The organism is Pseudomonas sp. 14P5.3.2 (assembly GCF_057799175.1).
In genome coordinates this window covers 1-57671 of the sequence record NZ_JBYOKU010000001.1, presented here as the reverse complement: position 1 = coordinate 57671, position 57671 = coordinate 1, and the positions used below count along the sequence as shown (strand labels likewise).

The 57671-nt window shown below is 58.2% G+C and carries 49 protein-coding genes and 2 pseudogenes (1 of these 51 running past the window's edge); 33 read left to right on the top strand and 18 right to left on the bottom strand.

Annotated elements, in window-relative coordinates; translation table 11 throughout:
• From mexE to AC27VU_RS00230, 6 genes are all read left to right on the top strand, one after another.
• Nucleotides 1-154, top strand: the 3' end of a protein-coding gene (mexE, locus tag AC27VU_RS00255; RefSeq protein ID WP_262141774.1) for a multidrug efflux RND transporter periplasmic adaptor subunit MexE. Its footprint begins 1100 nt before the window's first position; the window shows 154 of its 1254 coding nt (coding positions 1101-1254); the start codon falls outside the window, past its left edge; its stop codon occupies nucleotides 152-154.
• Between the two features lie 15 nt (nucleotides 155-169).
• The gene (locus tag AC27VU_RS00250; protein ID WP_003225105.1) at nucleotides 170-3358 is read left to right on the top strand and encodes an efflux RND transporter permease subunit; all 3189 of its coding nucleotides are present in this window, start codon (nucleotides 170-172) and stop codon (nucleotides 3356-3358) included.
• Nucleotides 3358-4779: an efflux transporter outer membrane subunit gene (locus AC27VU_RS00245; RefSeq protein WP_401061703.1), complete on the top strand. Its 1422-nt coding sequence runs from the start codon at nucleotides 3358-3360 to the stop codon at nucleotides 4777-4779. Before AC27VU_RS00250 ends, AC27VU_RS00245 begins: the two co-directional genes overlap by 1 nt.
• A 182-nt stretch (nucleotides 4780-4961) precedes the next feature.
• The gene (locus tag AC27VU_RS00240; RefSeq protein WP_103483516.1) at nucleotides 4962-6017 is read left to right on the top strand and encodes a tetratricopeptide repeat protein; all 1056 of its coding nucleotides are present in this window, start codon (nucleotides 4962-4964) and stop codon (nucleotides 6015-6017) included.
• A gap of 140 nt (nucleotides 6018-6157) precedes the next feature.
• Nucleotides 6158-7660, top strand: a complete 1503-nt coding sequence (locus AC27VU_RS00235; RefSeq protein ID WP_488723114.1) for an ATPase domain-containing protein — start codon at nucleotides 6158-6160, stop codon at nucleotides 7658-7660.
• A complete protein-coding gene (locus AC27VU_RS00230; RefSeq protein WP_488723113.1) occupies nucleotides 7657-9327 on the top strand; it encodes an ATP-binding protein in 1671 nt (556 codons plus the stop codon). The genes AC27VU_RS00235 and AC27VU_RS00230 overlap by 4 nt, the downstream gene beginning before the upstream one ends.
• A 114-nt stretch (nucleotides 9328-9441) precedes the next feature.
• On the opposite strand, the gene AC27VU_RS00225 is transcribed toward AC27VU_RS00230, so the two are convergent.
• From AC27VU_RS00225 to AC27VU_RS00205, 5 genes are read right to left on the bottom strand one after another with little or no spacing between them, the layout of a single operon-like run.
• Complete coding sequence (locus AC27VU_RS00225; protein WP_003225116.1) at nucleotides 9442-9819, bottom strand: response regulator; 378 nt, start codon at nucleotides 9817-9819, stop codon at nucleotides 9442-9444.
• A gap of 44 nt (nucleotides 9820-9863) precedes the next feature.
• Nucleotides 9864-11078 (bottom strand): hybrid sensor histidine kinase/response regulator, encoded by a 1215-nt coding sequence (locus AC27VU_RS00220; protein WP_488723112.1) that lies wholly within the window; start codon nucleotides 11076-11078, stop codon nucleotides 9864-9866.
• Entirely contained in the window at nucleotides 11072-11665 is a 594-nt protein-coding gene (locus AC27VU_RS00215; RefSeq protein ID WP_488723111.1) for a chemotaxis protein CheB, read from the bottom strand. The genes AC27VU_RS00220 and AC27VU_RS00215 overlap by 7 nt, the downstream gene beginning before the upstream one ends.
• Nucleotides 11662-12495 (bottom strand): CheR family methyltransferase, encoded by an 834-nt coding sequence (locus AC27VU_RS00210; RefSeq protein WP_103521378.1) that lies wholly within the window; start codon nucleotides 12493-12495, stop codon nucleotides 11662-11664. Before AC27VU_RS00210 ends, AC27VU_RS00215 begins: the two co-directional genes overlap by 4 nt.
• Nucleotides 12495-15992 (bottom strand): response regulator, encoded by a 3498-nt coding sequence (locus AC27VU_RS00205; protein WP_262141769.1) that lies wholly within the window; start codon nucleotides 15990-15992, stop codon nucleotides 12495-12497. Before AC27VU_RS00205 ends, AC27VU_RS00210 begins: the two co-directional genes overlap by 1 nt.
• 261 nt (nucleotides 15993-16253) lie before the next feature.
• Here AC27VU_RS00205 and AC27VU_RS00200 point away from each other — a divergent pair, with 261 nt between their 5' ends.
• Complete coding sequence (locus AC27VU_RS00200; protein ID WP_488723110.1) at nucleotides 16254-16619, top strand: response regulator; 366 nt, start codon at nucleotides 16254-16256, stop codon at nucleotides 16617-16619.
• A gap of 18 nt (nucleotides 16620-16637) precedes the next feature.
• Here the strand turns inward: AC27VU_RS00200 and AC27VU_RS00195 are convergent, their stop codons facing one another.
• Nucleotides 16638-18893, bottom strand: a complete 2256-nt coding sequence (locus tag AC27VU_RS00195) for a hypothetical protein (protein ID WP_488723109.1) — start codon at nucleotides 18891-18893, stop codon at nucleotides 16638-16640.
• A 275-nt stretch (nucleotides 18894-19168) separates the two neighbouring features.
• On the opposite strand from AC27VU_RS00195, the gene AC27VU_RS00190 reads away from it, so the two are divergent.
• The 11 genes from AC27VU_RS00190 to AC27VU_RS00140 all read left to right on the top strand — a co-directional run bounded on the left by AC27VU_RS00190 (nucleotide 19169) and on the right by AC27VU_RS00140 (nucleotide 32028).
• Nucleotides 19169-20461, top strand: a complete 1293-nt coding sequence (locus AC27VU_RS00190) for a glycosyltransferase (protein ID WP_103483525.1) — start codon at nucleotides 19169-19171, stop codon at nucleotides 20459-20461.
• 146 nt (nucleotides 20462-20607) lie between these two features.
• A complete protein-coding gene (locus tag AC27VU_RS00185; RefSeq protein ID WP_003225135.1) occupies nucleotides 20608-21477 on the top strand; it encodes a phosphatidylinositol-specific phospholipase C domain-containing protein in 870 nt (289 codons plus the stop codon).
• Between the two features lie 66 nt (nucleotides 21478-21543).
• Complete coding sequence (locus AC27VU_RS00180) at nucleotides 21544-22449, top strand: AraC family transcriptional regulator (RefSeq protein WP_488723108.1); 906 nt, start codon at nucleotides 21544-21546, stop codon at nucleotides 22447-22449.
• A 380-nt stretch (nucleotides 22450-22829) separates the two neighbouring features.
• A complete protein-coding gene (locus AC27VU_RS00175) occupies nucleotides 22830-24101 on the top strand; it encodes an ABC transporter substrate-binding protein (RefSeq protein WP_488723272.1) in 1272 nt (423 codons plus the stop codon).
• Between the two features lie 155 nt (nucleotides 24102-24256).
• Nucleotides 24257-25183 carry a carbohydrate ABC transporter permease gene (locus tag AC27VU_RS00170; RefSeq protein WP_003225141.1) on the top strand — a complete coding sequence of 309 codons (927 nt, stop codon included), beginning with the start codon at nucleotides 24257-24259 and terminating at the stop codon, nucleotides 25181-25183.
• A gap of 8 nt (nucleotides 25184-25191) precedes the next feature.
• Nucleotides 25192-26022 carry a carbohydrate ABC transporter permease gene (locus tag AC27VU_RS00165; RefSeq protein WP_003225143.1) on the top strand — a complete coding sequence of 277 codons (831 nt, stop codon included), beginning with the start codon at nucleotides 25192-25194 and terminating at the stop codon, nucleotides 26020-26022.
• 164 nt (nucleotides 26023-26186) lie between these two features.
• Nucleotides 26187-27290, top strand: a complete 1104-nt coding sequence (locus tag AC27VU_RS00160; protein WP_226499263.1) for an ABC transporter ATP-binding protein — start codon at nucleotides 26187-26189, stop codon at nucleotides 27288-27290.
• 17 nt (nucleotides 27291-27307) lie between these two features.
• Nucleotides 27308-28780, top strand: coding sequence for a mannitol dehydrogenase family protein (locus AC27VU_RS00155; protein ID WP_488723107.1), 1473 nt, complete (start codon nucleotides 27308-27310; stop codon nucleotides 28778-28780).
• A gap of 135 nt (nucleotides 28781-28915) precedes the next feature.
• Nucleotides 28916-30412: a xylulokinase gene (xylB, locus tag AC27VU_RS00150; RefSeq protein WP_488723106.1), complete on the top strand. Its 1497-nt coding sequence runs from the start codon at nucleotides 28916-28918 to the stop codon at nucleotides 30410-30412.
• 13 nt (nucleotides 30413-30425) lie between these two features.
• Entirely contained in the window at nucleotides 30426-31364 is a 939-nt protein-coding gene (locus AC27VU_RS00145; RefSeq protein WP_201137587.1) for a carbohydrate kinase family protein, read from the top strand.
• Nucleotides 31365-31407: 43 nt separating this feature from the next.
• Nucleotides 31408-32028 (top strand): transglycosylase SLT domain-containing protein, encoded by a 621-nt coding sequence (locus AC27VU_RS00140; RefSeq protein ID WP_103483530.1) that lies wholly within the window; start codon nucleotides 31408-31410, stop codon nucleotides 32026-32028.
• A gap of 143 nt (nucleotides 32029-32171) precedes the next feature.
• Here the strand turns inward: AC27VU_RS00140 and AC27VU_RS00135 are convergent, their stop codons facing one another.
• A complete protein-coding gene (locus tag AC27VU_RS00135; RefSeq protein WP_488723105.1) occupies nucleotides 32172-33473 on the bottom strand; it encodes an OprD family porin in 1302 nt (433 codons plus the stop codon).
• 374 nt (nucleotides 33474-33847) lie between these two features.
• Between AC27VU_RS00135 and AC27VU_RS00130 the strand changes: the two genes are divergently transcribed.
• From AC27VU_RS00130 to AC27VU_RS00105, 6 genes are all read left to right on the top strand, one after another.
• Nucleotides 33848-35902, top strand: coding sequence for a type VI secretion system Vgr family protein (locus AC27VU_RS00130; RefSeq protein ID WP_488723104.1), 2055 nt, complete (start codon nucleotides 33848-33850; stop codon nucleotides 35900-35902).
• Complete coding sequence (locus AC27VU_RS00125) at nucleotides 35893-36756, top strand: DUF4123 domain-containing protein (RefSeq protein WP_003225158.1); 864 nt, start codon at nucleotides 35893-35895, stop codon at nucleotides 36754-36756. Before AC27VU_RS00130 ends, AC27VU_RS00125 begins: the two co-directional genes overlap by 10 nt.
• A 33-nt stretch (nucleotides 36757-36789) precedes the next feature.
• Nucleotides 36790-40053, top strand: coding sequence for an Ntn hydrolase family protein (locus AC27VU_RS00120; protein ID WP_003225160.1), 3264 nt, complete (start codon nucleotides 36790-36792; stop codon nucleotides 40051-40053).
• 16 nt (nucleotides 40054-40069) lie between these two features.
• Nucleotides 40070-41044, top strand: coding sequence for a tetratricopeptide repeat protein (locus tag AC27VU_RS00115; RefSeq protein ID WP_003225162.1), 975 nt, complete (start codon nucleotides 40070-40072; stop codon nucleotides 41042-41044).
• 51 nt (nucleotides 41045-41095) lie between these two features.
• On the top strand, nucleotides 41096-41641 hold the full coding sequence (locus AC27VU_RS00110; RefSeq protein ID WP_338802078.1) for an SEL1-like repeat protein: 546 nt from the start codon (nucleotides 41096-41098) through the stop codon (nucleotides 41639-41641).
• Nucleotides 41642-41707: 66 nt separating this feature from the next.
• A complete protein-coding gene (locus AC27VU_RS00105) occupies nucleotides 41708-42061 on the top strand; it encodes a hypothetical protein (protein ID WP_338802079.1) in 354 nt (117 codons plus the stop codon).
• Between the two features lie 102 nt (nucleotides 42062-42163).
• On the opposite strand, the gene AC27VU_RS00100 is transcribed toward AC27VU_RS00105, so the two are convergent.
• On the bottom strand, nucleotides 42164-42460 hold the full coding sequence (locus tag AC27VU_RS00100) for a hypothetical protein (RefSeq protein ID WP_201137581.1): 297 nt from the start codon (nucleotides 42458-42460) through the stop codon (nucleotides 42164-42166).
• A gap of 491 nt (nucleotides 42461-42951) precedes the next feature.
• Here AC27VU_RS00100 and AC27VU_RS00095 point away from each other — a divergent pair, with 491 nt between their 5' ends.
• Nucleotides 42952-43221: a DUF2790 domain-containing protein gene (locus tag AC27VU_RS00095; RefSeq protein ID WP_338802080.1), complete on the top strand. Its 270-nt coding sequence runs from the start codon at nucleotides 42952-42954 to the stop codon at nucleotides 43219-43221.
• A 90-nt stretch (nucleotides 43222-43311) separates the two neighbouring features.
• Nucleotides 43312-43710 carry a hypothetical protein gene (locus AC27VU_RS00090; protein ID WP_003225169.1) on the top strand — a complete coding sequence of 133 codons (399 nt, stop codon included), beginning with the start codon at nucleotides 43312-43314 and terminating at the stop codon, nucleotides 43708-43710.
• Here AC27VU_RS00090 and AC27VU_RS00085 read toward each other — a convergent pair.
• On the bottom strand, nucleotides 43707-43976 hold the full coding sequence (locus AC27VU_RS00085; RefSeq protein WP_007964586.1) for a DUF1652 domain-containing protein: 270 nt from the start codon (nucleotides 43974-43976) through the stop codon (nucleotides 43707-43709). The two genes, AC27VU_RS00090 and AC27VU_RS00085, sit on opposite strands and share 4 nt — an antisense overlap.
• A 371-nt stretch (nucleotides 43977-44347) precedes the next feature.
• On the opposite strand from AC27VU_RS00085, the gene eco reads away from it, so the two are divergent.
• Nucleotides 44348-44833, top strand: a complete 486-nt coding sequence (gene eco, locus AC27VU_RS00080) for a serine protease inhibitor ecotin (RefSeq protein ID WP_400496355.1) — start codon at nucleotides 44348-44350, stop codon at nucleotides 44831-44833.
• Nucleotides 44834-44854: 21 nt separating this feature from the next.
• Nucleotides 44855-45160 (top strand): NIPSNAP family protein, encoded by a 306-nt coding sequence (locus AC27VU_RS00075; RefSeq protein WP_003225174.1) that lies wholly within the window; start codon nucleotides 44855-44857, stop codon nucleotides 45158-45160.
• Between the two features lie 30 nt (nucleotides 45161-45190).
• On the opposite strand, the pseudogene ilvA reads toward AC27VU_RS00075, so the two are convergent.
• A pseudogene (ilvA, locus tag AC27VU_RS00070) lies at nucleotides 45191-46180 on the bottom strand (threonine ammonia-lyase, biosynthetic); the annotation flags it as partial.
• Nucleotides 46181-46432: 252 nt separating this feature from the next.
• Between ilvA and AC27VU_RS00065 the strand changes: the two are divergent.
• Nucleotides 46433-46768, top strand: coding sequence for a DUF2834 domain-containing protein (locus AC27VU_RS00065; RefSeq protein ID WP_003225178.1), 336 nt, complete (start codon nucleotides 46433-46435; stop codon nucleotides 46766-46768).
• A 120-nt stretch (nucleotides 46769-46888) separates the two neighbouring features.
• On the opposite strand, the gene AC27VU_RS00060 is transcribed toward AC27VU_RS00065, so the two are convergent.
• Together AC27VU_RS00060 and AC27VU_RS00055 are read right to left on the bottom strand one after the other, a co-directional pair.
• Nucleotides 46889-47812 (bottom strand): magnesium transporter CorA family protein, encoded by a 924-nt coding sequence (locus AC27VU_RS00060; protein ID WP_103520895.1) that lies wholly within the window; start codon nucleotides 47810-47812, stop codon nucleotides 46889-46891.
• Nucleotides 47813-47819: 7 nt separating this feature from the next.
• Complete coding sequence (locus AC27VU_RS00055) at nucleotides 47820-49394, bottom strand: RimK family ATP-grasp domain-containing protein (RefSeq protein WP_400505362.1); 1575 nt, start codon at nucleotides 49392-49394, stop codon at nucleotides 47820-47822.
• A 92-nt stretch (nucleotides 49395-49486) separates the two neighbouring features.
• Between AC27VU_RS00055 and AC27VU_RS00050 the strand changes: the two genes are divergently transcribed.
• The gene (locus AC27VU_RS00050; protein WP_488723103.1) at nucleotides 49487-50605 is read left to right on the top strand and encodes a peptidase C39 family protein; all 1119 of its coding nucleotides are present in this window, start codon (nucleotides 49487-49489) and stop codon (nucleotides 50603-50605) included.
• A gap of 130 nt (nucleotides 50606-50735) precedes the next feature.
• Here the strand turns inward: AC27VU_RS00050 and AC27VU_RS00045 are convergent, their stop codons facing one another.
• Nucleotides 50736-51881 (bottom strand): PQQ-dependent sugar dehydrogenase, encoded by a 1146-nt coding sequence (locus tag AC27VU_RS00045; RefSeq protein ID WP_488723102.1) that lies wholly within the window; start codon nucleotides 51879-51881, stop codon nucleotides 50736-50738.
• 52 nt (nucleotides 51882-51933) lie between these two features.
• The gene (locus AC27VU_RS00040) at nucleotides 51934-52275 is read right to left on the bottom strand and encodes a hypothetical protein (RefSeq protein WP_201137576.1); all 342 of its coding nucleotides are present in this window, start codon (nucleotides 52273-52275) and stop codon (nucleotides 51934-51936) included.
• Between the two features lie 190 nt (nucleotides 52276-52465).
• Between AC27VU_RS00040 and ku the strand changes: the two genes are divergently transcribed.
• Nucleotides 52466-53338: a non-homologous end joining protein Ku gene (gene ku, locus AC27VU_RS00035; protein ID WP_488723101.1), complete on the top strand. Its 873-nt coding sequence runs from the start codon at nucleotides 52466-52468 to the stop codon at nucleotides 53336-53338.
• Between the two features lie 73 nt (nucleotides 53339-53411).
• Here ku and lpxO read toward each other — a convergent pair whose 3' ends face one another.
• Complete coding sequence (gene lpxO / locus AC27VU_RS00030) at nucleotides 53412-54311, bottom strand: lipid A hydroxylase LpxO (RefSeq protein WP_045122779.1); 900 nt, start codon at nucleotides 54309-54311, stop codon at nucleotides 53412-53414.
• A gap of 588 nt (nucleotides 54312-54899) precedes the next feature.
• Here lpxO and AC27VU_RS00025 point away from each other — a divergent pair.
• A complete protein-coding gene (locus AC27VU_RS00025; RefSeq protein WP_488723100.1) occupies nucleotides 54900-55109 on the top strand; it encodes a hypothetical protein in 210 nt (69 codons plus the stop codon).
• A gap of 651 nt (nucleotides 55110-55760) precedes the next feature.
• Entirely contained in the window at nucleotides 55761-56501 is a 741-nt protein-coding gene (locus AC27VU_RS00020; protein ID WP_488723099.1) for a hypothetical protein, read from the top strand.
• 3 nt (nucleotides 56502-56504) lie between these two features.
• Here the strand turns inward: AC27VU_RS00020 and AC27VU_RS00015 are convergent, their stop codons facing one another.
• From AC27VU_RS00015 to AC27VU_RS00005, 3 genes and pseudogenes are all read right to left on the bottom strand, one after another.
• Nucleotides 56505-56795: a hypothetical protein gene (locus AC27VU_RS00015; protein ID WP_488723098.1), complete on the bottom strand. Its 291-nt coding sequence runs from the start codon at nucleotides 56793-56795 to the stop codon at nucleotides 56505-56507.
• A gap of 129 nt (nucleotides 56796-56924) precedes the next feature.
• Nucleotides 56925-57434: a lysis system spanin subunit gene (locus tag AC27VU_RS00010; RefSeq protein ID WP_488723271.1), complete on the bottom strand. Its 510-nt coding sequence runs from the start codon at nucleotides 57432-57434 to the stop codon at nucleotides 56925-56927.
• Nucleotides 57434-57671 (bottom strand): annotated as a pseudogene (locus AC27VU_RS00005) (glycoside hydrolase family 19 protein); the annotation flags it as partial. The pseudogene AC27VU_RS00005 and the gene AC27VU_RS00010, both read right to left, overlap by 1 nt.

The following is a 57671-nucleotide window of genomic DNA, read 5'->3' as shown; positions in this document are numbered from 1 at the left end:
CCCTGAAGTGATCCCGATGGCCAGCGAGCAGACCATTGCCGCTCTGGCTCAACAACGACAAGCGCTGGAAGCCAGCAACCTGCCCAAAGTCGCACCCGCCAAAGGTGCACAGGGTACGGCTGTGAAGCTCGCCGCTGCGACCCCACGCGGTTAAGGGACGACAACTCCGATGAATTTTTCCCAATTCTTCATTTCACGGCCGATCTTCGCAGCGGTGCTCTCGCTGTTGATCCTGATCGCCGGTGCGATCTCGCTGTTCCAGCTACCGATCAGCGAATACCCGGAGGTCGTGCCGCCCACCGTGGTGGTGCGTGCCAACTTCCCGGGCGCCAACCCCAAAGTCATCGGTGAAACCGTGGCCGCTCCGCTGGAGCAAGCCATCACCGGCGTCGAGAACATGCTGTACATGTCCTCGCAGTCCACCGCTGACGGCAAGATCACCCTGACTATCACCTTCGCCCTGGGCACCGACCTGGACAACGCGCAGGTGCAGGTGCAAAACCGGGTGACCCGTACCGAACCGAAACTTCCCGAGGAAGTGACGCGCATCGGTATCACCGTCGACAAGGCCTCGCCCGACCTGACCATGGTTGTGCACTTGACCTCGCCGGACAAACGCTACGACATGCTCTACCTGTCCAACTACGCGATCCTCAACATCAAGGATGAGCTGGCTCGCCTGGGCGGTGTCGGTGACGTGCAGCTGTTCGGTATGGGCGACTACTCGCTGCGGGTCTGGCTGGATCCGAACAAGACCGCTTCGCGCAATCTGACCGCCACTGATGTGGTCACCGCGATTCGTGAGCAGAACCGTCAGGTCGCTGCCGGTCAACTCGGTGCGCCCCCTGCCCCGAATGCCCAAAGCTTCCAGCTGTCGGTCAACACTCAGGGCCGTCTGGTCTCCGAAGAAGAGTTCGAGAACATCATCATTCGCGCAGGCGACAACGGTGAAATCACTCGTCTCAAGGACATCGCTCGCGTCGAGCTGGGTTCCAGCCAGTACGCCCTGCGTTCGTTGCTGAACAACCAGCCTGCTGTAGCGATCCCGATCTTCCAGCGCCCAGGCTCCAACGCCATCGAGATCTCGAACGAAGTTCGCGGCAAGATGGAAGAACTGAAGAAAAGCTTCCCGCAAGGCATGGACTACAGCATCGTCTATGACCCGACGATCTTCGTGCGCGGCTCGATCGAAGCAGTGGTTCACACCCTCTTCGAAGCACTGATCCTTGTGGTGCTGGTGGTGATCCTGTTCCTGCAGACCTGGCGCGCCTCGATCATTCCGTTGGTGGCAGTGCCGGTATCGTTGATCGGTACGTTTGCAGTGATGCACCTGTTCGGTTTCTCGCTCAACGCACTGTCGCTGTTCGGTCTGGTATTGGCGATCGGGATCGTGGTGGACGACGCCATCGTGGTGGTGGAGAACGTCGAACGCAACATCGAGCTCGGACTGACCCCGGTCGAAGCGACCAAGCGGGCGATGCGTGAAGTGACCGGCCCGATCATCGCCACGGCGCTGGTGTTGTGTGCGGTGTTCGTACCGGCCGCGTTCATCTCCGGCCTCACCGGGCAGTTCTACAAGCAGTTTGCGTTGACCATTGCGATCTCGACCGTGATCTCCGCGTTCAACTCGCTGACCCTGTCGCCGGCACTGGCTGCGGTGTTGCTCAAAGGGCATGACGCGCCGAAAGACCGCTTCTCCAAAGTGCTGGACAAGATCTTCGGTGGCTGGCTGTTCCGTCCGTTCAACCGCTTCTTCGACCGCGCCAGCCATGGTTATGTCGGCACCGTGCGCCGTGTGATCCGCAGCAGCGGTATCGCCCTGCTGCTGTACGCAGGCCTGATGGTGCTGACGTTCTTCGGTTTTGCCAACACCCCGACCGGTTTCGTCCCCGGCCAGGACAAGCAATACCTGGTGGCTTTCGCGCAACTGCCGGACGCCGCGAGCCTGGATCGCACCGAAGACGTGATCAAACGCATGTCCGACCTGGCACTGAAGCAACCGGGCGTGGAAAGCGCCGTAGCGTTCCCGGGCCTGTCGATCAACGGCTTCACCAACAGCCCGAACGCCGGCATCGTGTTCGTGACCCTGAAACCGTTCGACGAACGTAAAGACCCAAGCATGTCCGCCGGAGCAATCGCCGGAGCCTTGAACGGTCAGTACGCGAACATTCAGGAAGCGTACATGGCGATCTTCCCGCCACCGCCGGTACAAGGCCTGGGCACCATTGGTGGTTTCCGCCTGCAAATCGAAGACCGGGGCAACCTGGGCTACGACGAGCTGTACAAGGAAACCATGAACATCATCGCCAAGAGCCACAACGTGCCTGAACTGGCCGGGCTGTTCACCAGCTACACCGTGAACGTGCCGCAGGTCGACGCTGCCATCGACCGAGAAAAAGCCAAGACCCACGGCGTGGCCGTCAGCGACATCTTCGATACCCTGCAGATCTACCTGGGTTCGCTGTATGCCAACGACTTCAACCGCTTCGGGCGCACCTATCAGGTCAACGTTCAGGCTGAACAGCAGTTCCGTCTCGAATCCGACCAGATCGGTCAGTTGAAAGTGCGCAACAACAAAGGCGAAATGATCCCGCTGGCGACCTTCATCAAGGTCAGCGACACCTCGGGCCCGGATCGCGTGATGCACTACAACGGCTTCATCACCGCGGAAATCAACGGTGCGGCAGCCCCCGGCTACAGCTCCGGCCAAGCGGAAAAAGCCATCGAGAAACTGCTCAAGGATGAACTGCCGAACGGCATGACCTACGAGTGGACCGACCTAACTTACCAGCAGATTCTGTCCGGCAACACCGCGCTGTTCGTGTTCCCGCTCTGCGTCCTGCTGGCGTTCCTGGTACTCGCCGCTCAGTACGAAAGCTGGAGCCTGCCACTGGCGGTGATCCTGATCGTACCGATGACCCTGCTGTCGGCCATCACCGGTGTGATCATCTCTGGCAGCGACAACAACATCTTCACCCAGATTGGCTTGATCGTACTGGTGGGGCTTGCGTGCAAGAACGCGATTCTGATCGTCGAGTTCGCCAAGGACAAACAGCTGGAAGGTCTCGATCCGCTGGCGGCGGTTCTGGAAGCCTGCCGTCTGCGTCTGCGGCCGATCCTGATGACCTCCTTCGCGTTCATCATGGGTGTGGTGCCTCTGGTGTTCTCCAGCGGTGCCGGTGCCGAGATGCGTCATGCCATGGGTGTGGCGGTGTTCTCCGGGATGCTCGGGGTGACCTTCTTCGGTCTGTTGCTGACGCCAGTGTTCTACGTTTTGATCCGTAATTTCGTCGAGCGTGGCGAAGCCCGCAAAGCGGCCAAGGCACACGCTCTGCAAAAGCCACTGGAGGCGCAATAATGAGTCTGAAAGTCTTCCTGCCGAGTCTGCTGGTGCTGGCGTTGAGCGCCTGCGCCGTCGGCCCTGACTACAAGACCCCGGCGACGGAGGCGGCCAACATCACGACCGCCACCGACGGCGCTGCCGGTCAGAAGAACTTTGACCGTTCGAAGTTTGAAGGCATCTGGTGGCAGCAATTCGACGATCCGACCCTCAACCAGTTGGTGACTCAATCGCTGCAAGGCAACCGTCAACTGCGCGTGGCGTTCGCCCGCTGGAAAGCCGCCCGGGCGATCCGCGACGACGTCAGCAACGATGCGATGCCGACCATCACCAGCCGCGCGAGCAGCGATCTGGCCAAGGGACAAATCCCCGGCCAGACCACCAAACGGGTCAACAGCGAACGCTACGATCTGGGGCTGGACATGGCCTGGGAACTCGACCTGTTCGGGCGTATCCAGCGCAATCTGGAAGCCAGCGACGCCGACCAGCAGGCAGCGGAAGCGGATCTGTACCAACTGCAAGTCACCATGATTGCCGAACTGGTGGATGCCTACGGTCAACTGCGCGGTGCACAACTGCGCGAGAAAATCGCCGTGGCCAACCTGAACAACCAGGTCGAGTCACGCAAGATCACCATCAGCCTGCGTGACGCCGGCGTGGGCGATCAGCTCGACGTCGAACGTGCCGATGCGCGCCTGGCCTCGGTCGAAGCCAGCGTGCCGCAACTGCAGGCGGAACAGGTTCGGCAGAAAAACCGTATCGCTACCCTCTTGGGTGAGCGTCCGGACAAACTGACCGTGGATCTGAGCCCGAAAGAATTGCCGGCGATTGCCAAGGCCTTGCCGATCGGCGATCCGGGTGAGCTGCTGCAACGCCGTCCGGACATCCTCAGCGCCGAACGCAAACTGGCCTCGGCCACCGCGCGAATCGGCGTGGCGAAAGCTGATCTGTTCCCACGGGTCAGCCTCAGCGGGTTCCTTGGCTGGACGGCCGGGCGTGGTTCGCAGATCGGTTCCTCGGCCGCCAACGCCTGGGCACTGGGCCCGAGCATCACCTGGGCAGCGTTTGATCTGGGCAGCGTGCGCGCCCGCTTGCGCGGCGCCGATGCCGATGCCGAAGGCGCGCTCGCGACTTACGAGCAACAAGTGCTGCTGGCGCTGGAAGAATCGGAAAACGCCTTCAGCGATTACGGCAAGCGTCAGCAACGGCTGATCTCGCTGATCCGCCAGAGTGAATCGAGCCGCAAGGCAGCCGATCTGGCGGAGATCCGGTACCGCGAAGGCACGACCGACTTCCTCGTGCTGCTCGACGCTCAGCGGGAACGTCTGAATGCCGAAGACAGCCAGGCTCAGGCTGAAGTCGATCTGTATCGCGGCATCGTCGCGATCTACAAGGCCTTGGGTGGCGGCTGGCAGCCGGAAACCGTCGCCAGCAAGTAAGCATTTCTACAGAGCTCCTTTGGTTGGCCGCAACCAACCAATTTTTTGCCCCGCGTATCATTCGGTCGCGGGGCTTTTTTGTGCCTGTTCTCACAATTGATCGGTGTGGGAATTTGACTCAACGGCCATGCTGACCGAAGCTTGCCCCCTCTGCCAAAGAACGCCCGTTCACGGAATCCTGCATGCCTCAGTCCCGCCGCTACCTGTTCATCAGCCTTGGCCTTGTGCTGGTTATCGTCATCGCCTGGTTATCGCTGCGCAGCACCACCCCGGTGGTGCCGGAAGCGATCAAGCGTGGCTATAGCGAAGCCCTCACGGCGGCCCGTTCGGGGCAGCCGGGTGCAGCGCGGCAGTTGTATCAACAGTTGGGGCGCCCGGATCTGTCGCCCAAACGCAGTGCCTGGCTGCTGGCGGAGCTGCCCAACTATCCAAGCCCGCAAGCGCTGAAACTGGCCGACGCCCATCTGCAAAACGAAGCGCCCGAAGTACGGCTGGCGGCGATTCAAAGTGTGGTGGGACTGGTGCCCGGCGGGCAGCGCAGTCTGTTGCTCGGGCCAATGCTCGACGATGAAGACCAAAGTGTGCGGTTCGCTGCGATCAACGCCTTGCTGGGCCTGACGCCGGATGAACTGGGTCTGTATTTCGCGCCGTTGCAGCAAGCGATCGATGGCTGGGAGCAAGTGCTCAAGGAGCAACCGGAAAACGCCGCCACCTATGCGCAACTGGCGCGCCTGTATCTGCACAACGCCGAACTCAAACAAGCCCAGCAAGCGCTCGACAATACCCTGCGCCTGGAACCGGACAACCTGCCGGCGCTGGTCATGCAAATCGATGTCCTCGACCGTCAGGGTCAAAGCGACGCCGCCCGCCAGTTGCTGGCCAGACAGCTGCAGGCCCAACCGGATTCCGCCTACCTGCAACACGCGTTGGGGCTGTGGCTGCTGCACCACGACCAACGTGAGTTCGCCCTGCTCGGTTTGTCCAAAGCGGTGGAACTCGAGCCCGACAACAAGGATTACCGCTATGACCTCGCCACCACCCTGCACGCCGCCGAAGAGCTGGAAGCGGCGCAAAAACAGTTGCAGGAAGTGGTGCAGCGCCACCCCGCCGACCGCAAGGCGCGGGTGCTGCTGATCAATTACTGGAAGGAAAGCGGCCAGTTGCAGAACGTGCAGATTCTGCTCGCGCAACTGGAGCAGATGAACCCTGATGACCCGGCGTTACAGCAGGGCCTTTGAGCCTTTACTCGCTGATTCAATGACATTTTGATATCGAAACCTCGGAACCGTCATGACTGGCAGCGGTCAAGTAATCAGGTAGTGCACAACGGCTGATACAGCCTGCTGCCTCGATTCCCCTAGTCATGAGAGGGCATTCTTTGTCTACGTCCAACGAGTTGATCAGTGCAAAAGCCGCCACCGGCATCGTCGGCCTGGATGACATCCTGGCCGGCGGTTTGTCCCGAGGGCATGTGTTTTTGCTCGAAGGTGAACCCGGTACAGGCAAAACCACCGTCGCGTTGCATTTCCTGATGGCGGGCGCCCGTGCCGGCGAACGCTGTCTGTACATCACGCTGTCGGAAACCGAACGTGAACTGCGCCAGGGCGCGCTGTCTCACGGTTGGGAGCTCAACGAGAACATCGAGATCTTCGAGCTGACGCCACCCGAAAGCCTGCTCAACGCCGAGCATCAGCAAAGCCTGCTGTACTCCTCCGACCTGGAACTGGGCGAAGCCACCAAGCAGATTTTCGAAGTGGTCGAGCGCTTCAAGCCGACCCGCGTCGTGCTCGACAGCCTCTCCGAAATCCGCCTGCTGGCGCAGAGTTCGCTGCGTTACCGCCGACAAATTCTGGCGATCAAGCACTACTTTGTGCGCTACGACGCCACTGTCCTGCTGCTTGACGACCTGACCACCGAGTCCCTCGACAAGACCGTGCACAGCGTCGCCCACGGGGTGATCCGCCTCGAAGAACTGACGCCCAATTACGGTGCCGAGCGCCGACGCGTGCGCGTCGTCAAGTATCGCGGCCAGAAGTACCGTGGCGGTTACCACGACTTCACCATCATGGGCGACGGCGTGCATGTGTTCCCACGACTGGTGGCTGCTGAACACCGTGGCGACTACTCACGCTTGCAATTGACCAGCGGCATCAAAGAAATGGACGCCCTGCTCGGTGGCGGCATCGAGACCGGTTCCAGCACACTGATTCTCGGCCCGGCCGGTACCGGCAAATCGCTGATCTCGATGATCTTCGCCGCCTCTGCCGTGGCACGTGGCGAGAAAGCCGCGCTGTTCATCTTCGATGAAGAACTCGGTTTGCTGTTCGAACGCATGAAAAATATCGGTATCGACCTCAAGGCCCTGCAAGCCACCGGCAATCTGCTGATCGATCAGGTGGACGCCGCGGAGCTCTCTCCCGGCGAGTTCTCGCATCGGGTACGTCGCTGCGTTGACGAAGGCAACATCAAGACCGTGGTGATCGACAGCATCAACGGTTACCAAGCGGCGATGCCGGAAGAGAACGCACTGGTGCTGCACATGCACGAGCTGCTGCTGTACCTCAACCGCAAAGGCGCAGCGACCTTCATGACCGTGGCCCAGCACGGTCTGGTCGGCGACATGCAGGCGCCAGTGGACATCACTTACCTGGCCGACACGGTGATCCTGCTCCGCTACTTCGAAGCCATCGGCAAGGTCCGCCGGGCGATTTCGATCATCAAGAAACGTACCGGCAGCCACGAATCGACGATCCGTGAATATCGTATTTCCACGCACGGCATGACCATCGGTGAACCGCTGGAGGCCTTCCAGGGTGTGTTGCGCGGCGTGCCGACTTACCTCGGCGCGAGCAATCCGCTGTTGCGGGAAGAAACCTTGTGACGGTTACCGTAACGCTGGCGGAACGGGCGCTGATTCTGGCGCCCATGGGTCGTGACAGCCAGGTGGCGCTGATGATCCTCAATGAGGCAGGGTTTGGTGGGGTCATCACGCCAGATCTGGGTGCACTGTGTGCGCAACTGGAACCCGGCGCCGGACTGCTGCTGATTGCCACCGAAGCCCTGCGCGGCCCCGAACTGGAAACGCTGCTGAATTTTCTCGAACAGCAACCGGCCTGGTCGGATCTGCCGATCGTCTTGCTGACTCACCACGGAGGCCCGGAACCGGGCCCCTCCTCGCGCCTGAGCAAACTGCTGGGCAACGTCACATTTCTCGAGCGTCCGTTTCATCCGGCGACCCTGGTCAGTCTGGTCTCCACCGCTTTACGCGGGCGACGACGACAGTACGAAGCCCGCGATCGCCTGATTGATCTGAGTGAAAGCGAACGCCGACTGCAATCGACCCTGGAAACCCTTGAGCAACAGGTCGAGGAACGCACCGCGCAACTTCGCCACAACGAAGAAGCCTTGCGTCAGTCACAGAAAATGGAAGCGGTCGGTCAGTTGACCGGCGGCATCGCTCATGACTTCAACAACATGCTCACCGGGATCATCGGCAGTCTCGAGCTGCTGCGTCGACGGCTGGCTCGCGGGCGCACCGAAGACCTCGACAGCCTGATTGATCTTGGCGTGACTTCAGCCAACCGCGCTGCCGGTCTGACTCACCGCTTGCTGGCGTTCTCGCGCCGGCAATCGCTGGACTCCAAAGCCGTGCAGATGAACACGCTGGTGCTGTCGATGGGCGAGTTGTTGCAACGCAGCCTCAACGAAAGCATTCAGCTGGACATGCGCCTCAACGACCAGTTGTGGATCGCCGAAGCCGACCCCAATCAACTGGAAAGCGCCCTGCTCAATCTGGTGCTCAACGCCCGCGACGCGATGCCCGAAGGCGGCAAACTGGTGGTCGAGACCAGCAACCAGGTGCTTGAACGGGAATTCACCGAGGCCTACCCGAATCTCGAGCCTGGCGATTACGTGATGCTCAGCGTCACCGACAATGGCAGCGGCATGCCGCAGAGCGTGATCAACCGCGCGTTCGATCCGTTTTTCACCACCAAGCCCATCGGTCAGGGTACGGGGTTGGGTCTGTCGATGATTTACGGCTTCAGCAAACAGTCCCGTGGTCACGTCACGATTGAAAGCGAAATCGATCAGGGCACCACGGTCAAACTGTACCTGCCACGCTTTCGCGGCGAAGAGGTGGAGCATCCGGTGTCCGCTGTTCAGCAGGCCCCGGAGGCGTTGGATGGCGAAACCGTGTTGATCGTCGAAGACGACCCTGCCGTGCGCGTGCTGGTCAGCGCGGTGCTCAGTGAATTGGGTTATGCGTTTGTCGAAGCCGGCGATGCCGACGGCGCCGTGCCGATCCTCAACTCGACGCAGCGCATCGATCTGCTGATCAGTGACGTCGGCCTGCCGGGCATGAATGGTCGGCAACTGGCGGAAATCGGCCGGCAGTACCGGCCCGGGTTGAAGGTGTTGTTCATCACCGGTTATGCCGAGCACGCTGCCGTGCGCGGTGGCTTCCTCGACTCGGGGATGCAGATGATCACCAAACCGTTCACCTTCGATCTGCTGACCGCCAAGGTTCGCGAGATGATCAAGAACTGACCCCCAAAAACGACTGTAGGAGCTGCCGCAGGCTGCGATCTTTTGATCTTGTTTTCAGGATCAAGAGATCGCAGCCTGCGGCAGCTCCTACAGGGGCGTTTCGGTGTATTCAGATCAGGCCAGCAGTTCCTGAATCTTTTCCTGCAGCACATCCAGATCGAACGGTTTTTCCAGGATCGGCGCCTTGCGCGTGATCGGGCTGCCGGTCTCACGGATTTCCTGCGGGTAGCCGCTGATGAAGATCACTTTCAGATCCGGGCGCAGTTTTACCGCCGGCTCGGCGATCTGCACGCCGGAGATCCCGCCCGGCAGGCGGAAGTCGGTGATCAACATGTCCAGATGCGGCTTGCTCGCGAGAATCTCGAACGCCTGCTCGCCGTTTTCGGCCTGCAACACGCGATACCCCTGCCCCGACAGATAATCTGTCAGCACCATCAAGATAACCGGTTCGTCCTCGACGACGAGTACTACATCTTGTGCATCTACGCTCATGGGAAGCCTTTGTTCGGTCAATAGCTGCTGATACGACCGTGCGGTCACTCAGAGGTTGCGTCGGATATGCCGTTTTCCTGGATTGGCAGACAAACGCGAAACAGGGCGCCTTCGTTGATTTGACTCTCGACGACGATGGAACCGCCATGGGCGGCGACGATCTGCTCGGAAATGAACAGACCCAGCCCGAGACCAGCCACTACCGTCTTGGCGGAAACCCGTTCGAACTGTTGGAAAATACGCTTCTGGTTCTCTTCACTGATACCGATGCCATGGTCCTGAACCTCGATCCTCGCCTCGTCGCCCTCACGGTACACGCGCACCTGAATCGGACTGCGGCCACCGTAGCGCAAGGCATTGGTCAGCAGGTTGGACACCACCTGTTCGATACGGAACTCGTCCCAATGACCCACCACCGGCTCTGGCGCGGTGAAGCTGACTTCAGTCTCGGCGGCCTCCATCTGCTGCGCGAAATTCTGCAGCAGGTTGGCCACCAGTTGCGACAAATCGAAACGATTCGGCCGGATCGACAGCTTGCCGGTGCGGATGCGCGAAACGTCGAGCATGTCTTCGATCAGCCGGATCAGGCTTTTGATCTGGCGCTCGTCGCGATCGACCATCGCGTGCATTTTGTCGAGGGTAAACGCAGCGGCGTTGTCCCGTGCCAGATGCATCTTGCGCAATTGGGTCTCGAGTATCAGGCCATTGAGCGGCGTGCGCACTTCGTGGGCGACGATTGACATGAAGTCATCGCGCATCCGCACCGCCTGCTCCAGCTCCAGTTGCGTGCTCTGCAGTTGCTGCAGCAGCGCTTCCTGCTCGCGGCGCGCCTGCTCAAGGGCTTCGACCTGTTGCTTCATGGCCTTGCTCTGACGGTACAGGTCGACGAATACGTTGACCTTGCTCTTCACCGCGTGGATATCCAGCGGCTTATGCAGGAAGTCCACCGCACCACTTTCATAGCCCTTGAACGCGTAGTTCAATTCGCGGCCGGCGGCGCTGACGAAAATGATCGGAATGTTCTTGGTTTTCTCGGTGCCGCGCATCAACTCGGCGAGTTCGAAGCCGTTCATACCCGGCATCTGTACGTCGAGGATGGCCATGGCGAACTCGTGTTGCAGCAGCAGCGAAAGTGCTTCATCCGCCGACAGCGCCTTGTAGACGGTGCGGTCCTCGCGCTTGATCAGCGCTTCGAGGGCCAGCAGGTTTTCCGGCAGATCGTCGACGATCAGCAATTTGGCCTGGATATTACTCAGCATGCGATTCGTTCCAGCTCGACAAGCAGACGGCCGATGCCGTGAATGGGTAGGACATGGTCGGGCTGCTGAAGCTTGAGTGCAGCCTTAGGCATGGTGGCGACCTGTGCATCTTCTGGGTCTTGAACGATGGTCAGTCCGCCGCGCTGCTTGACTTGCGCCAGGCCGCGAGCGCCATCGTGATTGGCGCCGGTCAGCAACACGGCGGCCAGTGTTTCGCCGTAAGCGTCGGCGGCGGATTCGAACAGGTAGTCAATCGACGGTCGGGAATGGTGCACGCGGTCTTCAAGGCTCAGCGACAGACTGCGATCCTGCTCGACCGACAGGTGATAACCGGGTGTAGCGAAGTAAACCGTGCCGGGGACGATGTCCTGCTTGTCCGTCGCCTCCTGCACCGGCAGCATCAGCCGCCGCTCAAACACCTCGGCCAACAGGCTGCGGCGCTCTTCCGGCAGATGCAACACGACAATGATCGGCAACACGTAGCCCTTGCGCAGCGGCGCGAGCAGGGTCAGTAGTGCTTCGACACCACCGGCCGAAGCACCAACCACGATGGCCTCGACGCGAGGCAAATCAACGGCATCGTTCATAATTTGCGGTAGATCCGTTCTTGTTTGACCAGCGGTTCGAACTGATTCGAGTAGTTGGAAAAGTCCAGCGTCTCTTTGCTGCCCAGTACCAAAAAGCCACGGTGGCATAGCGATTCGTGAAACAGACCGAAGGCACGGTCCTGAAGTTTCTTGTTGAAGTAAATCAGTACGTTGCGACAGGAAATCAGCTGCGTTTCGGAGAACACGCTATCAGTCGCGAGACTGTGGTCGGCGAAGGTCACGTTCTCGCACAGGCTCTTGTCGAAGATCGCGTAGCCGTAAGCAGCGGTGTAGTAATCGGCAAAGGAACGCTGACCGCCGGCCTGCTGGTAATTGGCGGTGTAGGCGCGGACGTTCTCCATGGAGAAAATCCCCTGCTTGGCCTTGTCCAGCGAGCGCGGGTTGATGTCAGTGGCGTAGATGATCGTGCGGTCGAGCAGGCCTTCCTCGCGCAGCAGAATCGCCATCGAATACACCTCCTCACCCGTGCTGCACCCGGCGATCCAGATCTTCAGCGACGGATAGGTGCGCAGCAGCGGCACCACTTCCTTGCGGATCGCCAGAAAGTGCGATGGATCGCGAAACATCTCGCTGACCGGGATCGTCAACAACTGCAGCAACTGCATGAACGCGGTCGGATCGTGCAGCACTTTCTCCTGCAAGGCCGAAATGGTTGCGCATTCGAACTGGTTCAAGGCGTGCTGCACCCGGCGCTTGATCGAAGCGCCGGAGTAATCGCGAAAATCGTAGCTGTATTTGAGGTAGATAGCCTCGATCAACAACCGCAATTCGATTTCGCTGTTGCGCTCCAAAGAGTGACTGCTTTCCACTAAATGCGTTCCATCTTCGGTAACCACACGCGAATCAACGAGAACAGGCGATCCAGGTCAATGGGCTTGGCCAGGTAATCATTGGCGCCCGCCTGCAGGCAGCGCTCCTGATCGTCCTTCATGGCCTTGGCCGTCACCGCAATGATCGGCAGCTTGCGCCAGCGCGGGTCCTTGCGGATTTCAATGGTGGCTTCAAAACCATCCATTTCCGGCATCATCACGTCCATCAGCACCAGATCGATGTCCTCGACTTCATTCAACTTATCAATCGCCTCACGACCATTTCGGCCGATCACCACGACTGCGCCCTTATGCTCCAGCGCGCTGGTCAGGGCGAAGATGTTGCGCACATCATCGTCCACCAGCAGCACCTTGCGCCCCTCAAAAACCTTGTCGCGGCTGCGCGCAGTCTTGAGCATCTTCTGCCGCTCATGGGACAACTGCGATTCGACTTTGTGCAGAAAGAGTGTCACTTCATCAAGCAGACGTTCCGGCGAACGTGCGCCCTTGATGATGATCGAGCGCGAATACTTGCGCAGCTCGGCTTCTTCATCGCGGGTCAGGTTGCGTCCGGTGTAGACAATCACCGGCGGGAACGAGCAGATGTCCTCGGTAGACATGCGCTTGAGCAGATCGTTGCCGAGCATGTCCGGCAATTTCAGGTCGATCACCATGCAGTCGTAGATCGTAGTGCGCAGTTTCTCCAGCGCATCCTGCGCCAGACCGACGGCGGTGATCTCGATGTCATCGTCGCCGATCAGGCGGGCAATGCTTTCGCGCTGCAGATCGTCATCTTCGACCAGCAGCACGCGTTTGACCTTCTGGGTCAGCTTGGCTTCGAGACGGGCGAACACGTCCTTGAGCTCTTCGCGGGTGGTCGGCTTGACCGCATAACCGATCGCGCCCATGTGCATCGCGGCCTCAACGCGGTCTTCAACCGAGATCACGTGCACCGGGATGTGCCGGGTTTCGGCGTGTTCTTTCAGACGCTGCAGCACGGTCAGACCGGAGTGGTCCGGCAGGCGCATATCGAGCAGGATCGCGTCCGGCACGAACTCGCGGGCCAGGTCATAACCTTCATCCGCTCCGTGAGCCACCAGGCACTGATAGCCCAGTTCGTGGGCGAGGTCGTAAAGGATGTGGGCAAAATTCGGCTCGTCTTCCACCACCAGAATGCAGCGCGTAGCGAACGGCGCCTTGCCACGGTCATCGGCAAAACGCGGGATATGCACCGGCGCCATAGGCGATACGCTTGCCGGTGGCAGTGCAACCGGCACCGGAATCGACGCCGGCGCAGTGAAGGTCAACGGGGCCGCGGGGCTGTCACCCGGCTCGCTGTATTGCTGCGGCAACACCAGAGTGAACACACTGCCCTGCCCCGGCGCGCTGCTGACGCTGATCGAACCGCCGAGCAATGCCGCCAGATCCCGCGAGATCGACAGGCCCAGACCGGTGCCGCCGTACTTGCGGTTGGTCGTGCCGTCGGCCTGACGGAATGCTTCGAAGATGCTTTCCTGCTGATCCGCGGCAATACCGATCCCGGAATCGCGCACGATGAACGCAATGCGCTCGTCCGGCTGACTGGCGATGGTCAGACTGACCGCGCCGTGTTCGGTGAACTTCACGGCATTGGACAGCAGGTTTTTGATCACCTGTTCCAGACGCTGGCGGTCGGTGTACAGCATGATCGGCGCATCCGCCTGCAACTCGACGCTGAAAGACAGTTGCTTCTCCGCTGCCAGCGGTTCGAACACGCTGCGCAGGCCATCGGCCAGACGCGCGACGCTGGTGTTTTCCGGGATCACTTCCAGCTTGCCGGCCTCGACCTTGGAAATGTCGAGAATGTCGTTGATCAGGTTCAGCAGATCGTTGCCCGCCGAATAGATCGACTCAGCGAACTTGACCTGTTCGGCCGTCAGATTGTCCTGCGGGTTCTCCGCCAGCAACTTGGCGAGGATCAGCGAACTGTTCAGCGGCGTGCGCAGTTCGTGGGACATGTTGGCGAGGAATTCGGACTTGTACTTGCTCGAGCGCTGCAGCTCTTCGGCGCGCTCTTCGAGCTGCACCTGGGCATGATTGAGTTCGGTGTTCTTCTGATCCATCGCATCGCGTTGCTCGGCCAGGGTCTTTGCCTGCTCGGCCAATTGCTCGTTGGTCTGCTCCAGCTCGACCTGCTGGGTTTCCAGATGCGCCTGCGACTCCTTGAGAATCCGCGACTGCTCTTCGAGTTCTTCGTTGGCAGTTTTCAGCTCTTCCTGTTGCACCTGCAACTCTTCGTTGAGCTGCTGGGTTTCGGCCAGCACTTCTTGCAGGCGCTGACGATAACGCGCCGCTTCGATCGAAGTGCCGATGTTGCCGGCAATCAGTTCCAGCAATTCGATATCGCGCTCGGTGAGTGGCCGTAAAAAGCCCAACTCGATCACGCCGTTGACCTGGTCATCATTAGTCGTCGGCACCACCAGCACGCTGCGTGGCAGCCCCTGACCCAGGCCCGAGCTGACTTTGAAGTAGTCGGCCGGCACCGAGTCCAGACGAATCAGTTGCCCCTGCTGGGCAACCTGACCAACAATGCCTTCGCCGCTATAGATCTGCTGATCCAGTTCTTCCTGCTCGCGGGAGAAGCCGTAGGACGCCACACGCTTGAGGCCGCCGTGTTCTTCGCGCACGTACAACGCCGCCACGGCGGTGCCCAGATATTGCGCGCAGAACTGCAAAATGTTGCGCCCCAGCAGGTTCAGCGTGAGTTGCCCCAGCACCTGCTCTGCCAGTTCGGTCTGGCCGCTGCGCATCCACGCCTGGCGCTCCAGACGCTCGGCGCTGGCCTGTTGCGCGGCGAGGTTGGCGCTGTAGCTGTCAGACAGGCGAATCAGATCGCGGCGACCGACATAGGCCAGCAAGCCGCTGATCCCGGCGATAAACAGCAGGTACAGGGTGATGCTCCAAATCGTGGTGCGGCGCACGTCTTCGTTGCGCGTGGTGCGCAACTGCTGCTCCATATCGATCACATCTTCGAATTGCTTGCGGATCTCGTCGGTCAGGCGCTTGCCACGCCCGGCCTTGACCGCGCCCCGGTAATCACCGCTGGAGCGCTGCAGATCGATCATCGATTGCGCGTAGTTGGCCCACTCGGTCTGCAATGCCTGCAGACGCCGCAGACGATCGGTCTGCACCGGGTTGTCGGCGGTCAGTTCCAGCAGGGTATTGAGCGCGACGTTGATCCGCGGCTTGGCGGTTTCATACGGGTCGAGGAAGTGTTCGTCGCCGCTGAGCAGGAAACCGCGCATGCCGGTTTCCAGATCAACGGTGAGTTTCACCGCTTCGTTGGCGTTATTGATCACCCGGTCGGTGTGTTCCACCCATTGGATCACCGACAGCAGATAAGTAATCAGAGACACAAAGAACACGGCGCTGAGCGCGCCAACGCCCAGCGGCAAGCCGATGTTGCGCGTCAGGAGTTTGCGAAACCGTGTTTCATCAATCGAAGACGGAGTGGACATGGGGCGGCCTTGTCGAACTGTCGAAACCCGTGAGTTTGCCCGAAAACGGCCGCATGGATCCATGTTTCTGACTGCTTTGGCAGCAATTTCCTACATTTTTCTGCGCTTCCCGAGCAACCAACCGTTATCCTTGCGCCGCGGATTGCAGCTAATCTTTTTTCCATCGAATCGGGAACTTGTGGCCATGCGCCACTTACTCATGCAAGAGCCCGGCATTTTCGACCGGTCGCCGTCCCGATTTCCTTTCTTGAGAGCACCACTATGTCCACCCCAGCACCTACCATCCTTGTAGTAGAAGACGACAACATCGTGCGCATGCTCATCGTCGACGTGCTGGAGGAGCTGGCGTTCAAGGTGCTGGAGGCGGACGACGGCGAGTCTGCGCTGAAGATTCTCGGGGATCAGAGCACGGTTATCGACTTGATGATGACCGACTACGGCCTGCCGGGCATGACAGGTAGTGAACTGGCCGGCAAAGCCCGTGAACTGCGCCCCGCCCTGCCGGTCCTGTTCGCCAGCGGTTACGCCGAAAACATCGACGTCCCCGCTGGCATGCACGTCATCGGCAAACCGTTCTCGATCGATCAGTTGCGTGACAAGGTCAAGGGCATTCTCTCTCTGAAGTAACCGTGAAGCGGGCTAAAGTCACCCTATGCTGAATTTAGCCCCTCCATATTCGGCTTCGAGCCTTGGCTCGTTGCCGTAGGTCTCGCCATCCGTTGGAATCAATGGATCCGCACCGCTACCGGCCTTTTTTGCAACATCCCGGCCGAATCCGTGACCGACGCCGTCCTGACTCGCCTGGATCGCCAGTCGCAGCGCCTGCGGATTGGGGATGAATTTACCCGCACTGTCGTATGCCCCGAGGATCAACCTTGGCGAGATATCGACGGCATAGTTGATTTCCAGCGGAGGCAGCATCTTGAGCCCGGTGTTCGGCCGAAATGCCAGCTCGGTGTTGGCGTACAAATGAAACCCCTCCAGTTGCCGGGCATCGATGAAATACGTGTGGCCGCCCTTGTCGCCGCCGTAGACAAAGGCTCCAGCACCATCCTTCTTGTAAAATGCCGACGTTGAAATGCCTGCGCCGTCCGGTGCCAACGCATCGTGCGCGCCGCCGTAGCCGCCCTTGAAACCATTGACCTGATTGAGGTCAGTGATGGGCGTGCGCTGGCGGAACCCCTCCTTGAAGACAATCGACGGATCACGGGTGTCGCCGCGAAAGGTGAAGCCTTGATACACAAAGCCCTTCTGCGGCCCCGCGTGGTGCACGAGCTGGGTTTGATCGGCGATCATTTGCGCGACACTCGGCCCGCCCGCCAGCTCTTGCAGTTGACCGGCGACCACCGCGCCTTTGGCCCGATCCGGTATCTCCTTGCCAGTCGTACTCGCCAAATGATGCGACAGACTTGCGCCCGGTCGACGTAACAGTGAGGGTCTGTTCGCTTGGGTCAGGGTATTGAGAATGCGCTGGCTCAAGCGTTTTTTCGCGGCGGCCGACAACGCTTTGCCGATCAGCCGCTCACCGATCGGGCCCGCGAGCTCGGCCAGTACGCCTATCGCGGCAGTGATGCGCAAGCGGTCGGTTTCAGCCGGGTCGTCGGCAATTTCCGCACGGATCAGATCGGTCGCCGCCGCACCGAGGCCCACCAGCATCGATACCAGAACCTTCACCGAGGTCGAGGCCAGCACACCGCTGCCGCCCCAGGGCATCGAAGCCGCCAGCGCCAGACATTGCAGGACATGCCCTGCGGCCTCGAGCGCCAGGTCGGTTATGCGCTCCTCCGAGGTCGACACCAGGGTGTCGATATCCGCCAGTGCGCGCTCGACCTGCAGCTCATACAAGCTGCGCCCGATGTCGTTGCTCGTGCGGAACACCAGCTCCCGATAGTGCGGCCGAGTCGCGAACAGCGGCATTTCCATGCCGCGATATTTGAAGTCCCTGACATGGGCCTGCTGCTGTGCCCGAAGCGGAACGCGCTTGAGCAACAACGTCTGCAGTTGCGCATTGTTTTCGAGAAACTTCCCGCGCGCGTCATGTCCGGACGGAAAGACAATGGCCTGCCGGTCTTCACCCAGAAAGAACAGAATGCCGTTGGACAGGTTGTCGGGACCAATAAACACCGCGTTATCCACCAGCAGGTTCGGGTCACTGTGCAGCAGCAACGTGCGCGCTGGCAGAGTCCCTCTGAGAAACGCGAAAGCGATATGACGGTCGTCGAGCGCGCGCTTCTCGTCCTTGATGAATTCGACCACCAGTTTGATCAGTTCCGTTCTCTTTAAATAGTAGCCAAACGCACGGGCGCCGGCGGGCAAGAGATGGTCCTTCACGTACTGTTTGAAATCGTCCTGGTAGTTGGCCTCAGAAAAGGCCTCGATCAACGCCTTGGGATAAAACTCAGGCCAGAGGATCTCCTTGTAACCATGTTCCTTCAGCACCACCAAATGATGATCGGTGCAAATCTCGGCCAGGGTGAAGTTTTTCTGGCGCCATTTGGCCGGTGCTTTTTCGGGTTTCAGCGAATCGCTGCGATTGACCGGGTCATGTTCCAGATACTTGACTGCAATCGTCGCGTCATAGGTGATCTGTGCCAGTTCCTTGGGTGCAGTGACCCACGCATGCGCCGTGTCTTCGATGCGGGTGCGGATGAAATAAGCCGGGTGAAAACTGGCAGGATCGGTCAGGGCGGCACAATGACTGGCAATCTTGTCGCCGAGTTCCTTGATATTCACCGAATCAATGAAGTCGGCCGGATCTTCTCCGTCAGGTACCTGCGTCAGCGCCTCTACGCGAGGTTCGTTCAAGTTGCTCTGAGTCCCCCAGGGATCAAGCAGCGCCAATAACCCGCAGTTCTCGCTTGCGGCTTGACCAAGATCAAAAACATCTGCATCCATTTTCATCCGTTAACTTTCCATATGAGGCCAGCAACCTATGCTGACTTGAATGTATCGAGCCGCAGGCAACATACCGATATAAGAGAGAAATATTAAATGAAGTTTCGTTAGCAACTTTTGCCAACATCCCGACAACATTCAAACTTTCAGAAACAGGCTCTTGCGGTCAGGTAACTCCGCCAACGCCTCAAGTCGGAAAACTCCCGTCTGTAAAACCCGGCATCAGATGTGGTCTAATTGCGACCCGTTTTTGTCCGCCTGTCTGTAAGGAACACCTGTCAATGACTGCATCGCCTGCCACCAAAGTTCTGGTCATCGGCTACGTCTGGCCCGAACCCCGCTCTTCGGCGGCCAGCGGGCATGTGATGCAGATCCTCGAGACCTTCCTGCAACAAGGCTGGGACATCACCTTCAGCAGCCCGGCGGGGCCCGGCGAACACAAGGCTGACCTGACTGGGCTGGGGATTCGGGAAGTACCGATCGAACTCAATAACAGCAGTTTTGACGCTTTCGTCAGTGAACTGGCCCCGGATATCGTCCTGTTCGACCAGTTCATGATGGAAGAGCAGTTCGGCTGGCGCGTCGAGAAACATTGCCCGAACGCCCTGCGAGTGCTGGAGACTTCCGACCTGCAAAGTCTGCGACATGCCCGTCACCAGCGGCTCAAGGAGCGCTTGAAGGACGATCCGGATAATCAGGATTTCAGCGCACTGTTTGCCCCGGCGCTGGGTGAAGAGTTCGAGTTGATGGCCGACACCGACCTGGCCAAACGGGAAATCGCCGCGCTGTATCGTTGTGACCTCAACCTGATGATTTCCGAAGTGGAAATCCAGTTACTGATCGAACAGTTCCAGGTGCCCCGGGACCTGTTGCACTGGTGCCCGTTGATGCTCGAACCACCGAGCGGCGCGTTCGTGCCCTTCGAGGATCGTGCGCACTTTCTGAGTATCGGCAATTTCCGTCACGCGCCGAACTGGGACGCCGTGCTGTGGATGAAGAACGCAGTCTGGCCGCTGATCCGCCAGCAATTGCCCGGTGCGCAGTTGCATATCTACGGTGCCTACACCCCGCCCAAGGCCACTGCACTGCACAATGCGGCGCAGGGTTTTCATGTGATGAACTGGGCCGAAGATGCGCTGCAAGTGATGTCGCAAGCCCGGGTTTGCCTGGCCCCCTTGCGCTTCGGTGCAGGGATCAAGGGCAAAATCGTCGATGCCATGCTCTGTGGCACGCCGAACGTCACCACCCCCATCGGTGCTGAGGGCATGAGCGGTGCGTTGCCGTGGCCCGGTGAGGTGGCGCTGTCGGCCCAGGCGCTGGCCGATGCGGCGGTCAGACTGCATGAAGACAAGTTGCGCTGGACCGACGCGCAACAGGCCGGCGTCACGTTGTTGCACGAGCGCTATCGGCACGCCATCCACGGTCCGGCATTGATTGAACGTCTGCAAGAATGCCGCGACAACTTGCCGGCCCTGCGCCGCGCTAACTTCACCGGCAGCATGTTGCGTCACCACTTGCACAAAAGCACCCAATACATGGCGCAATGGATCGAAGCAAAAAACCACAACAGTTAATTTTTCAGCATTGAACAAAGTACCTCAACACTTTGAAAAGAGTGTTGACTTGTACTTTCTCCGAGCAAGCCAAAGAATGTTTTTCGAACTGAAGCAACTATCTTTCGGGTCGTAAACTCTCAACTTTGTCTGCAACGGAATGCACCATGAATAATTACCCGTATAAAAACTGGATGACGACTGCGTCCGCCATCGACGCCTTGACCCTCGGCGAAGTTCTCTGGCCTGGCGCACATAACGCCGGGCTGGATTACGACTTCTCGTATCCGGCCTATCTCCAACCCGCAAAAAACTGGTTCGTCTGCCAGGATGGCCCGTTCATTCAGCAACTGAGTGAAGGTGTGCGCGCCTTCGACTTGCGCCTGCATTCGGACGAACACTGGCTGGGCATCAAGAAGTTTCATACCTTTCACGGCCTGAAACTGTTCCGCGGGCGCTCCCTGAGTGAACTGATCAAGAGCCTGGAAGTGTTCCTCGATGAGCACCCGGGCGAATTCGTCGTCCTCGACATTCATGAACTCAAGGGGGTCGACAACAAGCCTTTTGATTATCAGGGTTTCCATCAAGTCATCATGAATCATCTGGCGCCGCGACTGATCCCCCGGAGCAACAGCCACTTGACGCTCGGGCAACTCAAACAAGCCGATTCACGGCAACGAGTGGTGTTGGCCAGTGAATGGCATCCCGACTTCAATTCGCCGCTGTACTGGCCGAATATTCGTCATGAATGGAGCGGCAGTGACATCACGTCTCCCGAGCAACTCAAGCAACACATCACGAAAACCCTGGCCAACCCGCCGCGATCCGGCACCTTGTGGTCATTGTCCGCCACCAGTTACGGCGAACTGGCCGGCGTCAAACGAATTACCAACGAGCTCGATCAATGGTTTGGCCCGGACTCGGGATGGGCGCCCAAGTGCAGCATCATCAATGCCGACTTCATCGGTGGCACGCCACTGATCGAGTATTGCCAGCAGATCAACCACGCCAAAGGTCTCAGGAAGGCCCGGGGCTGAGACGCTGGCACTGGCCGGAGCGTGCGTGCATGATGGACGTCAACATGACAACAGAATGCATCGGACATGACCCGGGCCACCCGAATCACTGATCCCTCCTACGAGTTGATGGACGACCATAACGGCCTGTCCATCATTTACCGCCAGCACGGTTTTCCCTGTCCGCTGGTGCGCTGGCATTTCCACAAGGAATACGAACTGCACCTGATCGTCGCCAGCTCCGGCAAAGTGTTCATTGGCGACTACATCGGCAACTTCTACCCGCAAACACTGTTCCTCACCGGGCCCAATCTGCCGCACAACTGGATCAGCCAGGTGGCCGAAGACGAGGTGGTGGAAAAGCGCGACATGCTGGTGAACTTCACCGACGAGTTGTTCGAAGGCGGGCATCTGGTGTTTGCCGAACTCAAAACCCTGACCCCCCTGATGGAACGCGCGCAGTACGGTATCGAGTTTCGAGACAAGGACACGATCCGCCAGGCCATGACCCTGATGCAGCAGATCGCCGATACACGCGGCATTACCCGTCTCGGGTACTTTTTCATCCTGATGGAGCTGCTGGCAGCCACTGACGACTATCAATTGCTGTCCGGTGCCACCAACACACAACTGGCCGACGAGCACAATATCGACCGCACCAACCGCGCGGTGGATTACATCTTCAGCCACTACGCCCGCGAGCTGACCCTGGAAGAAGTCGCCGAGCATCTGGGGATGAAACCGACCTATTTCAGTCGTGTGTTCAAACAGGCCACCGGGCGCAACTTCATCGAATTCGTCAATCGCCTGCGCATCAGCAAATCCTGCGAATTGTTGGCCGATGGCGACAAACCGGTGACCGACGTGTGCTTCGAGTCGGGGTTCAACAACATTTCCAATTTCAATCGACGCTTCCAGCAACTCAAGGGCATGACGCCGTCACACTATCGACGCCTCGCCGTGCAGCGCCTGACTGAACAAAACCTCGGCTGATACCACCGCCCCCTGTAGGAGTAAGCCTGCTCGCGAAAGCGCTGTATCAGTCAACTGATCGGCAAACTGACACAGCGCTTTCGCGAGCAAGCCCGCTCCCAAAAAAAGCATCCGACGCGATGAAACCTGTACTGATTCAATAGCCCCTCCCCGCTGAAAACCCCTTCCCTGCATTTACTGCAATAAACCCCAGTGCAAAAAAGTATTGATTCGAGTGCGACGGATGATTTGTCAGCCCGTCGATTGAGGGCTGTAATCAGTGCACATTCTTCCTGCACAGGAAGACACAAAAACAATAACTGTCCTTCTGCCTCCCAACGGACGCAGAAAAGGAGTGCACGATGCAACTCACTGCAAAAGCTCTGCTTACCCTCACCTGCATGACCCTCAGCAGCGTCAGCCTTGGCGCCCAGACCCTGACCATCGCCACCGTAAACAACAGCGACATGATCCGCATGCAAAAACTCTCGAAAACCTTCGAGAGCGAGCATCCGGAGATCAAGCTCAATTGGGTGGTACTGGAAGAAAACGTTCTGCGTCAGCGCCTGACCACCGACATCGCGACCCAGGGCGGTCAGTTCGATGTGTTGACCATTGGCATGTACGAAGCGGCACTCTGGGGCGCCAAGGGCTGGCTCGAACCGATGAAGGATCTGCCGGCCACTTATGCCCTCGACGACGTGTTCCCGTCGGTGCGTGAAGGCCTGTCGGTCAAGGGTTCGCTGTACGCCCTGCCGTTCTACGCCGAAAGCTCGATCACCTATTACCGCACCGACCTGTTCAAGGATGCCGGGCTGACCATGCCTGAGCGCCCGACCTGGGAACAGATCGCCGGCTTCGCCGAAAAACTCACCAACAAGGATAAAGAGCAGTACGGCATCTGCCTGCGCGGCAAGGCCGGCTGGGGCGAGAACATGGCGCTGATCACCACTGTCGCCAATGCTTATGGCGCGCGCTGGTTCGATGAAAAATGGCAACCGGAATTCACCGGCCCGGAGTGGAAAAACGCGCTGAACTTCTACGTCGACACCATGAAGAAATCCGGCCCGCCGGGCGCCTCCAGTAACGGGTTCAACGAGAACCTGGCGCTGTTCAACAGCGGCAAGTGCGCAATCTGGGTGGACGCTTCCGTCGCTGGCTCGTTCGTCACCGACAAGACCCAGAGCAAGGTCGCCGATCACGTCGGCTTCACTTTCGCGCCGCATCAGGTTACCGATAAGGGCTCGGCATGGCTGTATTCGTGGGCGCTGGCAATTCCGACCAGCTCCAAAGCCAAGGATGCCGCCAAGGCGTTCAGTGCCTGGGCCACCTCCAAGGAGTACGGTGAACTGGTGGCCAAGACCGATGGCATCGCCAACGTGCCACCGGGCACCCGCGCTTCGACTTACAGCGACGCTTACATGAGCGCCGCACCGTTCGCCAAGGTCACGCTGGAGTCGCTGAAAGCGGCGGATCCGAGCAAACCGACGTTGAAACCGGTGCCCTATATCGGCATTCAACTGGTCACTATTCCTGAGTTCCAGGGTGTGGGCACCCAGGTCGGCAAGCTGTTCTCGGCGGCGCTGATCGGCCAGACCACGGTGGACCAGGCCCTGGCCGCCGCGCAGCAAACTACCGAACGCGAGATGAAGCGCGCCGGTTATCCCAAGTAACCGCTGAACGACTTGCTCCTGCCTCCTGTGGGAGCGGGCTTGCTCGCGAAAGCGGTGGGTCAGTGTCATGTGTATTGACTGACACGGCGCCTTCGCGAGCAAGCCCGCTCCCACAAGGGATCTCCATAGGTCTGTATGACTCGGTTGTGATCACCATGAATACTTCAACTGCCAAAGCCCACCTCGACCTGTCGCAACCCCAGCGCAAAGTCCGCGTACGCAATCCTGGCTGGTTTCTGGTCAGCCCGTCGGTGGCCCTGTTGCTGCTGTGGATGATCGTGCCGCTGGGCATGACCATTTACTTCTCGATGATTCGCTACAACCTGCTCGATCCGGGGGTGAACGAATTCGTCGGGCTGGAGAACTTCACCTACTTCCTGACCGACTCCGGTTTCCTGCCCGGCGCCACCAATACCCTGTTGCTGGTGGGCAGCGTGCTGTTGATCAGCGTGGTGTTCGGGGTGTTGATCAGCGCGTTGCTTGAGGCCAGCGAATTTCTCGGACGCGGCATCGTGCGGGTGATGCTGATTTCACCGTTCTTCATCATGCCCACCGTCGGTGCGCTGATCTGGAAGAACCTGATTTTCCATCCGGTGTCGGGAATCCTCGCCTACGTCTGGCGGCTGTTTGGCGCCGAACCGGTGGACTGGCTGGCGCACTATCCGCTGCTGTCGATCATCATCATTGTCTCGTGGCAATGGCTGCCGTTCGCGATCCTGATCCTGATGACCGCCATGCAGTCCCTCGACCAGGAACAGAAAGAAGCTGCACGCCTGGATGGCGCCGGTCCGGTGGCGATCTTCTGGCACCTGACCCTGCCACACCTGGCGCGGCCGATTGCGGTGGTGGTGATGATCGAAACGATCTTCCTGCTGTCGGTGTTCGCCGAGATTTTCACCACCACCAACGGCGGCCCCGGCTACGCCTCGACCAACCTTGCCTACCTGATCTACAACCAGGCGCTGGTGCAGTTCGACGTCGGCATGGCCTCGGCGGGCGGCTTGATTGCCGTGGTCATCGCCAACATCGCGGCGATCATTCTGGTGCGGATGATCGGCAAAAACCTGACTGACAAAGCCTGAGGCCTGCCATGACTCTTCAACAATCCCGCCGGCTGCAAAGCCTGCTGCTCGGCACCCTGGCCTGGGCCATCGCGATCGTGATTTTCTTCCCGATCTTCTGGATGGTGATGACCAGTTTCAAGACCGAAATCGACGCCTTCGCCACGCCGCCGCAGTTCATCTTCACGCCAACGCTAGAGAACTATCTGCACATCAACGAGCGCAGCGACTACTTCAGTTTCGCCTGGAACTCGGTGGTGATTTCCTTCAGTGCCACCGCGCTGTGCCTGCTGATCGCGGTGCCTGCCGCCTACTCGATGGCGTTCTATGAAACCCAGCGCACCAAGGGCACGTTGCTGTGGATGCTCTCGACCAAGATGCTGCCGCCAGTAGGCGTGCTGATGCCGATCTACCTGCTGGCCAAGAGTTTTGGCCTGCTCGATACACGCATCGCACTGATCGTGATCTACACCCTGATCAACCTGCCGATCGTGGTCTGGATGATTTACACCTACTTCAAGGACATCCCCAAGGACATCCTCGAAGCCGCGCGTCTGGACGGCGCCACCCTGTGGCAGGAAATGGTCCGCGTGCTGCTGCCGATTGCCAAGGGTGGGCTCGCTTCGACCGTGCTGCTGTCGCTGATCCTGTGCTGGAACGAGGCCTTCTGGTCGCTGAACCTGACCTCGTCGAAAGCCGCGCCTTTGACCGCGCTGATCGCCTCGTATTCAAGCCCTGAAGGCTTGTTCTGGGCCAAGTTGTCGGCGGTCTCGACCCTGGCCTGTGCGCCGATCCTGATCTTCGGCTGGATCAGCCAGAAACAACTGGTACGCGGCTTGTCGTTCGGCGCCGTGAAATGAATCTCGCTCATTCGACACTCTCCCCTGTGGGAGCGGGCTTGCTCGCGAAAGCGGAGTGTCATCCAACAATGATGGTGCCTGACACGGCCCCTTCGCGAGCAAGCCCGCTCCCACCAAAAGCTTGCCCGGCGCAATTGAATTAACTTAAGCGGAGGCCCATCACCATGGCCAACCTGAAAATCAAGAATCTGCAAAAAGGCTTCGAAGGTTTCTCCATCATCAAGGGCATCGACCTTGAGGTGAACGACAAGGAATTCGTGGTCTTCGTCGGCCCGTCCGGCTGCGGCAAATCGACCCTGCTGCGGCTGATCGCCGGGCTGGAAGAAGTCAGCGGCGGCACCATCGAACTCGATGGCCGCGACATCACCGAAGTCAGTCCGGCCAAACGCGATCTGGCGATGGTGTTCCAGACCTACGCGCTGTACCCGCACATGACCGTGAAGAAAAACATGTCGTTCGCCCTCGACCTGGCCGGCGTTCCGAAAGCCGAAGTCGAGAAAAAGGTCGGTGAAGCGGCGCGCATTCTCGAACTTGGGCCGATGCTGGAGCGCAAGCCAAAACAACTGTCTGGCGGCCAGCGGCAACGGGTCGCCATCGGCCGGGCCATCGTGCGCAATCCGAAGATCTTCCTGTTCGACGAACCGCTGTCCAACCTCGACGCTGCGCTGCGCGTGCAGATGCGTCTGGAGCTGCTGCGTCTGCACAAAGACCTGCAAGCGACAATGATCTACGTGACCCACGATCAGGTCGAAGCGATGACCATGGCCGACAAGGTCGTGGTGCTCAATGGCGGCAAAATCGAGCAGGTCGGCTCGCCGCTGGACCTCTATCACAACCCGGCCAACCTGTTCGTCGCCGGTTTTCTGGGCACGCCGAAAATGGGTTTCCTCAAGGGCAAAATCGCCCGTGTCGACAGCCAGACCTGCGAAGTCTCGCTGGATGCCGGCACGCGCATCACCCTGCCGTTCAACGCCGCCAACCTGAGTATCGGCAGCGCCGTGACCCTGGGCATTCGCCCGGAACATCTGGAACTGGCGCAACCGGGTGACTGCACCCTGCAAGTCACCGCCGACGTCAGTGAACGTCTGGGCAGCGACACCTTCTGCCACGTCACCACCAGCGCCGGCGAAGCCCTGACCATGCGCGTGCGCGGTGACCTCGCGAGCCGCTACGGCGAACAACTGAACCTGCACCTGGACGCCAGCCATTGCCACCTGTTCGACGCCAATGGCGTGGCGCTGACCCGCCCGCTGCGTGCGGCGGCCTGAATTTCGAGACTTGCCCGATGAAACTGAATAAACAAAACCTGCATCGCCTCGCTCCCGAGGTGCAACTGCCGGCCTACAGCCTCAGCGACACCCGACAGGGCATCGCACACATTGGCGTCGGCGGCTTTCACCGCGCGCATCAGGCGTACTACACCGATGCACTGATGAACACCGGTCAGGCACTGGACTGGGCGATCTGCGGCGTCGGCCTGCGCGCTGAAGACCGCCGCGCCCGTGACGACCTGAAGGAACAGGACTACCTGTTCACCCTATTCGAACTCGGTGACAGCGACGACACCGAGGTGCGGGTGATCGGCGCGATCCGCGACATGCTCCTCGCCGAAGACGGCGCGCAGGCGCTGATCGACAAACTCGCCGATCCGCAGATCCGCATCGTCTCGCTGACCATCACCGAGGGCGGCTACTGCATCGACGACAGCAACGGCGAGTTCATGGCGCATCTGCCACAGATTCAGCACGATCTGACGAATCTGCAAACGCCGAAAACCGTGTTCGGTTTCCTCTGCGCCGCGCTGGAAAAACGTCGTGGCGCGGGCACGCCGGCGTTCACCCTCATGTCCTGCGATAACCTGCCGCACAACGGCGCGGTCACCCGCAAAGCCCTGCTCGCCTTCGCCACCCTGCGTGACCAGGGGCTGAGCGACTGGATCGAGCAGAACGTCAGTTTTCCCAACGCCATGGTTGATCGCATCACGCCGATGACCAGCACCGCGCATCGCCTGCAACTGGCCGACAAACACGCGGTGGACGATGCCTGGCCAGTGGTCTGCGAGCCGTTTGTGCAATGGGTGCTGGAAGACAAATTCGTCAACGGTCGCCCGGCCTGGGAACAGGTCGGCGTGCAGTTCACCGATGACGTTTCGCCCTACGAAGAAATGAAGATCAAACTGCTCAATGGCAGCCACTTGGCGTTGACGTATCTGGGTTTTCTGAAGGGCTACCGCTTCGTTCACGAAACCATGAACGACCCGCTGTTCGTGCGCTACATGCGTGCGTACATGGACCTCGACGTCACCCCACAACTGGCGCCGGTACCGGGCATCGATCTGACCGACTACAAAAATACGCTGGTCGCGCGCTTCTCTAATCAGGCGATTGCCGATCAGCTGGAACGGGTGTGTTCAGACGGCTCGTCGAAGTTTCCCAAGTTCACCATTCCGACGATCAACCGCTTGATTGCCGATGGTCAGGAAACCAGGCGTGCGGCGCTGGTGGTGGCGGCCTGGGCGCTGTATCTGAAGGGCGTCGACGAGAACGGCGATACCTATGCGATTCCTGATCCGCGGGCGGAATTTTGTCAGGGGCTGGTGGCCGATGATGCGCTGATTACCCAGCGGTTGCTGGCGGTCGAGGAAATTTTCGGCACGACGATTCCGCGTTCGGCGGAGTTTGTCGCGGCGTTCGAGTGGTGCTGCAACAGCTTGCGTGAGGTGGGGGTTTCGCGGACTTTGGAGCGGGTTTTGGCCTGAGTTCAGCGGTGAAACCACCGACGCCTTCGCGAGCAAGCCCGCTCCCACAGGGAAACGCGTTTCAAAATGTGGGAGCGGGCTTGCTCGCGAATGGCAGCCTCACCCTGGCAAACCTGACACCCTGAGGACCTCACTGTGACCACCCGACAACTCTTCCTCGGCATCGACTGCGGCACCCAGGGCACCAAGGCGATCATCCTTGATGCCGCCAGCGGTCAGGTGCTCGGCGAAGGCGCCGCTACCCACACGATGATCAGCGGCGCCAACGGCCGGCGCGAGCAGGACACTCAACAGTGGCTGGACGCCTTCGCCCTCGCCACCCGCCGCGCCTTGCTCGCCGCCAATATCGACGGTCAGGCGATTCTCGGCATCGGCGTCTCCGGTCAGCAACACGGCCTGGTGCTGCTCGACGATCAGGGCCAGGTGCTGCGTCCGGCCAAGCTGTGGTGCGACACCGAAACCACTGATGAAAACGACCGCTTGCTCAAACACCTCGGCGGCGAAAAAGGCTCACTGGAACGCCTCGGCGTGGTCATCGCGCCGGGCTACACCGTGTCGAAACTGCTCTGGACCAAAGAACAACACCCGGAGGTGTTCTCGCGTATCGCGCGCATTCTGCTGCCCCACGATTATCTGAATTACTGGCTCACCGGCCGCGCGTGCAGCGAATACGGCGACGCCTCCGGCACCGGCTATTTCAATGTGCGCAGCCGCCAGTGGGACTTGCAACTACTGCGTGACATTGACGCCACGGGTCGCCTGCAAGCGGCGCTGCCGGAGCTGATCGACGCGCATCAGGCGGTCGGCACGCTGCTGCCTTCGATTGCCGAACAGCTCGGCCTCAACCCGAATGCACAGGTCTCCAGCGGCGGTGGCGACAACATGATGGGCGCCATCGGCACCGGCAACATTCAGCCGGGTGCGATCACCATGAGCCTCGGATCCTCCGGCACGGTGTACGCCTATGCCGCAGCGCCGAAGGTCAGCGCGGATGCCTCGGTCGCCACGTTCTGTTCGTCCAGCGGTGGCTGGCTGCCGCTGAACTGCACCATGAACCTGACCAACGCCACCGGCGCAATCCGCGAACTATTCAACCTCGACCTGGAGCAATTCAATCAACTCGTGGCCCAGGCGCCGATCGGTGCCGAAGGCGTGAGCATGCTGCCGTTCCTCAACGGCGAACGCGTCCCCGCCCTGCCCCAGGCCACCGGCAGCCTGCACGGCTTGACCTTGAACAACCTGACCCAGGCCAACTTGTGTCGCGCCGTGGTCGAGGGCACCACCTTCGGTTTGCGTTATGGACTGGATCTGTTGCGCCACAATGGTTTACAAAGCCGCAGCATTTGCCTGATCGGCGGCGGTTCGAAAAGTGCGGTGTGGCGGCAGATCGTCGCCGACATCATGAACACCCCGGTGATCTGCACGGAACACAGCGAAGCCGCAGCCCTTGGCGCGGCGATTCAGGCGGCGTGGTGCAAATCATGGTCGAACGGCCACGAGGACACTTTGGCCGATCTGTGCCAGCGCTGCGTAAAACTCGATCTGCACAGTGAAACCCTGCCGGTTGCCGCCAATGTCGCGGCGTTCCAGCAGGCCTATGAACGCTATCAACAGCATGTCGCAACCCTATAAAGAGCAAACAATTATGTATTTGGTGTGTGGCGAAGCTCTGTTCGATTTCTTCAGCGAAGACGATGCCAGCGGTCTGGCCTCGAAGGTGAATTTCAAGGCGATTGCCGGTGGCTCGCCGTTCAACGTCGCGGTCGGCTTGCGCCGTTTGGGCGTGGATTCGGCGCTGTTTGCCGGGCTGTCTACCGACTATCTCGGCCGGCGTTTGCAGCAGGTGCTGCAGGATGAAGGCGTGCGTGCGGACTACTTGATCGACTTCGCCGCGCCAACCACGCTGGCGATGGTCGCGGTCGGCGCCAACGGTTCGCCGCATTACAGCTTTCGCGGCGAGGGCTGCGCCGATCGCCAGTTGAGCCTCGCCCATCTGCCGCAGTTGAGCACCGAAGTACGCGGCCTGCACATCGGCTCGTTCTCGCTGGTGGTGCAGCCGATCGCCGACACCTTGCTGACGCTGGTGCAGCGTGAAAGCGGCAAGCGGTTGATCACCCTCGACCCCAACGTGCGCCTCAACCCGGAGCCGAACATCGACCTGTGGCGCGAGCGCGTGGCGACCCTGGTGCAACTGGCCGACATGATCAAGGTCAGCGACGAAGACCTGAGCCTGCTGTACCCGGAACAGGATCCACAACGCGTCATCGAAGGCTGGCTGCAGCATCGCTGCCAGTTGGTGTTCCTGACCCGTGGCGGCGAAGGCGCAACGGTATTCAGTCGCGCTCACGGTTCATGGTCGGTACCAGCGGTTTCAGTGAAAATCGCCGATACCGTCGGCGCCGGCGATACCTTTCAAGCCGCGCTGATCACCTGGTTGACTGAACAGGGGCTGGACTCGGTCGAAGGGGTTCAAGCACTCAGCCGCGAGCAGATCGACACGATGCTCAGGTTTGCCGTACAGGCGGCCGCCCTGACCTGCAGCAAAACCGGTCCGGATTTGCCCTATCGTCAGCAGTTGAGGTGAGCGCGTAAACTGTCGCCCTTTTTGCGCGCATGGGGATGACGGTTTGATTTCGGGGCGGACGGCGGGACTTTTGATACTGGCAGGATTACTCAGCGGCTGCGGCACCTCGCCGCCACGTTCGCCGGAAGACATCTGCGCAATCTTCCGCGAAAAAAGCGACTGGTACGACGCCGCGCAAGTCACGCAAAAGCGCTGGGGCGTACCGATCCAGGTGCCCTTCGCGATCATGTATCAGGAGTCCGGCTATCGCTACGACGCCAAGACGCCGCGCAAATACCTGCTGTGGGTGATCCCGTGGGGCCGGGTCACCACCGCGTCGGGCTACGCCCAGGCCAAGGATGAAGTCTGGTCCGACTACCAGAAAAGCACCGGCCGACACGGCGCCGACCGCGAAGACTTCGACGACGCCATCGACTTCGTCGGCTGGTACATGGACAAGACCACTTCGATCAACGGCGTGTACAAGTACGACGCCTACAACCAATACCTGAACTACCACGAAGGCTGGGGCGGTTTCCGCAACAAGACCTACGCCAGCAAGGCCTGGCTGATGCCGACTGCACGCAAGGTGCAGACGCGTTCCGACGTGTATGCGCGGCAGTATGCCGGGTGCAAGGACGATCTGAATCGCGGCTTCTGGAGCCGGTTCTGGCATTGGTTGTAGTGGTGCCTGCAAAGACGCCTTCGCGAGCAAGCCCGCTCCCACATTGGATCAGCCGTGAACACAGATTTTGTGCTCCGCGCTGATCCCCTGTGGGAGCGGGCTTGCTCGCGAAAGCGGTCAACCAGCCACTGCAGCTCTAACCGTTACAACACCGAAAAGTTGTAACTCACAATCAGCCGGGTCTCATCCACATCCCGCGCAAACTTTTCATAGTTGGTGCGGTACGTCGCATTGCGCAGACGCAGGCTCACATCCTTGAACGTGCCCGTCTGGATCACGTACTTCAGCTCGCTGTCGCGTTCCCACTCTTTGCCTTCCTGATCGCTGCCCGGCACCTTGATGTGATCACCGTTGACATAGCGGGTCAGGAAGCTCAAACCGTTGATGCCGATGGCCTTGAAGTCATAGTCATAACGCAGCTGCCAGGAACGTTCCTGCGCCGCGGCGAAGTCGTTGACCTGCACGTAGTTGACCAGATACGGATTGCTGCCATCGAGGTACGGCATCGAATTGTCGCCGTTCATGCGCTGCCAGCCGGCGCTGAAGGTGTGGCCGCTGATGCCATAGGAAAGCATGCCGCTCAAGGCGCGGTTGTCGATCGAACCGGCACGCTCCGCACCGCTGTCGGCACTCTTGATCACACGCAGATCGGCCTTCAGCACGCCGTCGCCCAGCGGCTGATTGCCGAGCAACCCAATGAAGTGCTGACGGTAGATGTCTTCCAGTTCCGCGTAGTGATACTGCGCGGTCAGGCGATCGTTGATCTTGTAGTCGATGCCGTACATGTCGAAATGATCGGCAGTGGTGTTACAGGCGTAGCGCTTGTTCTTGCAGTGCACGCGGATGTCTTGTGAGTCGGTGGAATCGCGCGCGGTGTACTTGTCCAGACGCGCGGCCATGAAGGTCAGGTTCTTCACTTCCTTAGAGGTCAGCATCGCACCGTTGAACATGGTCGGCAGCAAGCGACCGTCGTTGTACTTGAGCAGCGGCAGGTCCGGCAGCAGCGCGCCATATTTCAACACCGTGTCCGAGACCTTGACCTTGGCGGTCAGGCCCATTTTTGCGTACTGGCCCTTGGAGCCGCGCGGGTTGTCGCCGCTGGACGGCAGCAAGCCGCTGTTGCTGCGATCAGGGCTGGAATCGAGCTGGAAGCCGAGCATGCCCAGCGCATCGATACCGAAGCCCACCGTGCCCTCGGTGTAACCCGATTGCAGATTGAGAATAAAGCCCTGAGCCGACTCTTCACGCTTGGAAGCGCCCTGCTCGTTGGAGGTGTGCCCATCACGGAAATCGCGGTTGAAATACACCGTGCGCGATTCGATTTTCGCCGTGGTGTCTTCGAGAAAACCGCTGGCCTGAGCCTGCGCGGCAAAACCGGCGCACAGCACAACGGCGCCGAAGCCAAACGAGTGGCGCGGGGTGATGAGGGGAAATGGGGGACGCATGAAAAACTCCAACAGTACAGCGTTTGCGCCGGGGCGCAGTTAGCCAGAAAAATAGCTCCCGTCCCGGGTCAAAAACAGCCGGGAAGAAGTGGACACGCAGGGGTGAGCCGCAATGATGGCAGATGGCTTTTACGCGCTGAAGGCGACTTTAGTCTGAAACTGACTGGCTATTCTTTGGCCTGCGATTGGCTAAAACCGCCTGCTGACCAATTGCTCACGACTGCGAAGCCCCCGGTTTCATTGGGCCAAAAAGCCGATCTAAGGGTTTTCCCTATACGTCGCAGACCCCATCCCTACGGCATTTGCGCCTTGAACGGGGCGGTTTAATCCTCCATCATCCGTCACCTGCTTATTCAATGGACGGAATTCAAGGCATGCTGGACGCCAACGCTACCCACATTACCCTTACGCTCGAAGGCGCCTCCGCCGACCTGCAAGTGCTCAGCTTCACCGGTCGCGAAGCCCTCAACGAGCCTTTCCGTTTCGACCTCGAACTGGTCAGCGCCCGCCCCGACCTCAAACTCGAAGAGCTGCTGCACAAGCCCGGCGTCCTGACCTTCGGCGCCACCGGCGAAGGCAAGATCCACGGCCTGGTGTACCGCATCGAGCAAGGCGATTCCGGCAAGACCCTGACTCGTTACAGCATCAGCCTGGTGCCGCAACTGGCCTATTTGCGGCACAACCATGACCAGCAAATTTTCCAGAACCTCACGGTGCCGAAGATCATCGCCCAGGTGCTGGAAGATCGCGGCATCCTCGCCGACGCCTACAGCTTCCAGCTCAACGCCGAGTACCCGCAACGCGATTACTGCGTGCAGTACGACGAGTCCGACCTGCACTTCATCCAGCGCCTGTGCGAAGAGGAAGGCATCCACTTCCACTTCCAGCACAGCAGCAGTGGGCACAAACTGGTGTTCGGCGACGATCAGACAGTGTTCCGCAAACTCAAGGCCGTGAGCTACCAGCAAGACTCCGGCATGAGCGCCGACAAACCGGTGATCAAGCGCTTCAGCCTGCGCCTGGAAACCCGCACCACGCGCGTCAGCCGCCGCGACTACGACTTCGAAAAACCGAAGATCCTGCCCGAAGGCGCGGTCAAATCCGAGTTCGCCCCGGACCTCGAAGACTACGATTACCCCGGCCGCTTCACCACCCGCGAGCGCGGCAAATTCCTTTCGACCCGCGCCCTGGAACGTCATCGCAGCGACTACAAACTCGCCGAAGGCAAAGGTGACGAACCGACCCTGACCAGCGGCCACTTCCTGACCCTGGCCGAACACCCGCGCGCTGAATGGAACGACTTGTGGCTGCTGCTGGAAGTCATCCACGAAGGCAAACAACCGCAAGTGCTCGGTGAAAACGTCACCAGCGACGTCACCGACAACAAAAGCGATTTCCACCAGGGCTACCGCAACAGCTTCCTCGCCACTCCGTGGGACGCGCACTACCGCCCTGCCCTCGAACACCCGAAACCAAAAGTCCTCGGCAGCCAGACCGCGGTCGTCACCGGCCCGGCCGGCGAAGAAATCCACTGCGACCAGTACGGCCGCATCAAAGTCCAGTTCCACTGGGACCGCGACGGCCAGTCCGACGACAAAACCACCTGCTGGCTGCGCGTCGCCAGCGGCTGGGCCGGCGCCGCCTACGGCGGCATCGCCATCCCGCGCATCGGCATGGAAGTCCTCGTCACCTTCCTCGAAGGCGACCCCGACCAGCCACTCGTCACCGGCTGCCTGTACCACAAGGAAAACGTCGTCCCCTACGACCTGCCGGCGAACAAAACCCGCAGCACCTTCAAAACCCTCAGCTCACCGGGTGGCAAGGGCTACAACGAGTTTCGTATTGAAGACAAAAAGGGTGTGGAGCAGATCTATATCCATGCGCAGCGGGATTGGGACGAGAACATCGAGCACGACCAGAAGATCCGTGTGGGCAATGAGCGGCATGACACGGTTGAGGCCAACACCTACAGCGAATTCAAAGTCGAAGAGCACCGCATCACCCATTTGAATCGCGTCAGTGAAATGCGCGCAGATGATCACCTGACCGTCGCAGTCACCCAGCACCTCAATGTAGGCACAGCGCAATTCGTCGAAGCCGGCAGCGAAATCCATTACTACGCCGGCCAGAAAGTCGTCGTCGAAGGCGCAATGGAACTGACCGCCAAAGCGGGCGGCAGCTTCGTCAAGGTCGACGCCGGTGGCGTGACCATCAGCGGCGCCGAGGTGAAGGTCAATACCGGCGGTGCACCGGGTGTAGGTACGCCGGCCGCGCCGTTGCTGCCGGGGCCGATGAAGGTGGCGGATGCGGATAAGGCGGGCAAAGTGCTCATCCCGCTGCCCAAACGCCTCAACGAGTCCGGTATCACGCCGTTGTGCGGCAAACAAAGCAACGGCGCTTGCAGCCGTAAGGATTGCACATGCATGTAAAAGCACTGAGCGCCCTCCTCGAAGCGCCACGCTACGCCTTCGAGGGTTTGCCGAAAGAGAGCTCCGACCTTAGCCTATGTTTCATCATTGATCGCGCCCGTCAGCCAGAGGCCATGAGCCGCCTCTACCGTGTCGGCGAACCTGTCGACACTCAAGGCCTGTTCCTCAACACCGACTTCGCCGAAATCGCCGCTGACGGCCCTCTATGGCTGGTCGCACCGTGGGGCAGTCGCCTCGCTGCAGAAGCGGCAAGTCTCTGCGAAGAGAACTTCGCCGGCATCGCCCTCACCACAGCAGATCCAGCCAAGGCACTGGCACACGCCCGCTGGCTCCTGCGTGCCAACGATGGCTCCGGCGGTCAAAGCCTGTTGAGTTATCACAAGCCAAGTCTGTGGGCCGCGCTGGCCTACACCGCCGTTGAAAGTTCACATCAGCTCTTCGGCCCTTGGCAGCACGTGTACAGCCCGGCGCCGGTCCACTTCGGGCGCAATCGCGGTCGCTGGCTCAGTTGGCGAGCCCTTTCGGAACTTGAATGGCTGGGCGACGTCTCAGCGTTCAACCTGCCACCAGCAGCGCCAAAGGTTCAGGAGCATCTGGGATGGGTTTACTGGGCAGACGAGCAATACGCTGCCTACGGTGAACCTACCGACGAACAACTGCCCAACCTCGTGGAAAACCTCAATGTGCTGGTTGCCCACAACATTTACGAAGGTCGTCATTTACTGAAACTGGGCCAAATCACCAACGGCCCGCTGCTCGAAACGCAGCCACAGGCAATGGCCATCCTGCAATCAAGGGAAGAGTCGTTCATCAAAGTGCAGCAGTTGCAGAAACTCGCTAACAGCGCTGCTTGATGAGCCCGTCCGTAAAGAATGAATGGAAGCGAAATGGAACAGAACATCAGCGCAGCAACTAACACCGAGTCAGCACCCACAACAGCAGTAGTCGCTGATGAAGCTTGTGCAAAACCGCCTCGGGATATCGGTGAACAGCCCGAAGCGCCGGAAGATACACCAGGCGATCACGACAAAGTGAAAACGCCCTGCTCCACCGTCTATGGCAGCGCAATTTACGACACTGAGAATGAATCATTCTGGCTGCTGCCGGAGCGGACTAACTCGGCACTAAAAGAAGCTTCCAGCGATCTGGAACAAAAAGTCAGCTCAACCAAATCACCCGAAGAGCGCAAAAAAGGGCTCTACGAATCAGGTCTCCTGGAGTACTTCCTTGAGCCCAAGCTGGCAAACTTTCTTGAGGGCGAAGAGAAGTCCCGGATGCTGGAGATCGAAGCTCAACATCCCAACATAAGCAATTTGGACGCGGCGCTGCTTGAAGCTCAACAGAGCAGGAAAGCCGCAGCACCAGAAGCAGCACCACCTGCGACGCCCCTCACGCGCCTCGAACAGGATCAGATTAAAAGAACCGAAATGATGACCGCCCGTGACGATGCTACTCGCGTGCACGGCATGTACAGTGAATGGCAAAAGCTCAAGCGCACCGCCATTGCCGCAGCCAAAGAAAAAGGCTACGCGTACGAAAGCGGCAGCCTTTATGCGCCGAAAGCCATCGCCGCACGTGAAGCCGTTCAAAAATATCTGAAAGCACGAGAGGCGTTGTTAGAAGACAAGGATCTCACCACGTTAACGTCGGCAGAACTCGCCCCGATGCTCGCTCAGGACAAAAAGCGAATAGATGAGATCGCGATGTGCGGCACCAATAATCAATTGATGCTGTGTACATATGTGCGGGACCAGGAAATCAAACGCAAGGAAAGGAAAGCGACCTATAGCGCTTATCTGGACGCCATCACCGATGTTGCCCAATACGGAATCGCATTGCCCGAGTTTGCATTGATCCCCGAGGGTGGAGCAGTCGAGGGTGGCGTCGACTTGTTCAAGCAGTATCTGGCGCTAGAGAAAGAGCAAAAAGAGGTCAATGAACGCCTCAGTGCCAAGTACAAAGGCTGGATTGAAGCCAGTGGACGACAAGCCAAGGCGCCCACCAACCTTGTGACCAATGAACGTGCCGCCTGGGACCGGCTGCAGGCGTCAAAAGAAAAGCTACGGCTCCAGGCTGAGAACAACGTGGAAACGGCGACTGTTCGCCGTCATCTGTTGTGGGAGCCAGAACAATTTCAGGCGAGACCCGAAGAGCGTTTGATCAAGAATGGCTTCCCGCTGGCTGAGATGAGCATGGCGGACAGCCTCAACAAGCCGCTCACCTATCTCAGCATGTATTCGCTGCCACGACTCAAACAGACCGTAAAGGATGACTGGAAGAAAGTAGGCGCCAAGGTCAAAGATCTGGCGAAGCGTCCGGGCAATAGCGATGGAAAAGCAGCGACCGACTCTGAGCTGAGCTTGTTCGGACAGTGGCTGAAAGACGAAGGTGCGTTGAGGATCAAGGATCAGGAAAGCGACTGGTTCTCCTCAGAAGGCTGGTTCGAGATCGAAAAATTCAACGCCTACCTTGAAAGCAAGAAGTACAAGGTCACGGCGCTGGAGAATGCTGGTACACGTAAAGAATGGGGGGATCGATTGCAGCAAGTGTTGTTCAAGGACAACGTACGCAAGACCTTCCGCATTTTCGATATCACTCCGCAGGCACAGCTGGTTCGTTGCCTGATGCCTTCCACCACGAAGATCATCCACTCGTCGACAAAAGTAGAGGGGCCAGATTGGACACTGGCCGAAGGGTTCCAGGCCTCGGCCAAGGCGACTTTTGCCGTTGACCTTGCAAGGGGTGAAGTCGAACTCTTTAAAGTCGACTTGCCAGACCGTGCCAACGCTAAAGATATCGTCATCACCTACCGAAACGCCGAAGACATACAGCAGAAGATGAACCTCGGACGGTTCTCGCTCTATCTAGGCGCGAAGGCTTGGGGCTACGCCGGAGCATCGTTGCTGCTTTCTTCGGAAATTGCATTGGATGTCAGCAACGCTGGCTTCCATTTAGCTCCTCCCGAACCGGTTGTGCGCAACCCCGATAAGCGCAGCTACGCAAGAACTGAGAAAAGTGGCCAAATTAAAAAAGCTCCAGAAACTCTACAGATACAGGATGGCGCAAAAGCCGCATTCAATCTATTCGCTGGTCTGCAAACCGGGATCATGGTCACCGGAGCGCTGAACTGGGCTCCACCTTCCGAAGTAGCCTTGCTAACCAAAGCCCCCGTTGCTGGTAAAGCCGCAGGAATGAAAGCCAGCGAATGGTTTAGCCTTGCGCGCTTGACCGTGGAACTCAATGCAGCAGCCGGCCTCGGTGCGAGGGCTGAAGCGAGTATTTCCCTGCACGAGGGCCGTCTGATTCTGGTACTCAAGGCCGCATTGATAGCCGGCCCGGGCGTTGGAGGCTCCTTCAAATTCGAGGTGGGCTACGACGCCGTCACTGAACTGCTTAACATGTTCCGTAGAGAACTTTATAAAAACAAACAGAATCCGTACTTTGTTATTGAAGATAAAACCTACGCGTACCTTTCGAAATTAAATACTCTGGCCATTGGTGGCTTTGATATCCGGATGATTTACCTCATGGGTGCTGATGCGGTAATGACGCTTTATGAAAGCTTGACTGCAACGGGCAAAGGCGGCGCGATAGCACAAACCATCATGTCTTATGAGAATCAACTCGAACTGGAGGAGTGGTGCATAAATGCTATTCCCGGGGCGTTAGGACCTCTTCTTTTAACTCTGATCAGCCCTCCAAGTGATTTTTCTGTGACCATCTCCAGACCCACAGGGAAAACAGCAGAAAAAGACGACACGATTAAATACAGCGACGAAGAATCAAAACTACTCCAACAGCAAGCCATTGAGAAAATTTTGTCTTGGATTCTTAAGCGTGCACAGAAAGACAATACCATTGATAAAGCACAAAGTCAGTTTGAAGACATATGCATGTCGATGAACAAGTTCGGGATAAAACCAGCAAACGCAGGTCAGTTGTATTGCGAGAGCAGGCTTGCCCTTGACAACTTTATGGCAGACCCTGTTCTCCGCCTAAAAAATCGCACCGGTGATGACATGCGCGCCGATTATTTGTCCCATGTAAAAATTCTAGGTGCGAAAAAAGATGGGCAATGCCAAAGATCCCAGTATTTTGGTAGAACTTACATGCCGTCTGGCACAGCCAAATTTATAGACCCAAAAGCATAACACTTGAGAAAAAAACATGCGCCTCATAGTATTATTTTCAGCCATGCTATTACTCGCCGGCGCCAACCAAGCAAGCGCCGAACTGAATCCTGAGCAGTTGCACGCAAAGCGACAAGGAATAATTCTTTACAATCAACTTAAAGCTGTTTCTGCGTCTCCTCTACTGAGAATAGCGGCAGAGGCTGGAGACCATGAGGCACAATATTATCTAGCTGAGTCATTACGGCAAAAAAATACCTACATGAATCCTGAAGCTAAAAAGTGGTATGAAATGGCAGCTGACCAAGGGGATCTTTATGCAATGATCCAGCTTGGGCGAGTAAAAAATGATCTATGTAAATTATCAGACGACTGCCCTGCCACAGAAAAAAAACCATCAGACTGGTTGAATCAAGCATCAAGCATCGCTCAGCCTAAGGCAGAAGATGGAAATGCAGAAGCCATGTACATAATGTATGAATTAACGCTCGATACAACTTGGCTAGAAAAAGCAGCCGCAAAAAACCACCAAATCTCACAGTACTTATTAGCTAAGAGCTACAATCAGGGAGACGGTTTTTTCCTTCCATGGAAACGCTCGGAAGCGGTTGAAAAATTATTCAAAGCTTCAGCTGAGAGTGGGTACCCGCCCTCCATGATGGAATACGGAGCCCTTCTTTATGAAAAAGGTGACATTGAAGGTTTCCGTCATTGGAATGAGCAAGCAGCTTTAGCAAGCTACGCCACAACAGTTTATGGTTACGGTTCTGATCTTGCTCATGAGCCAGACACGTATGGATTCCCATTCGATGTCGTTAAAGGTTATGCCCTCGTTTACACCTTGAAGGAGCTAGACGGCGGTGGAGGTTTACAAGAAAGAGTGGAGAGTAAGTTACCGAAAATTGAAGCAAAGATGACAGCTGAGCAAATTGCAGAAGGTAAAAAATTTGCAAAAGAATGGAAGGCGACTCACGCACCACTTTCGTTCTACCCGGACAAACTAAGTCGTTGAAAACCAAGCTTAGCATTATCTCTTTTCTGGCGAGTTGAACTGATAGAATCCATGAAGTATTTGGCCATTTCCCTGCTATTCATGCTTTCTTCTCACGCGGAAGCCCAACTGGACGCACAGCAGAAAATCGCTAAAAACGAAGGCATTATACTCTATAACCAATATAAGGCCACTTCAGCCATTTCCTTTTTGACAATCGCAGCAGAGGCTGGCGACGCAGAAGCCCAATATTATTTAGGTGAAGCCCTCCGAGCGAAAAATCATTACATGAATATAGCTGCCAGAAAATGGTACGAGGCGTCTTCAGGTCAAAACTATCTTTATGCCATGGTTCAGTTAGGGCGTATCGAACACGACCTATGCGATATATCCAACGAATGTCCCGCTTCACAGAAAGCACCTATAGATTGGTTAAACCAAGCAAAACAATTAGCCCAACAAAAAGCAAATGCTGGCGACGCAGAAGCGATGTACATAATGTATGAAATCACTTTAGATGATACTTGGCTAGAACGATCTGCAACTTCAGGAAATGCTCTTGCACAATACTGGCTTGCCACTTCACTTAAGCAAGGTGAGGGATTTTTGCTACCATGAAAGCGAAGTGAGGCAGTTGAAAAAAGGTACAAACTTTCAGCTGAAGGCGGCAACCCTAGATCAATGATGGAGTTGGCTGCTCTTCTTTTTGAGAAGGGAGATATTGAAGGCTTCCGACATTGGAATGAGCAAGCTGCAGTATCAGGTTACGCAGAGTCCATATATGGATACGGTTCATATTTAGCTCACGAGCCCGATACCTATGGCTTCCCGTATGATCCTGTAAAGGGATACTCGCTTATTTTTTCTCTAAGTAGCTTGGATGGCGGGGGCGGTATGCAGGAAAATGTTAAATACAAGCTTCCCCTCATTGCTTCCAAGTTGACTCCTTCGCAAATATTAGAAGCTAAAGAGCAATCAGAAAAATGGATATCCATGCACCCTCCCCTGTCCTTCTTCCCTGACAAACTAAGCCGTTAGCTTGTTTTATTCGAATTCAAGGGCACGAGAATCATACAAACGGGAGAGTAGATGGCGTGAGGTTCGCCCAACGCGACCATACTCCCGTTCGCATTCAAGGCATCAAACCGGCGCCTTCCAATCCAGCATCTGCTGCTGCGCCACCTGCAGCAAATCATTGCCATCCTGCGCCAGCAGGTACAGCGCATGGGTAATGTGTGGAATGTCCTGAACATCGCCATGCCGGAAGCACATGCAGTGCAGGGTTTCGAGCAGGTCGCTGCAGGCGCGGATGCGCTGGACGGCGGACTCGAGGATGTCTTGGGGATTGGCTTGGGTGTCGATGACTATTGGTGCGCTGTCGGTGACGCCGCTGTTGAGCGGGTGATAGCGGTTTGGGAGCGGGTTTAGTATTGGCATTTTGATTACTCGATATTTTAGAAAGTAACCGCCAGTACCGTGACCAAACAGTGGGAGGCGGCCGCATGCAGGATTGGTCAACTGAGACAACACCAAAACTCAGCTCGCCCGAAGGCGCCCTGCACACAGCCGCCATAACAGCGCACTGCAAAGACATAGAAGTCCGCAGCGCAAATGATGGCACATCTGCAATGGTGTCGTGCTCAGGTGACCAAACCCGAATCGCTGATTTTGCAGCGACGCCAAACCATACCCGCCCCGCTCCCGCCGCCGAAAGCAGACAAAGCATCCATCCTTGTAGGAATCGGCCCCGCATCCCAAAGAAATCATCCCTCTGCCAGACAGCCGGCGTTCAGCCAGGTTAACCATCACTTAACGCCGCAGTCCAAGACTCTACTGAACCGCACACCTCAGCCGCTGGCTGGCGCCGAGTGCGGCAGGTTCGGCCGTATGGTGCCGAACGCTCATTCCGTCGCACGGGAGTCCGATCCATGAACATTCGCACGCTACTGCTCACCTCCGCCCTCGCCTGCACCGCATTCGCCGGGGTGGCTCAGGCCAATGACACCACCGCCACAACCAAGCCTGTCCCCTATCAGTACGGCATGCCGTTGCATGTGAACAAAGTGATCTCCATGACCGAGCAACCCACTCGTCAGTGCAAAGTCGTTACTGCTGACATGAAGTACGTCGACAATGCCGGGAAGCCTGAGGAAATCACCTACCGGAAAATGTCCGACGCCTGCAGTGACCAGAACTGACAGAAGGCTCTGATTTGCGGGGTTGCGGTAGGCGCTGGAGGGTTCGCGGGTTATGCTCGGGGGCCCTCCTCACTGCCGCAAGGACTCGCCATGCAGTTGTCGTTTCGTACGTTGTCGATCATCACTTCTTCGTTGTGTTTTGTGCTGGCGCTGGTCTGGGGCTTTTTCCCGGAGGTGTTGCTGGCGATCTGGAGCATTGAGTATTCGTCCGCTGCCGGTTTTGTTGCGCGGCGCAGTGCGGTGCTGTTTGCGGCGTTGGGGGTGATGTTTTATCTGGTGCGCAGCGCTCCGCCATCACTGGGTCGAAATGCCCTGAGCAACGGTTTTATCGTCGGTTGTTTTGGTTTGGCAGTACTGGGTTTCGGCGAATGGCTCAACGGCCATGCCGGCCCCGGGATTCTGCTCGCGGTGCTGGTCGAGTTCGCGCTGGGCCTTGGCTTTGTGCAGGCCCGGCGCGTGACGGTCGAACTGGGTGAAACGGTGAGTTAAAGCGCTCTGGAGCGAGGACTGTAATGCTGTGGCGTGGTTTGTTGCGCCAGATCCGAGCGCAGGCCGGCAATCAGTTCGTTGATCTCGCGGCAGCCATTGAGATGGCTGGCATCGATCCCGCTGACGTGCAAATCAACCTGGTCAGTCTGGTGGTCACCGAATACCTTGACGGTCATCGACAGGTCTGGCGACAGCGTGCACTGGCAGCGTTTAGGCAGAAAACTGCTTTCAATGATATTGCGTAGTTCCAAGGCAGACAGAAACATGGTGAACCTCTCCTTATTGATGAAACTGCCAATCAACTCTTCACGTTGACCGCTTTTGCTGCCCCTGCACGGGTGTTTCCCCGCTGATTCCCTGGTGCGGCAAACGGTTGTACAGCGAAATGCTTCTTGGAGTGTAGGCGCCCGAACGCGGTGCGCTGCACCAAGTAGACGCATAAACCGTGCCTTTCATCGGGTCATTTTGACCCTCGATAAATCAAGCACTTGGCGCGGTGGCCAGTAGTTGGCCAGTTGCAAATTGCAAGAATGCCCCACTTGGACACTGCAATATGCACGTCGACGCCGGTTTGCATTCATCGACCATGACAGTGAGAATGCCGGTCACTCCACCCTACACCCGCCAGGAGGCTTTCATGGGTTCTTTAAGCGTTCACGCGACAATCGGTCTGCTCGTTGCCGGCCTGTCCACCTTCGCCCACGGGGCCAAACTGGAAGACGTTGCCCCTTACCCCAAGGCGGAAAACGGCTTTACCCGTCAGGTCATCTACCTACCTAAGCAAGAACAGGAAGAGAATTTCCAGGTTGAAGTCCTTGCCGGCAAAACCCTGGAAGTCGACTGCAATAGCCAACGTCTGGGCGGCGCCCTGGATGAGAAAAATCTCGAAGGCTGGGGTTACCCGTTCTACCGACTGGAAAAAGTCATCGGCCCGATGAGCACACTGATGGCCTGCCCGCCTGGCACTCAGAAAAAGCGCGCATTTGTGCCGGTCGTCGGTGATGGCTTCATGCTGCGTTACAACAGCAAGCTGCCGCTGGTGATCTACGCCCCGAAAGACGTCGAAGTGCGCTATCGCATCTGGTCGGCTTCGGACAAGGTTGGCACCGCCATCGCGGAATGACCTGAACAGGGAGCGCCAAACGTGATTACTTGCCATGTGCGATACGTGATCGATCCGTACCAATTGACCGAGTTCGAGGCCTACGCCAAAGCCTGGCTGGGCATCGTCGAGCGGTTGGGCGGTACTCATCACGGCTACTTCCTGCCGTCCGAGGGCGCGAGCAACATCGCTTATTGCCTGTTCAGCTTTCCATCGCTGGCCGATTATGAAAGCTACCGGCACATCGCGCTGACCGATCCGGAAAGCACGGCGCTGGTGGAATCGCTGGTGCAGAAAAAATTCATCGTCAGCTACGAGCGCAGTTTTCTGCGCCCGCTACTGCCCTGAGCGTTATCACGCCGGGACGCCGCAAACTGCGGCGCGCTCGGCGACGTGGCGCAGGCTGTCGAAATTGATGTTGGCGCCGGAGTCGATCGCGACGAAGGTCTGCTCGCGAACACCGTTGCGCGCCACGTATTGTTTGATCCCGGCCACCGCCAACGCGCCGGAAGGTTCGGTGATTGAGCGGGTATCGTCGTAGATATTCTTGATCGCGGCGCAGAGCTCGTCATTGCTGACGGTGACCACCTCGTCCACGCAGAACCGACACACTTCGAAACCATACGCGCCGATCTGCGCCACGGCCACGCCATCGGCGAACGTCCCGACACTGGGCAACATCACACGCGCATCCGCTTGCAACGCTGCCTTCAAGCAGGCGGAGTGCTCCGATTCAACACCGATGATGCGCACCTCCGGCCGCAGGTATTTGACGTATGCCGCGATACCGGCGATCAGGCCGCCACCGCCCACCGGAACGAAGATCGCCTCCAGCGGCCCCTGATGCTGACGCAGGATTTCCATGGCCACCGTACCTTGCCCGGCGATCACGTCCGGGTCATCGAACGGTGAAACGAAAGTGCGCCCGGTTTGCTCGGCCAGTTGCAGCGCATGGGCCAGGGCAAACGGAAAACTTTCGCCATGCAGGAGCGCCTCAGCGCCCCGACTTCGCACCCCAAGCACCTTCAGTTCGGGCGTGGTCAACGGCATGACGATGGTCGCCGCCATCCCCAGTTCCCGTGCCGCCAGGGCCACGCCCTGGGCATGATTACCCGCTGACGCGGTGATTACGCCGCGTGCTTTCTGCGCATCACTCAATTGCACCAGCTTGTTGTAGGCGCCACGGATCTTGAAGGAGAACGTCGGTTGCAAGTCTTCGCGCTTGAGCAGGATCCGGTTGCCCAGCGCCTCGGACAGCGCCGGCGCCGCTTGCAACGGCGTGCGCACAGCAATGTCGTAGACCGGCGCGGCAAGGATCTTTTTCACGTACTGCTCAAGCAGGACTTGTTGGACGGGGCTGTGCGGCATGGTCGTCTCCTGACGTTTTGATCAGAACCCCGGAGACAGAAAATGAAAACCCGCCTCTAGGGCGGGTTGGGTGCAGCAGTCGTGAGCTAGCCCGCCAAATGAGGAATGGCGGTAATAATGCTTGGCTGGCAGCGCAATACGGTGGAAGTCATGGGCCTGAAATTAGCCCGGCGGCGGCCGGCGAGTCAATGGCTTATTTGGGGATGCCAAGGTAGGCTGGCGATTCTGCTCATCACCCCAAGGAAGGAATACATGATGCCTGTCGCCCTGCCCCTCACGGCGTTGATTGCGTTTACTGGCTACACCGTGTCGGTGATGCTCCAGGCCGAACAGTCGTTGATCGACTTCGGTATCAGCCTGATGTCGCGCCCGGACACGGCGCAGGTGGTGATTGATCTGTATCTGCTGGCGACGCTGGCCGGGGTGTGGATGGTCAAGGATGCACGGTCGCGAGGGATGTCGGTCTGGTCGGTGGTGCCGTATCTGTTGCTGACGGCAGTATTTGTGTCGATTGGGCCGCTGTTGTATCTGGTGGTGCGTGGGGTTCGGGAGCGCAAGAAAGTGGCAGCGGCAGCCCCTGCGAGCTGATCCCGAGCTTCGAGTGCTGCTGAGATCGCTTTCGCGAGCAAGCCCGCTCCCACTTTTTGAAATGCATTCTCCTGTGGGAGCGGGCTTGCTCGCGAAGGTGTCAGCTCAGGCACCGATCAATCACTGGGCCAACCGCCGCAGCCCAAACAACATTCCCCCCGCCCCGAGCAACATCACCATCAGAAACACCGGGTAGGAAATCCACCACGGCGTCCCCGCCGTCATCATGCTGAACTCCGACATCCCGCCAATACTGGCAATCAGGTTCAACGGCAGAAACACCACGTTGATCAACGTCAGCTTGCGCAGCAGATTGTTCATGCTGTTGTTCATCAGATTGCCGCGCGCATCGATCAGCCCGGAAAACACCGTTGAGTAGATCTCTGCCTGTTTGTAGCACTGGTTGTTCTCGATGATCAGGTCGTCGATCAACCCGATCGCCTCGCTGCCGAAGTGCTGTTTTTCCGCGTGATTGCGCAGCCGCGTCAGCACTGCGCCGTTGCTGTGCAGGGCATTGATGTAATAGATCAGGCTTTCGCTGAGGTTGAACATCTGCACCAGATGCTGGTTCTGCATCGAGGCGTTGAACTTCTGTTGAAGCTCCCGGGCGACCAGTTTGATCACCTTCAGGTGGCCGAGATAATGGTGGATGTTGTTGAACAGCAAATCGAGCAACACATCCAGCGGCGCATTGAGCGGCTGGCGCGTGCCGATGCCGTGCAATGGTGTGTCGTCGGTAGCGATCACCAGCAACTGACCGGGTGAAAACAGCAGGCCGCAGGACGACACTTCAAACGCCAGGCTGCCACCGCCGGAATAGTTTTCCGGGCGCTTCCAGATCAGGAACAAATGGTCGGGGTGAAACTCGATTCGCGAGACTTCGTCCGGGTCCAGCGCCGAGGCCAGCGCGTGTTCGTCGACCTTGTAGTGAGTGTGGAGCAAGTCGCGCTCGGCAGCATCGGGATTGCTGAACAGCATCACCTCGGCATCCAGCCGTTCCACCCGCTGCAACGCGCCGTGACTCAATGCGAAACTGCTGATCATCGGCGCTTCACCAGGCCTGGCCGCGACGCTTGAGTTCCAGTCGTCGCACGAACTCCTCCAGCACCAGTGAATACAGATCGTCCTGCAAATAGGCGTCTTCGATGCCGGCATCGAGGTTCGGATTGTCGTTGACCTCGATCACCACCACTTTGTCGCCGGCCTGTTTCAGATCCACGCCGTAGAGGCCGTCGCCAATCAGGTTCGCGGTCTTGACCGCCAGTTCCACCACTGCCCGCGGTGCCTCGTGAACCGCCAGGGTGCGGCACTCGCCGTTGATGTCCTGGCCCTTGGCCTTGTGGTTGTAGATTTGCCAGTGGCCCTTGGACATGAAGTATTGGCAGGCGAAGATCGGTTTGCGGTTGAGCACGCCGATGCGCCAGTCGTACTCGGTGTAGAAAAACTCCTGAGCCAACAGCAATACCGAGTGTTCGAACAATTCAGCGGTAGCCTCAAGCAGCGCCTGCTGGCTTTCAACCTTGATCACCCCGCGAGAAAAACAGCCGTCGGGGATCTTCAGCACCAGCGGAAAACCGAGGCGTTCGCCGACCCGTTCGAAATCTTCCGGTCGTTCCTTGTAGAGAATTTCCGTGGCAGGCATACCCAGTTGATGGCTGTTGAGCAGGTCAGTCAGATAGACCTTGTTGGTGCAACGCAGAATCGACGTCGGGTCATCCATGACCACCAATCCTTCGCTCTCGGCTTTTTTCGCGAAGCGATAGGTGTGGTTATCGACGCTGGTAGTCTCGCGAATCAACAGGCCGTCGTACTCGGCGAGCCGCGCGTAGTCCTTGCGTTCGATCAGCTCGACATCGATGCCCATACGCTTGCCGACCCGCACGAAATTATCCAGTGCCTTGGCGTTTGACGGCGGCAAGGCTTCTTGTGGATCGTGCAGAATCGCCAAGTCATAACGCGCCACTTGCGGCGAGCGCGGCACTCGCCAGACTTTACGGCTAAAGCCGTCCAGCGCATTGGCGAACTGATCTTCCTGATCGTCGCGCAACTTGTGCAGGGCGCCGGACTTTATACCTTCGATGTGCCAGCCGTTAGTTCGGCGAAACTCAACTAGCAGAATCGGACACGGAAACACTTCAAACAATTGCCGGGCCAGATCCTGCAGCGGCTCGATATGCGTCTTGCCGAAGTAAAGTGTCAGGGTGAAACCTTCGGTATCGCTGTACAAATGATGGCTGAGGGCTTTTTCCAGGGTTTTATCGAGGTCGTCCAGCGCCAGGCCGTAAAGCGATTTTTTCGTCAGTTCGCTGATGGTGCGGACCGATGGAATCACCTTGTGGCCGCGGGCTTCTGCCAGCAGCGAGCAATAGTAACCGTGCCCCAGGTACTTGTAACTGCGGCACAGGTTAATCACCTGCACCCGTTTGCCAGGTTCGCTGTCACGGGTTTGCTCAAGGTATTCCTGAGCCGTGACGATGTCCTCGCTGGGAAAGTACGAGGCCCAGTCTTCCTTGCGTTCGACGATGATCAACACTTGACTGGAAGTTCTGATGACTGGATTTAAAAAAGTTGCCGTCGGCAAACTTTGCTCGGATACTTCGCGCCAATGACCCTGTACCGCTGACATAGAGATTGATCCGTTGGAGAACAAGACCATTTCTATTAAGCACGAAGTTTTTCGAAAGTCCCGTTTCGTTACGCAACTTTTACGGTGGTCATATGAGTGCTGTTTTTCGTTTGGCGGTAGTTGAAGATCTGCCAGCGTTGCTGGCCCTGGAAATGCAATGTTTCACCACCGACCGGCTCACCAGCCGCAGCTTTCAATGGATGATCACCCGCGCCCATGCGCAACTGCTGGTCGCCGAGCTTGACGGGCGATTGCTCGGCTATGCACTGGTGCTGTTTCATCGCGGCACATCACTGGCGCGCCTGTATTCCATCGCCATTGCCGGCGAAGCCCGTGGCACCGGTCTGGGCAAACAATTGCTGCAACGTATCGAGGCCTGTGCCGTTGAGCATGACTGCGCATACCTGCGCCTTGAAGTACGTATCGATAACCCCACCGCCATCGGGCTTTACGAGCGCAACGGCTATCGGCGTTTTGCGCTGATTCACGATTACTACGAGGACCATGCCGATGCACTGCGTCTGGAAAAGCGCATTGTTCAGCACCGTGACTCGCGCAGTATCAAGGTGCCCTACTACCCGCAAACTACCGAATTCACCTGTGGCCCGGCCTGTCTGCTGATGGCCATGGGCGCGCTGCATCCTGCGCGCCTGCTGGAGCGGCGTGAGGAATTGCAGATCTGGCGTGAAGCGACCACGGTGTTCATGACCTCCGGCCATGGTGGCTGCAGCCCCCAGGGTTTGGCACTGGCGGCCTGGCGGCGGGGTTTCCGGGTGCGTTTGCAGCTGAGTATGGCCGGGCCATTGTTTCTCGACGGCGTGCGCGATGAGCATAAAAAAGACGTCATGCGCCTGGTGCATGAGGAGTTCACCGCTCAAATGCAAGAGACCGACATCGAGCGGAAGATTGGCATCCATCTGGATTTACCGCGCCTGCTGGAGGCTGGCGGTCAGCCTCTGGTGCTGATCAGCAGTTATCGCCTGACCCGCTCCAAATCACCGCACTGGGTAGTGGTCACCGATTGCGATGAAGACTTTGTGTACCTGCACGATCCAGACGTCGATCACAGCCAGCATCGCCAGCCGATGGACTGCCAACATGTGCCGGTCAGCCATGGGGAGTTTGAAAAGATGAGCCGGTTTGGGCGGGGGAAATTGCGGGCGGCGGTGGTTTTGTATGACCGCCCTACGCCAACTATCGTTAGGCTCTAGAGGCTTTTTGGTGGCGAGGGCGCTTGCTCCCGCATGAATGCGTAGCGCTCACAAGATTTTGAGGCTGCTGCGCAACCCAGCGGGAGCAAGCTCCCTCGCCACAGGAGATCTGTGAAAATTTGAAGTGAGGTTACTTCAGGCCGATCTTGTAGAGCGAACCGTCCTGCTCATCCGTCAGCACATACAGATACCCATCCGGCCCCTGCCGCACATCACGAATTCTCTGTTTCAAATCGCCCAGCAAACGCTCCTCGTGCACGACCTTGTCGCCATCGAACTGCAGCCGGATCAGCTCCTGACTGACCAGCGCGCCGATGAACAGGTTCTGCTGCCACGGTTTGAAACGATCAGCGTCATAGAACGCCATCCCGGTGACGCCGGGAGACTTCTCCCACACATGGTGTGGATCCACGGCGCCTTCGACACTTTTGCCCTTGGCTTCCGGAATCGGTTGCAGCGAATAGTTGATGCCGTGGGTCGCCAACGGCCAGCCGTAGTTTTTCCCGCGTTCGATGATGTTCACCTCATCGCCACCCCGGGGACCGTGTTCGTTCTCCCAGATTGTGCCGTTCCACGGATTGAGCGCAGCGCCCTGCGGATTACGATGGCCATAAGACCAGATTTCCGGCCGCACGCCGGGCTGGCCCACGAAAGGGTTGTCATCCGGCACCTTGCCATCGGGGAAGATCCGCACGACCTTGCCTTGCAGCTTGTCGAGATCCTGCGCGGTGGGCCGCTCGTTGTTTTCGCCAAGCGTGACAAACAGGTAGCCGTCGCGGTCGAAAACCAGCCGTGAACCGAAGTGGTTGCCAGTCGAAAGCTTCGGTTCCTGACGGAAGATCACTTTGAAATCATTCAGACTGCGCAAGTCGTCCGACAGACGACCGCGCCCCACCGCCGTCCCGGCCTTGTCCCCGGCACCACCGCCCTCGGCATAGGACAGGTAGACCAGCCGATCCTGTTTGAAGTCCGGCGACAGCACCACATCGAGCAATCCACCCTGGCCCTTGGCCCAGACTTTCGGTACGCCACTGATCGGTTCAGAGCGCTTGCCATCGGCACTGATCACCCGCAGGTTGCCTGGACGCTCGGTCACCAGCATGCCCTGCCGATCCGGCAGAAACGCCAGCGCCCAAGGGTGCTCGAGTCCTTGGGTAATCGTGGTGACTTCAAGGGTACCCTGCTCGCTTTTGAGCTCTTTGGGGACAGCGGCGAAAGCGGGAGCGCTGATCAACGCGCCGACACACAGCGTGGCTAGAAAGGTTTTACGCAACATGCACGATTCCTTTTGTTCGTTCGAAAGGCTGACAGGCGCTCAGTCCTGCCGTTCAACGGTTGCTGTCTCCATCGCGTGAAGGTGGGTTGGGAATGAATTTTGGTGGTGTACTCGGCACCGAACGTTGTTGCTGACCATTGCCGATGCCGCCATTACCGACGGTTGGCGAACTGGGTACCGGCACCGTGTTCGGCCCGCGAATAATCGGCGCACTGGGCTGTGTGCCCTGCATGCTGTTGGGATTGGCGCGGCGGATCGGGCTGTTGTAAGGGTTGTTGTCGGTACCGGTGGGACTCTGTGCCAGCAGCAGCGGCGCGGACGGCGGCCCGACTTCGGCATGCGCGAGCCCCGCCCCAAGGAACAGAACGATGATGCCTAACGGAATTCGGTTCATGGCGCGGCCTCTCGATGCGCAGGGGATAGAGCCTTCGAGTCCACGCTACGCCCTGGGTTCGGATTTGTTAACCCATGGGCCTTAAACAAGATGTAACACGACTTGACCGGCATTGCTGCGAGCCCATGCAAACGCTGGAAACTTTCGAGCCGGGGCACGGGTCACCTGATCATCACTCGGAGAACTCACCATGGCTCGGGCAATCTGGAAAGGCGCGATCAGCTTCGGACTGGTACACATCCCCGTCGCGCTGGTGTCGGCAACGTCCTCGCAGGGCGTCGACTTTGACTGGCTCGATAGCCGCAGCATGGACCCGGTCGGTTATAAACGGGTTAACAAAGTCACGGGCAAGGAAGTCACCAAAGAGAACATCGTTAAAGGTGTGGCTTATGAAAAGGGCCGCTACGTGGTGCTCAGCGAGGAAGAAATTCGTTCGGCGCACCCCGTGTCGACCCAGACCATCGATATCTTTTCATTCGTCGATGCCGAGCAGATTCCGCTACAAAACATCGACACGCCTTATTACCTGGCGCCGGACAAGCGCGGCGGCAAGGTCTATGCGCTGCTGCGTGAAACATTGAGCAAAACCAACAAGGTCGCCCTCGCCCGCGTCGTCCTGCACACTCGGCAATATCTGGCGGCACTGATGCCGCTGGAATCGGCGCTGGTGCTGGTCAAGCTGCGCTGGCCGCAGGAAGTGCGTGGCCTCGACGAATTGGAGCTGGGCAGTGAGGTGACCAAACCGCAACTGGCCAAAGGCGAACTGGACATGGCCAAACGTCTGGTGCAGGACATGAGCGGCGACTGGAGTCCGGAGGATTACAAGGACGAGTTTGAAGACAAGATCATGGCGCTGGTCGAGAAAAAGGCCCATGAAGGCAAGATCGAGGATGTCGAGACGGTGGGTGGCGAGGAAGAGCGCAAGTCTGCGGATGTGATCGACCTGACCGAGCTGCTTAAACGCAGTCTGGGCGGCAAGGCCACGACCAAACCGAAGGCAAAAGCGAAGCCTGCCAGCAAGGCAGCCCCGGCGAGAAAGACCAAAAAGGCTTCGGGGGGGTAATCAGATCCGGCTCCTGTCAGGAAGCTGACAGGTTGGTTTTGAGAGACTCATCGCCAGCAGGCTGGCGATGCTGTCAGATCAGAATGAACACCGCCAGCAAACCGCCGAAGATCGCCCACTTTTCCATGTAGTAACGCGTGCGATTGCGCTTTTTCAGCTCTTTGCCACGCAGTCGGACTTTGTAGATTTTGGTAAACAGTCGGTTGATCCCACCGACACGATCGCCCGCATCGTTTGGCGCACCTGCCGCCGACATCACGGTGCGGCTGAACCAGGCATTGAACGCCGCTGCCCAGCGATACTTCATCGGCCGCTCGATGTCGCAGAACAGAATGATGCGGTTTTTGTCGGTGGTGTTTTCCGCGTAGTGAATGTAGGTCTCATCGAACATCACCGCCTCACCGTCGCGCCAGTGATAGCTCTCACCGTCGACATTGATGTAGCAACCCGCGTCGTTTGGAGTGTCGAGACCCAGGTGGTAGCGATACGAACCGGCGTAAGGATCACGGTGACGGACCAGTTTCGAACCCGGCGGCAGCTCGGCGAACATCGCTGCCTTGATCGAACCGATGCTCTGCACCAGCTCGGTGGTGCGCGGGCACAACTTCATGGCCGACGGATGGCTCTCGCCATACCACTTGAGGTAGAAACGCTTCCAGCCACTTTTGAAGAACGAGTTGAAACCGACGTCATCGTATTGATTCGAGCGTTTGATCTCACCGGCGCGCAGCAGATTCTGCCCTTCCTGGCGAATTTCTTCCCAGTGCGCCTGCAAAGGGCTCAGATCAGGAAATTCGGAAGGATCGAGATACGGCTTGTTCGGCTTCTTCGAAAACAGGTACAGGAAGCAGTTGATCGGCGCCAGGAACGTCGAGTGATCGCTCAACTGACGGCCCAGTTTGTGACGCACGCGCCCACGAAGGTGAACGTATGCAATCGAAATGACATAAATAGCAGCAATGATGAGTTTCACGGAAATCGTCACACGTCAAAAGTGAACAAACTGCGCGCCTGCCGGCCGGTGGCCCAGGGTCTGATGCAGTGGCATGAATACAAATACTATCCCGGTGGCACTTCCTTGAGCCCTTGCCGTTAGCGGCTATTGGGTAACTGGCTGGCATTTTAGCCATACTTTGTAACCAATGGTGAACCTGATCTGTGAAAAACTGTCCGCTGAATCTGCCAAACGGCAGACGCGGCGTCATCGCCCTATCGTTTAAAGAGCCAGACCAGTACAATCGCCGCCAAACTTTACGCGCCCCCTTGGTTGATGACGGGAATGTCCCGCCTCAGCGCACTTTGACTCGGGCCAAGCGCTCCAGCCGCACCCTCGCTACTCAGAATGCTTCGCAGGAAAAACCTTTGATTTCTACAGCTAACATCACGATGCAGTATTGATCGGGGTTTTCTGAGGGTTAAAGCCAGCATTTACAGGGGGTTGCGCCCGCACCAACCCCCATCATTTTGCACCATTGGCCCAAAAATTGGCCCAAGCCTCCGGCGTTCTGCCGAACTAAAATACCATCCCTGCTAATCTGGGGTCTTCCACTGAGGACGCCAAATGCAAAACTCTGATCTGCTCCCCTCCCTGCTCTTCAAGATCAACGAAAACCAGCTCGCCCTCGAAGCCGACATCATGGAGCTGTCCAACTGGGTCGAGCAGCGTGGATCGGCAGATGTCGCCGAGAACGTACGCGGCGCACTCTGGACGATCGACAAGAACGAGGAGTTCATCAAGATGACCTTGGCGGTTTTGATGGCGCCAGAGTGACCGCAATCGGTCAAAAACGTCACGCTGGCCCCTAGTACGGAACACAGCTCATAAAAAAGGCCCCAAAAGGGGCCTTAAAATACTTGCAATTACCGCCGGCAAGTCGGCTTACAGCTTACGTTTACTGACTGCAGATTTTGTCGTAAATCCAGCTAACGACACTCCACAGCGCCCAAGCAGTCGCCAAAACAACACCAAGGACAATGATAAACTGAATCATTTCGTAAACACCTTCTTCTCACCCAACCAGGATTGGTGGAGCCGGCCCCTATCAGGGGATAACCATATGATTACTGAGAAAAAAAATGCTGTAAATGACATGTACTTCGTTCAGTTGCTGTTCGTTCTTGTAGTACCAGGACACAACGTGCTCAGCTTCGCGCCCCACCATGTCAAGGTGACTTCGGAATTATCGTAAGCTACTGATTTGCAAAGAAAACACAGCCAAAGCATCAGGGTAAAAAACCGCCATTACCCCCTATAAGAATCAACAACTTAGCGCTGTATTTTCCTACAGTGTTCCACTCCTCTCCGGCGTTCTGCCGACACCCACCAATCCAAAATCCTACAGCTCGTCGCCTTACCCTCGCCCACGTTATCCGTCTCGATTACTGTACATGCATACAGCATTTGTACAGCGAATCTCTTTCCATGAATTTCGATCAAGCCAAATCTCTACGGCTCCAGCAATGGCGCGCGACTCTAGACGACCAGGACTTTCGCATGCAGAACCCGGAGGCACACCGGGAAACGCTTCATCAAATGGCGGGCGCCCTGCATACAGAGGGACTGATCGACCAACTCGAGCGCTTCGATATGAACGAGATGGCAGACGCTGCCTACTGGGATTCTGTCGAGGAGCTGCAAAACTCGCCGGGCCAGTACCGAGGAGCGTCGACCTACGATGTCGTTCAGATCGACACCGGAAGGCTGCTTGGCAAAATAAACCGGTCGATATTCAACTTCGAAAGCGACGAACCACGCGGCGCCTCCTTTCCCTACGACGGCAAGGTCTACTCCAATGCGGATGGGGTGCAGCTGACTCTGGGGCTTTCTCGAAAGATTGGGAAAATTTCAGGACTGGTGCTGGAATTGAATGGGCGCCAATACCAACTGGTGGAAACCGAACGGGTTATCAGTGGCGTCGACTACAAACCTGTCGACGACCCAGACGCCTACCGCGCTCTGGTTGATGCAGCTCAAGTCGCCCAGGAAGAGCGAGACCTACGCGCTTTTGAAAAGGTGCGACCTCACATCGAGTCGTCGGCCTTCTGCATTTGCCCTGCCTGCCTCGATCGCTTTGACACGCGTGACGACTGCGCGACCTGTGATGGAAAAGGTTTTGTGACGAAGCCGGCGCCTGGCCGGACAGGCAGGCGCAAAGCCGATTGAGGGTTACTGGATTGGAAAGCGGTATAGGTTACTCTCCAGTTTGGCGAGCCTTTTCTCATCGAGTCGCCCCATCGCCCAGACCCCCTTCAGAAAACCAAAGGTTCGCTGCTGCCAACCTGGGTCATTTTTCAAAGCGAGGTCTTTTAATACTGCGATGACTGAGAACGTATTACTTGGGCACCCGCTCAACTCCGCCTCAATCATGAGAAAGAGTCCTTTTATCGAGCAGCTTTCGTGCATGGTCGAATCAAATGCCGGACGCGCTTCATCTCCAACAGCCATATGAGTATTCAAGGCAGATCCCTTCCTTAAGAAAGCCCGAATTATTCGGAACGAGCGTGCAGATTAGGCAAGGTTACAGTTTGGTGAAAGGGGCAGATTGGCCAATATTCAACATGTCCCGACGACCGGTTAAAAACACGATCACTTCGTCAGAATTTCACGAACGTAGGCCTGGCACGCCTGAAGCGCAATCAATCCACGGTCACCGGTGTCGGTGATGGCGATAATTCGTTGAGCATGCGCCGGGTCAAGTTTGGCTCGTACGGCTGCATGATCCACGCCGCCGGCGCCGGCGGTGGCCGGCACCCCACAGCCTTTGGCAGCGTCGGTTGCGTCGAGGAGGACTGACAGCCGCAAATCAGAAGTGGCAAGGCGATCGCGCAGCAGAGCCTGGTCTTTTTGAACATTTGTCAATTTCTCGAAGTGAGTTTTTTCACTGTCTGCCAGCCGCTGCTCGAGCGCCAGACGCTTGTCCTGCTCGGCCTGCTGCGCGGTCGTCGCGGCCTGGGTCAGTTGATTGAGGGTGTCGGCGTGCAGCCGCGCCTGCTCGGCCAGTTGGCCGCCGTAGCGCCAGTCCTGAAACTGCCAGGCGCTGCCGGCGCCGATCAGCACCAGCGCCAGCGCGCCCACCGCTTTCCACGGAACGGCAATCACGCCAACACCTTCAGCGCCTTGGCGTACAGCGAGGCGCGATCCTCGGCACCGTTCGGCGTCCGCCCACGCCGACCGGTGTTGATGATGCTGCCGATGTTTGCATTGTCGCCGGCATCCGCCAGGTCGTTCAGGCCGTTTTTTTTCCAGAACCACCCCGCCGACATCGCGGCATGCTGTGGAAGCTCAAGCTGTTCGGGATGATTGATCAGATCCAAGCCCAGAGCTTCGCCGCAT

Excerpts from the sequence above, each read along its gene's own strand:
- AC27VU_RS00250 (WP_003225105.1), top strand. The coding sequence starts at position 170 with ATGAATTTTTCCCAATTCTTCATTTCACGGCCGATCTTCGCAGCGGTG.
- AC27VU_RS00245 (WP_401061703.1), top strand. The coding sequence starts at position 3,358 with ATGAGTCTGAAAGTCTTCCTGCCGAGTCTGCTGGTGCTGGCGTTGAGC.
- AC27VU_RS00240 (WP_103483516.1), top strand. The coding sequence starts at position 4,962 with ATGCCTCAGTCCCGCCGCTACCTGTTCATCAGCCTTGGCCTTGTGCTG.
- AC27VU_RS00225 (WP_003225116.1), bottom strand. The coding sequence starts at position 9,819 with ATGAGCGTAGATGCACAAGATGTAGTACTCGTCGTCGAGGACGAACCG.
- AC27VU_RS00220 (WP_488723112.1), bottom strand. The coding sequence starts at position 11,078 with ATGCTGAGTAATATCCAGGCCAAATTGCTGATCGTCGACGATCTGCCG.
- AC27VU_RS00215 (WP_488723111.1), bottom strand. The coding sequence starts at position 11,665 with ATGAACGATGCCGTTGATTTGCCTCGCGTCGAGGCCATCGTGGTTGGT.
- AC27VU_RS00205 (WP_262141769.1), bottom strand. The coding sequence starts at position 15,992 with ATGTCCACTCCGTCTTCGATTGATGAAACACGGTTTCGCAAACTCCTG.
- AC27VU_RS00200 (WP_488723110.1), top strand. The coding sequence starts at position 16,254 with ATGTCCACCCCAGCACCTACCATCCTTGTAGTAGAAGACGACAACATC.
- AC27VU_RS00195 (WP_488723109.1), bottom strand. The coding sequence starts at position 18,893 with ATGAAAATGGATGCAGATGTTTTTGATCTTGGTCAAGCCGCAAGCGAG.
- AC27VU_RS00190 (WP_103483525.1), top strand. The coding sequence starts at position 19,169 with ATGACTGCATCGCCTGCCACCAAAGTTCTGGTCATCGGCTACGTCTGG.
- AC27VU_RS00185 (WP_003225135.1), top strand. The coding sequence starts at position 20,608 with ATGAATAATTACCCGTATAAAAACTGGATGACGACTGCGTCCGCCATC.
- AC27VU_RS00180 (WP_488723108.1), top strand. The coding sequence starts at position 21,544 with ATGACCCGGGCCACCCGAATCACTGATCCCTCCTACGAGTTGATGGAC.
- AC27VU_RS00175 (WP_488723272.1), top strand. The coding sequence starts at position 22,830 with ATGACCCTCAGCAGCGTCAGCCTTGGCGCCCAGACCCTGACCATCGCC.
- AC27VU_RS00170 (WP_003225141.1), top strand. The coding sequence starts at position 24,257 with ATGAATACTTCAACTGCCAAAGCCCACCTCGACCTGTCGCAACCCCAG.
- AC27VU_RS00165 (WP_003225143.1), top strand. The coding sequence starts at position 25,192 with ATGACTCTTCAACAATCCCGCCGGCTGCAAAGCCTGCTGCTCGGCACC.
- AC27VU_RS00160 (WP_226499263.1), top strand. The coding sequence starts at position 26,187 with ATGGCCAACCTGAAAATCAAGAATCTGCAAAAAGGCTTCGAAGGTTTC.
- AC27VU_RS00155 (WP_488723107.1), top strand. The coding sequence starts at position 27,308 with ATGAAACTGAATAAACAAAACCTGCATCGCCTCGCTCCCGAGGTGCAA.
- AC27VU_RS00145 (WP_201137587.1), top strand. The coding sequence starts at position 30,426 with ATGTATTTGGTGTGTGGCGAAGCTCTGTTCGATTTCTTCAGCGAAGAC.
- AC27VU_RS00135 (WP_488723105.1), bottom strand. The coding sequence starts at position 33,473 with ATGCGTCCCCCATTTCCCCTCATCACCCCGCGCCACTCGTTTGGCTTC.
- AC27VU_RS00130 (WP_488723104.1), top strand. The coding sequence starts at position 33,848 with ATGCTGGACGCCAACGCTACCCACATTACCCTTACGCTCGAAGGCGCC.
- AC27VU_RS00125 (WP_003225158.1), top strand. The coding sequence starts at position 35,893 with ATGCATGTAAAAGCACTGAGCGCCCTCCTCGAAGCGCCACGCTACGCC.
- AC27VU_RS00120 (WP_003225160.1), top strand. The coding sequence starts at position 36,790 with ATGGAACAGAACATCAGCGCAGCAACTAACACCGAGTCAGCACCCACA.
- AC27VU_RS00115 (WP_003225162.1), top strand. The coding sequence starts at position 40,070 with ATGCGCCTCATAGTATTATTTTCAGCCATGCTATTACTCGCCGGCGCC.
- AC27VU_RS00110 (WP_338802078.1), top strand. The coding sequence starts at position 41,096 with ATGAAGTATTTGGCCATTTCCCTGCTATTCATGCTTTCTTCTCACGCG.
- AC27VU_RS00105 (WP_338802079.1), top strand. The coding sequence starts at position 41,708 with ATGGAGTTGGCTGCTCTTCTTTTTGAGAAGGGAGATATTGAAGGCTTC.
- AC27VU_RS00100 (WP_201137581.1), bottom strand. The coding sequence starts at position 42,460 with ATGCCAATACTAAACCCGCTCCCAAACCGCTATCACCCGCTCAACAGC.
- AC27VU_RS00095 (WP_338802080.1), top strand. The coding sequence starts at position 42,952 with ATGAACATTCGCACGCTACTGCTCACCTCCGCCCTCGCCTGCACCGCA.
- AC27VU_RS00090 (WP_003225169.1), top strand. The coding sequence starts at position 43,312 with ATGCAGTTGTCGTTTCGTACGTTGTCGATCATCACTTCTTCGTTGTGT.
- AC27VU_RS00085 (WP_007964586.1), bottom strand. The coding sequence starts at position 43,976 with ATGTTTCTGTCTGCCTTGGAACTACGCAATATCATTGAAAGCAGTTTT.
- eco (WP_400496355.1), top strand. The coding sequence starts at position 44,348 with ATGGGTTCTTTAAGCGTTCACGCGACAATCGGTCTGCTCGTTGCCGGC.
- AC27VU_RS00065 (WP_003225178.1), top strand. The coding sequence starts at position 46,433 with ATGATGCCTGTCGCCCTGCCCCTCACGGCGTTGATTGCGTTTACTGGC.
- AC27VU_RS00060 (WP_103520895.1), bottom strand. The coding sequence starts at position 47,812 with ATGATCAGCAGTTTCGCATTGAGTCACGGCGCGTTGCAGCGGGTGGAA.
- AC27VU_RS00055 (WP_400505362.1), bottom strand. The coding sequence starts at position 49,394 with ATGTCAGCGGTACAGGGTCATTGGCGCGAAGTATCCGAGCAAAGTTTG.
- AC27VU_RS00050 (WP_488723103.1), top strand. The coding sequence starts at position 49,487 with ATGAGTGCTGTTTTTCGTTTGGCGGTAGTTGAAGATCTGCCAGCGTTG.
- AC27VU_RS00045 (WP_488723102.1), bottom strand. The coding sequence starts at position 51,881 with ATGTTGCGTAAAACCTTTCTAGCCACGCTGTGTGTCGGCGCGTTGATC.
- AC27VU_RS00040 (WP_201137576.1), bottom strand. The coding sequence starts at position 52,275 with ATGAACCGAATTCCGTTAGGCATCATCGTTCTGTTCCTTGGGGCGGGG.
- ku (WP_488723101.1), top strand. The coding sequence starts at position 52,466 with ATGGCTCGGGCAATCTGGAAAGGCGCGATCAGCTTCGGACTGGTACAC.
- AC27VU_RS00025 (WP_488723100.1), top strand. The coding sequence starts at position 54,900 with ATGCAAAACTCTGATCTGCTCCCCTCCCTGCTCTTCAAGATCAACGAA.
- AC27VU_RS00020 (WP_488723099.1), top strand. The coding sequence starts at position 55,761 with ATGAATTTCGATCAAGCCAAATCTCTACGGCTCCAGCAATGGCGCGCG.